This is a genomic window from Streptomyces sp. NPDC056347 (assembly GCF_042262625.1).
GTDB lineage: Bacteria > Actinomycetota > Actinomycetes > Streptomycetales > Streptomycetaceae > Streptomyces.
On the sequence record NZ_JBHJQP010000058.1, the window covers coordinates 1 to 43044 of the forward strand.

A 43044-nucleotide genomic window follows, 5' to 3' on the forward strand; every position below is an offset into this window, starting at 1 on the left:
GTCCGGTCCTCGGTGCGCACGTTCCGGCCGGGACACCCCCGGCAGGACGCCACCGCCGAAGGGGACACACGTGTTCAGATCTTCGCTTTCATGTCGGCCGGCCCGCGTGACCCGTACCGCCGCCGCCGTCACCGGGATCGCCCTCGCCGGGCTCCTGTTCGGTGCCCCCGCCGCCCTCGCCGCCCCCGGGACCTCGGCGGACCAGCCGCGCCCCGCACGCGTCGACCCGCAGGTCTGCGACGGCCTGGAGGCGATCCTCGCCGGTCTCCCGGTCTCCGTGCCGATCCCGGTGTGCAAGCTGGTCAACGGCTGGGACTAGGACCGTCGGTGATGCGGTTCCAGCTGCTCGGACCCCTGACCCTCGCCGACGGACCCGAAGCCGTGGTGCTCCAGCCGTCGAAGCCGACCATCCTGCTGGCCGCGCTCCTCCTTCGCGCCAACTCCGTCGTCTCCGCCGACTACCTCCAGCGGGCCGTGTGGGGCGAGGAACAGCCGGCCACCGCCAAGGCCGCGCTCCAGACCTGTGTGCTCCGGCTGCGCAGGCTCTTCGCCAAGCACGGCGTGACCGAGACGACCATCGAGGCGGTCCCCGGCGGCTACCGGATCACCGCCGAACCGCACACCCTCGACCTGCTCGGCTTCCGGGAGCAGGTGCGCCGCGCCGTCCTGCTCTCCCACGACCCGGAGTCGGAACTCCTCGCGCTGAAGGACGCCCTGGCGCTGTGGCAGGGCGCGCTGCTCGCCAACGTACGCTCCGACGTCCTGCACCGCGACGAGGTGCCGCGCCTGGCCGAGGAGCGGCTGCGCAGCGTGGAACGGGTCTGCGACCTGCTGCTGGGGCTCGGTCGCCACGGTGAGGCGCTCGTCGAACTGTGGACCGCTACGCGCGTATACCCCGGGCACGAGCGGCTCCACGAGCAGCTGATCGAGGCGCTGTACCGCACCGGGCGGCAGACCCAGGCGCTCGCCGAGTACCGCCGGATCAAGGGGTTCCTGCTGGACGAGCTGGGAGTGGACCCCTCGCCCGCCCTCCAGCAACTGGAACTCGCCATCCTGCGCGGCGAGGACCTCGGCCCCGGGGCGGGCGTGGTGGAGGGCGTGGTCGTTCCGGCCGGAGAGCCGGTGCCGGTGCCGGTGCCGGTTGCCAGGCCGGTGCCGTCGCACGAGGTGTCCGTGGTGCGCGACGGTACGCCCGCGGCCGCCAGGGTCCCCGCGGCAGCGGCGCCCCGGCCGGTGCCGGACTTCACCGGGCGGGAGGCCGAGACCGCCGCGATGACCGCCCGGCTCACCGCGTACGCCGCCGGCACCGGGGCCGACACCGACCGGCAGCCGCCCATCATCCTGGTGTCGGGGGCACCCGGCGTCGGCAAGTCGGCCCTCGCCCACCACGTCGCCCACCTGGTGCGCGACGCCTTCCCCGGCGGGCGGACGGTGGTGCCGGCGACCCGCGCGGACGGCGAGGCCCGCCCCGCCGCCGACCTCGCCGCCGAGACGTACGCGGCCCTCGGGGCGGGCACCGACGGAAGCGGTGGCGGCGGCACGGGCGGCGGGCGGGTGCTGCTCGTGCTCGACGACGTCGTCGACGCCGACCAGGTACGCCCGCTGCTGCCCGCCGTCGCCCAGGCCCGGGGCGCGGTGATCGTCACCAGCCGGATGGGGCTGGCCGGGCTCGTCGCCACGCACGGCGGCTGGGTGCACCGGCTCACGGTGTTCACCGCGGCCGAGGCGCACGCCCTGCTGGTCTCCGTCCTCGGCGCCGAACGCGTCGAGCCGGAACCGGAGGCGGCCCGCCTGCTCGCCGGGCTGTGCGGGCACTTACCGCTGGCGCTGCGCATCCTGACGGCCCGGCTGCTCACCCGCCCCGCGCTCTCGCTCGGCGACGCCGTCGACTGGCTCGGCGACGACCCGCTGGCCCGGCTCGCCCTCCCCGACTCCCCGAGCCTGTCCGTCACCGCCGTCCTCGACGGGGCGCTGGCCCGGCTCGACCCGAGGCTCGCCGAGGCGTTCCACCGGGCCGCGACCGGCACCGGGCCCTCCTTCACCGCCGACGACGTCCCCGGCACCACCGAGGCGGTCCTGGAACGGCTCGCCGACGCCGGGCTGCTGGAGGACGGCCCGCCCGGCCCGTACCGCGTCCACGAACTGCTCCGCACCCACGCACGAAGAACCGACCAGGAACGCTCCCGCCGCACAGAGAAGGTGTGACCCCCATGGCCGAGACCGCCGCCACCACCGAGCGCGCCCCCGACGCCGTGCCGACGGCCGACCCCGCCGCACCGGCCCCCGCCGCTTCGGCTTTCGACACACTGGCCGGGACCCGGCCCCGCATCCGCCGCGACGTGCTGTTCACCGAGACGCCCGGCGGGGTCCTCTTCCACAACGCCGACGGCGGTTTCCACCTGGCCGGGCGCACCGCCTACCGCTTCGCCTCCCTCGTCGTGCCCCACCTGACCGGCCACCACCGCCTCGCCGACCTCTGCGCGGGCTTCGGCCCCGCCCAGCGCGCGATGGCCGCGGAACTCGTCAAGACGCTCTACGCCCGCGACTTCGCCCGCGACGTGCCCGAACCGGCCACCGGACCGGCCCCGGTCGACGACGACGTGGCCGAGCGCTTCGCCGCCCAGATCGCCTACATCGACCACTACACCGACCGGGCGCCGGAGCGCTTCGCCCGCTTCCGCGCCACCCGGGTCGCCGTACTCGGCGACGACGAGACCGCCCGCTGGTGCGCGCTGAGCCTGCTGCGCAACGGGTGCGTGCGGATCGGCACGAGCACGGCGTTCGACGACGTCACCGCCGAGGCGGACCGGGCCTCCGCGCACGCCGCCCGGATCACCACCGGTGCCGGTGCGGGCAATGGCGACGGCGACGGTGACGGCTGGGCGGCGCTGGACGGCTACGACGTCGTCGTGGTGACCGGTGCCGGGGCCGGGCCGCGCACCCACCGGCTGCTGGCCGCCGGGGTGCCCGAGGGCCGGACCCTGATCCCCGCCTGGCGGTTCGCCGAGCGTCTGGTGGTGGGCCCGCTGTCCACCGCCGCCTCCACCGGCTGCTGGTCCTGCGCCGCGCTGCGGCTGGGCGGCAACGCGGACGCGGGCGCGGCGGCCGAGCTGTGGAGCGAGGCGGCGGGGGCGGCGGTGGCCGCCACGGACACCGTGGGCGGGCCGGTCGCCGCGATGGTGGGGAACCTGCTGGGGTACGAGATCTTCCGGCTCACCACGGGCGCGCTGCCCGCCGAGACCGACCGCCAGGTCCTGATCCAGGACCTCGACTCGCTGGACGTCGTGGCCGAACCGGTCGCCCCGCACCCCCGCTGCGCGCGCTGTGCGCGGCTGGACGCCCGGGAGCCCGCCGGCGTGCTCCCGGACGGCCTGGCCCTGCCGGTCACCGCGACCGTGGAGACCGCCCGCGACGCGGAGGAGCTGGTCGACGAACTGAACCGGATCAGCACGGCGATGGTCCGCCCGCACACCGGGATCTTCCGGAGCTGGGACGACGAGGCGCTGACCCAGACCCCGTTGAAGCTCAGCCGGGTCGAGGTGGCCCTCGGCGCCGGGCATCGGCGCCGGATCGCCGCCTTCGACGTGCACCACCTGGCGGGGGCGCGGATGCGGGCCCTGTACGCGGCGGCGAGCGCGTACGTCGCACACGTGGTGCCGGCCGCCGGGGCGGACGAGGAGGGAGCGGCGGGCCGGGTGTTCGGCCCCGACGCGCTGACCACCGGCGGCGGCACCGGTGCGGTCCCGGACACCTGGACCACCGTCGCCTCGCTGACCGGCGGGGCGGCGGCCCGGGTCCCCGCCGCGGCCGTGCGGCCCTTCGGCCCGGACAACCGGGGCGGGGCGCACCTGGCGACGGCGGCCGGTTCGGGCGCCGGGGCCGACGCACGGGAGGCGGCGGGCACCGGCCTGATGTCCGCGCTGGCCCACGACGCCCTGCTGCGGGCGGTGCGCGGCGCCACCGAGGTCCGCCCGGTCGCGGCCGACGGCGACGATCCCGAGCTGGTGTTCCTGCTGAAGTCGGCCGCCAACCTGGACCTCGCGGTCGAACTGCTGGACCTGGGCGAGCCGGCGCGCACCACCGCCCACGTGGTGCTGGCCCGTGAGGCGGAGGGCGGGAGCGCCCGGGGCCGCTGGGCGGCCGGCACGGGACTCTCGCGCCGGGCGGCGGCCTGCGCGGCGCTGCGGGACCTGCTCGGGCAGGCACAGCTGGCCGCCGAGGACCCGGACGGCCCGGTGGACACCGGGGACCCGCTGGTGCGGGACCTGGCGGCGGCGAGCATCGTGGTGGCCGGGGCACCGGTCGCGGTGGACGGGCCCGGCACCACCTTCGACGCGGTGCTGGACGCGCTGCGGGCGGCGGGCCGGGACGCCCTGTACCTGCCGACGACCCCGGCCGACCTCGCCGCGGGCGGCATCAGCACCGCCCGGGTGCTGCTCACCGTGGACGGCGCGGTGACGGACGCCGACGGTGACGGTGCCGTGGCGGACGCGGAAGGCGGAGCGTCGGGGGCAGCCGGTGTAGCGCCGGCCGCCGACGGCGGCACCGGGAAGGCGGGCGGCACCGATGCCCGTTGACACCCCGGTCCGGGAGGCCCCCGTACTGTCCCGGACCGCGCACGCCCTCGCGGCGGCGCTCCGGGAGGCGCTGGCCCGGCACGGCACCCCGCCGCCGCTGGACGTGGCCCCGCTCGGAGTGCGCGACGCCTTCGCCGATGTGCTGGAGGCGGCGGACACGTACGGCGGGCGCGGTGACGACGCCGTACCCGTGCGGTTCTACGGGCGGCACGCGGTCGTCGGCCCCTTCCCGGCGGAGGCCGGAACACCGGGCTGCGCACGGTGCCTGGAGCGGCGCTGGCAGGCGGTCCGCTCCGTAGCCCTGCGCGAGGCACTGGAACTGGGCTCCGGCACCCGGGCGGCCGGGGAGTCCCCGTATCCCGCGCCCTTCGCCGTGCACGCCCTGGCCGGGCTCGTCGCCGCCCGGCTCGCCGGGGCCGGTCCGCGCACCGGCGGCCGCCCGGCCGTCCACCTGGTGGACCTGGAGACCCTGACGGTCCGCCACTACCCGCTCGTCCCCGACCCCGAGTGCCCGCGCTGCGCCACCGGTGAACGGGACACCGCCGAGGCGGCCGAACTCGTGCTGCGCCCCGCGCCCAAGCGCCGCCCCGGCGGCTTCCGGGTCCGGGACATCGAGGCGTACGACCTGCCGGTCGAGCCCTACGCCAACCCGGTGTGCGGCTCGCTCGGCCCGTCCGTCGTCCAGGACGTCTCCTCCACCTCCACCTCCGCGACCATCGGCTGCTTCTCGATGCGCTCGGGGGAGTACCTGCGCGAGACGTTCTGGGGCGGCCACGCCGACACGTACGCCGAGTCCATGCGGATCGGGGTGCTGGAAGGGCTGGAGCGGTACGCGGGCATGCGCTCCCGGGCCAAGAGGGCCGGCACGACCGACTCGCTGAACGCCCTGCGGGCCCGCGGCGAGCACGCGCTCGACCCCCGGGTCTGCGGGCTGTACTCGGACGCCTTCCACCGGGCCAACCCCCGCGTCGTCCCCTTCGCCCCGGACCGGCCGATCCCCTGGGTCCAGGGCTGGTCGCTGCGCGACGGGCGCGCGGTCCTGGTGCCGGAGATCCTGGCGTACTACCACGCCCCCGGGCTGGAGAACCGGTTCGTCCAGGAGAGTTCCAACGGCTGCGCCTCCGGCGGCTGCCTGGAGGAGGCCGTCTACTTCGGGCTGATGGAGGTCGTCGAGCGCGACGCCTTCCTGCTCGCCTGGTACGGGCGGGCCGCGCTGCCGGAGATCGACCCGGCCACCAGCCGCCGCCCCGCCACCCGGCAGATGATCGACCGGCTGGAGATGTACGGCTACGAGGCCCGTTTCTTCGACACCCGGATCACCTTCCCGGTCCCGGTCGTCACCGGGGTCGCGGTCCGCCGCGACGGCGGGACGGGCCTGATGTGCTTCGGCGCCGGGGCCGGGCTCGACCCGGAGGCGGCGCTCGCCGGGGCGCTCTGCGAGATCGCCACCGACGCCGTCAACCTGCCCCACCGCACCGAACGCGACCGGGACCGGCTGAGCGCCATGGCCGCCGACTTCGACCGGGTCGAGGCACTCCACGACCACCCGCTGGTCTACGGACTGCCCGGGATGGGCCACCACGCCGACTTCCTGCTCGGCGCCCCCGGCGCTCCCCGCCCGCCGAAGCGCTCCTTCGCCGAGCTGTACGGGAACGGGTCGGCGCTGCCGGTCTCCGACGACCTGCGCACGGACCTGAACCGGTGCGTGGACGCCGTCACCGCTGCCGGATTCGACGTGATCGTCGTCGACCAGACCATGCCCGAACAGCGCGGACTCGGCCTGACCACGGTCAGCGTCCTGGTGCCGGGGCTGCTGCCGATCGACTTCGGCTGGAGCCGGCAGCGCGCCCTCGGCATGGACCGGCTGCGCACCGCGCTGCGCGCCGCCGGACTGCGCGAGGACGACCTGACCGACGCCGACCTCAACCCCGCCCCGCACCCCTTCCCGTGACCGAGGAGCCCGCCATGGGGTACGCCCATGACTACGCCGACGCGATCCTGCATCGCGGCCGCATCCCGATGGACCCCGCCGACTTCGTGCCGAACTGGTCGGACGGGCCCCGCAAGACCAAGTTCTACCCCGGCACCGACAGCCTCCCGCTGCCCGACTGCGGCTACCCGGCCGGCGCGGACCTCGACCGGGGACTCGCCCAGGACGCGGGCGAGGGCGGCGCGTTCGACCTCCCGCTGCTGTCCGGGATGCTCCGCGACTCCTACGGGCTGACCGGCCGCCGCCTCGGCGTCCAGGCCAACACCGACCTGAGCGCCCTGCCGTCCTACCCGTTCGCCAACTGGTCCCGGGGCACCGCCTCCGGCGGCGGCCTCTACCCCGTCGCCGTGCACTGGGTCTCCGGGCCGAGCGCCCCCGTACCGCCCGGGGTGCACCACTACTCCGTCCGGCACCACGCCATGCGCCGCCTGCTCACCGGTGACCTGACCGGCGAGGTGCGGGCGGCGCTCGGCGACGGGGCGCCCGGCCCGGACACCGACCAGTACCTCGTCCTGTCCATCAAGTACTGGCAGAACGCCTTCAAGTACAACAACTTCTCCTTCCACGCCGTGACCATGGACCTCGGCGCCTGCGTGCAGACCTGGCGGATGTGGGCCGGGGCGCGCGGGCTGTCCGTCGAGCCCGCGCTCTGGTTCGACGAGGAACGGCTCGGCCGGCTGCTCGGCGTCGACACGGCCGAGGAGGGCGTCTTCGCCGTCGTCCCGCTCAAGTGGACCGGCACCACCACGCCGGGCGCCCCGGCCCCCGCCGCGCCGGTCGCCGTGCGCCACCGCGACCGGGAACGCTCGCGCACCGTCCTCGCCTTCGACGCGCTGCGCCGGATGCAGGCCGTCACCGCCGCCAGGGCCACCGCCCGCCCCGCCCCCGGCGCCCTCGCCCCGGCCGCCGCGCACCCCGCCGTACCGGACCGGCCCGAAACCCCGCTGCCGCCCTGCCCGCGGCTCACCACCGACGTACGCACCGCGCTGCGCGAACGGCGCAGCAGCTTCGGCCGGTTCGACGCCCAGCACCCCATGACCGCCGCGCAGCTGGCGTCCTGCCTGGCGGCCTCGGTGGCCGGTTCGACGATCGGCGGGGACACCGGCGGGCAGCGGCTCGCGAAGCTCTACGCCTTCGTCGGACACGTCGCGGGGATCGAGCCGGGGGCGTACGAGTACGACCCCGAGGCGCACAGCCTGCGCCTGGTGAAGGCGGGCGCGCCGGGCGCCTTCCTCCAGAAGAACTACTTCCTGTCCAACTACAACCTGGAGCAGGCCGCCGCCGTCCTGGTGCCGACCGTCCGCACCGACGCCGTCCTCGACGCCGTCGGGGACCGCGGCTACCGCCTGGTCAACGCCACCGTCGGCGCGATCGCCCAGACCACCTACACCACCGCCGCCGCCCTCGGCGTCGGCTGCGGTGTCGCGCTCGGCTTCGACAACATCTCGTACATCGAGGAACTCGGCCTCGACGGCACCGGCGAGGCCCCGCTGCTGATCATGATGATCGGCAACGAGCGGCCCGCCCCGGCCGACTTCCGGTACGAGATCGCCTGAAGCCCCGTGCGCACGACGACACCACCGGAACGAGAAGGGGAGACCCCGTCATGACGCCGGACCACCCGGCCACCGCCGCTCCCGCGGCCGTCACCCGCCCCCGCTTCATGCTGCGGGTCGCCGGGCTGCCGCTCGACACCGTGCGGGGCCTGCGCTGCCCGGACAGCCGCCGCTGGGCCGACGACGTCCTGCACGCCACCGAACAGGTCCGCGCGGACGGCGAACGCCTCGCCGACCTGATCCACGACCTGGTCGGCGGCAGCGAGGACGAGACACTGCGCCGCACCCTGCTCGCGCTGCGCCGCGACATCTTCAACAACCGGCTGCCCCGCCCCACGGCCACCGACCGCGCCCTGCACCTGATGCACGGCCTCGGCACGGCGGCCGGCACGGAGACCGGCGAGGCGCTGACCGCCTGGCTCGACGGACGCCGCCACCTGGAGGAGCAGCGGGCGGCGGGCGCCGGCCTGCTCGCCGGGGAGACCGCCCGCGCCCGCGCCAGGCTGCGCGCCCTGGCGGGGGAGGAGCGGCTGCGCCGGGCGCTGCTGCTCGCCTCCCCGGCCCTGGACGCCCAGCTCGACACGTACATCCGCTCCGACGCCGCCGCCGCGCCGGACAAGAAGCAGCGCAAGATCGAGCGCTCACTGCTCTCGTACCTGTACCGCACGGCCTGCAAGACCAGCCCGTTCTCGACCTTCACCGGGGTCGCCCTCGGCACGTTCTCCGATGGTGGCCAGGAGGACCTGCGGGCCCGGGTCGAGGACACCTGGGACGGGCGGATCAGGCTGAACGTCGCCGCGATCGGCCGGCTCACCGAGGCCCTGGTCGCCGACCCGGTGCGCCGGGCCGATCTGCCGGTCGCCCCCGCCTCGGGCTGGGGCCGTGACGACGACCGGGTCCGCTACGTGCGCCGCTGGGTCACCCAGGGCGACGAGGACACCGCCGTCACCTTCGACGCGGTGAAGGACCGGCTGTTCTTCCTGCGCCGCAGCGGCACCCTGGAACGCCTCCTCGGCCTCTTCGAGGAACGCGGCACCCTGCGGTACGGGGAGCTGGCCGACTGGCTCGCGACCGACCGGGGCGCGGAACCCGAGGAGTGTGCCCACTACCTCCGGGCGCTGCTGGACATCGGCATGGTGCAGGTGCCGTGCCTGCGCACCGAGGTCCACGACACCGACCCGCTGGGCGCCCTCCAGGACGCGCTGCGCGGCCTCGGCCGCCCCTGGGCCGACGGGCTCGCCGGCCGCCTCACCGCCCCGGCGGCCGGCATCGAGCGGTTCGCCGTCGCCGGACCGGCCGAACGGCGCCTGCTGCTGGGCGAGTTGCGGACCGCGCTGCGCACCCTCCAGGAGGAGGAGCTGGGCACCGACGCCCGCGTCCCGCAGACCCTGCTCTACGAGGACGTGGCCGCCGGGCGCGACACCGAACTCTCCGCCACGGCCTGGGAACGACTCGCCGCCGCACCGCTCGGGGCGGTGGAGCGGATCCTGCCCGCCTTCGACCTGACCCTGCCGCAGCGCGTCACGTTCAAGGGCTTCTTCCTCGCCCGGTACGGGCAGGGCGGCCGCTGCGACGACCTGCTGAAACTGGTCCACGACTTCCACGAGGACTTCTTCGACCAGTACATGTCGTTCACCGCCAAGCGCACCGCCTTCGACGCCGACGGCGACTACGTCCCCGAGGAGAACTGGCTGGGGCTGCCGCAGCTCAAGGCCCTCGACACCGCCCGGCAGACCTTCGTCGAGCGGATGCGCGCCCTGTGGGCGGCCTGGGAGGCCGACCCGGGCCGGGTCGGCGAGATCCAGGTCGACGGCGAGCTGCTGGACGAGGTCGCCGGTGAACTGGCCACCCTGCGTGGCGAGTTCACCCCGCTCGCGCACCATGTGCAGATAGCCGACCGGCCCGGCGACCCGCTCGTCGTGCTCAACCGCTCCTACGGCGGGGTGTCCTTCCCGTTCAGCAGGTTCACCCACCTCTTCGACGGCCTGGCCGAACAGCTCCTCGCCGCCACCGCCGACCTGCTGCCCGACGACGCCGTCCTCGCCGAGGTCACCGGCGGCCCCGTCACCAGCAACCTCAACCTGCACGGCCGGCTCACCGCGTACGAGATCGTCTGCCCGGGCGAGCGCGGCACCCTGCCCGAGGAGAACCGCATCCACCTGGACGACCTCCACCTCGTCCACGACCGCGACGCGGACCGGCTGGTGCTGCGTTCGGCCCGGCTCGGCAAGGAGGTCGTGCCGGTCTACCTCGGCTACCTCGTGCCGCTCGCGCTGCCCGAGCTGCCCCGCACCCTGCTGCTGCTCTCGCCGACCTCGATGTCCCCGCTGAACGTGTGGGGCGGGGTCCCCGAGGGCGTGGCCGCCGCCGGGGTCACCACCCGGCCACGGGTCCGGCACGGGAGCGTGGTGCTCGCCCGGCGCAGCTGGAGCGCGCCCGCCGCCGTGCTGCCGCTGCGGGGGCCGGGGGCCGGGGACGACGACTGGTTCCTGGGCTGGCAGGCGTTCCGCCGGACCCACGGGCTGCCGGACCGGGTCTTCGCGACGATCTCCGACAGCGGGGCGCGCGGCGCGACCGGCGCCAAACCCTCGTACCTCGACTTCGACAGCACGCTCTCGCTGGCCGCGTTCGAGGCCCTGATCAAGACGGCCGGGGCGCGCGTCGTGTTCCGGGAGATGCTCCCCGACGAGAACGGCCTGCACACCGTCTCCGGCCGGGGCCACCACGTCGCCGAACTCGCGGTCGAGACCGCCACGCCCGTCGCTTCCATAGAGACCCACGCTCCCGCCTCCGCCGAAAGGACCGATCCGTCATGAGCACGGCACCACCGCCCGCACCGGCCGCCGCCACGGCCGCCGGGGCCTGGCAGGCCACGCACATCTTCTACGCCGCCAACCCCCGCCCCATGCTGACCCAGTGCGTGCGCCCGCTGATCGAGGAGCTGGAGGCGGACGGCCTGATCGACGGCTACTTCTTCATCAACTACTGGCTGGAGGGACCGCACGTACGGCTGCGGATCAGACCCGCCACCCCCGCCGCCGAGGCCGAGGTCCGGCGCCGCACCGAGGCGGCGATCGACGCCTTCCTCACCGAACGCCCCGCCCTGTACGAGGTGGACTCCGGCTTCCTCAACGACTTCTACAACACCCTCTTCGACATCGAGTTCCCCGGCGCCGAACGCGGCCACTACACCGACGACCAGGGCCGGATGCGGCTGCGCCCCAACAACTCGCGCAGCGCCGAACCGTACGAGCCGGAGTACGGCAAGTACGGCGGGCCGGCCGGGATCGAGCTGGCCGAATGGCACTTCCGGCACTCCAGCGACCTGGTCATCGACGCGTTCCGGACGAAGAACCTGCACCTGCGGACCGTGCTGCTCGGCACCTCCGCGCAACTGATGATTGTGATGTCGGCGGCGTTCCTCCCCGACCGCGCCGACCTCGCCGACTACCTCGACAGCTACTACGAGTTCTGGCACAAGGCGTTCCCGGGCACCGGTTTCATCGGCAGCGAGGAGTACGACCGCAACTACGCCGCCATGGCACCCGGACTGGCCGCCCGCTTCGCCCGCGTCCGCGCCGCCACGGCGGCCGGGGCGGCCGGGGAGCCCGGGGCGGGCGCGGGCGACGGGGAGGCGGCGCGGCTGCCCGGCTTCCTCGCCGGCTGGGCCGAGCACTGCGCCGAGCTGCGGGAACGCGCGGTCGAGCTGAGCCGCAACGGCGACCTGGTGTTCCGTTCCTGGGACGGGGAGCGCGACGAACTCGTCACCGACCCGGCCGTCTCGCTGCCGCTGCTCCTCTCCCCGTACATGCACATGACCAACAACCGGCTGCATGTGACGATCCGGGACGAGGCGTACCTCTCGCACGTCCTCGGCCGGGCGCTGCGGGAGCCGGGATGAGCACCACCCCGCCCGGACCCGCCCCGGGCCTCGCCGAGTACCGGCCCGAGCTGGGTGCCCATGTCCTGCTGAGCGACGCCCTGCTCCAGGGCGCGGCGACGGTCCACCTGATCAAGGACACCGCCGTCGGCGGCTCCTTCAAGGTCGGCCCCAAGGAACACTTCCTGATCGCCCGGATGGACGGCAGCCGCACCCTCGCCGAGATCGGCGAGGAGTACGCGCGGGAGTACGGGCGCAGGCTGGACGGTGCCCGCTGGCAGCAGATCCTGCGGATGCTCGGTACGCGCGGACTGCTCGCGGGGGCGCCCGCCCCCGCCCCGGCTTCCGCTTCCGCTTCCGCTCCGGAGGTTCCCGCGGAGCCGGAGCGCGGGCTGCTGCGGGGCAGCATCCGCCTGGTCGCCGACGCCGACGCCACCACCGACCGGCTGCACCGGGTGGCCGGCTTCCTGCTGGCGCCCGGCTGGATGGTGCCGCTGCTGGCCCTGGTGCTGGCCATGGAGGTGCTGGTCGCCGTCCGGATCGGCGAACTCCTCGATGTCACAAGGGAGTTGTTCACCAATCCGGTGCTCCTCGTGGGTGCCGCCACGCTCCTCTGGTTCAGCACCGCATTGCACGAGCTCGCCCACGGGGTGGTCGCCCGGCATCACGGCGGCACCGTGGCCGAAATCGGACTGCGGTGGCGGCTGCCCGTGATCATCATGTACTGCACCGTCGACAACTACCTGTATCTCGGCACCCGTTGGCAACGCATCCAGACAGCGGTGGCCGGTGCGGTGATGAACCTGCTGTTCCTGCTCCCGTTCTGCGCGCTGTGGCTGTTCGCCCCCCTGGACCCCGCCACGCACGGCGCGCTCGGCGCGCTGCTGCTCCTGGGCAGCGTGCAGGCGCTGGCCATGCTCGTACCGTTTCCGCCGCTGGACGGCTACCGGATCGCGAGCCAGCTGTGCGGGGCCACCGAACTGGCCGCCTCGACCCTCGCCTACCTGCGGCTGGCCGCCCGCCGCGACCCGGCGGCGGCCGACTACCCGGGCCCGGCCAGGGCCGCGTACCGCGCCTACGGGCTCGGCGCGGTGCTGGCGCTCGCCGCCATCGCCGCCGCGGTCGTGGCCGCCGCCCGCCACCTGATCACCACCTGACCCCGCCGCCGCCCGGCCCGCCGCCGCGCCCTCCGCCCCCGCACCCCGCACCTCGCAAGGAGAGTTCCATGACCCCCACCGCCCCCTCCGCCTCCCCGGGCGACCAGGCAGAGCCGGACGGCGACCGCTCCGCCCCCGCCGCCGTCGTCCTCGACGCCGTACGCAAGACGTACGGCGAGCGGCACGCCGTCGACGGGGTGTCGTTCACCGTGCGGCGCGGCGAGTTCTTCGGACTGCTCGGACCCAACGGCGCCGGGAAGACCACCCTCGTCGAGATCATGGAGGGCCAGCGCAAGGCCGACTCCGGCACCGTGACCGTCCTCGGCACCAGCCCCTGGCCGCGCGACCCGAAGCTGCTGCCCCGGCTCGGCGTGCAGACCCAGACCTCCGCGTTCTTCGTCCGCCTCACCGCCCGCGAGCACCTGCGCACCATGGCCGCGCTCTACCGGACGGACCACGCGGCGGCGGACCGGGCGCTGGCCTCCGTCGGCCTCACCGAACAGGGCGAGGTGCGGGTGGACGACCTCTCCGGCGGCCAGCGCCAGCGCCTGGCCATCGCCTCCGCCCTCGTCCACGAACCCGAACTGATCTTCCTGGACGAGCCCACCGCCGCCCTCGACCCGCAGGCCAGGCGCGCGCTCTGGCAGGTGCTGCGCGAACTCAAGGGCGCCGGCCGCACCATCATCTACACCACCCACCACCTCGACGAGGCCGAGGCGCTCTGCGACCGCGTCGCCATCATGGTCGAGGGCTCCGTCGTCGCCCTGGACAGCCCCGCCCACCTCATCGCCGCCGCCGCGCCCACCACCCGGCTCGTCGTCCCCGACGACCGGATCACCCCGGCGCAGGCACGGGCCATCGAGGGCGTGGACGCCGTCACCGAGGAGCCCGGCGCCCTCGTGCTGGAGACCCTCGAATCCGGCAAGGTCCTCGCGGCGATCGACGCCCTGGCCGGCCTCAGGGGCGTACAGACGCGCACCGCCGGCCTGGAGGACGTCTACCTGGCGCTCACCGGTACCCCGGACGCCACCTGACCCCCCACCGATGTTCTCGGCACAAGCGATACGGAGACCCCCGATGAGCGCATACGCGGCGCTGAGCCAGGCCGGATACCGGGCCTACACGCGCGACAAGACCACCCTCTTCTTCACCTTCGCCTTCCCGCTCATCTTCCTCGTCGTCTTCGGCCTGATCTTCCACGGGCAGACCGTCGAGGAGAGCGGACGGCCCTACATCAACTACATCGCCCCCGGCGTCCTGTCCTGGGGCGTAGGCAACGCCGCCGTGTTCGGCGTCGGCTTCGTCCTCATGCAGTGGCGGCGCGACGACATCCTGCGCCTCATCCGGATGACCCCGACCCCGGTCTCCGCCGTCCTCGCCTCCCGGTACGTCCTGGCGCTCGCCATCGGCGCCGTCCAGTCCGTGCTCTTCGTGGCCGTCGCCATGCTGCCCGCCTTCGGGCTGGAGGTGGACGGGCGCTGGCCGCTCGCGCTGCCCGTCCTGGTGCTCGGCGTCACCGCGTTCCTCGCCCTGGGCGTCATCGTCGGCAGCTACGCGAAGACGCCGGAGGCCGTCGCCGCCGTGGCCAACTGCCTGATGATCCCGATGGCGTTCCTGTCCGGCTCGTTCTTCCCGCTGGACGCGATGCCGGGCTGGATGCAGAGCCTCTCCCGGGTGCTTCCGCTGCGCTACCTCAACGACGGGATCTCCGGCTCCCTCACCGGCAACGGCACCCCCGGCGACATCGGGACCGCCTGCGTGGTGCTCGCCGGATTCGCCGTCGTCCTCGGCACGATCGCGATGAAGACCTTCCGCTGGAGCGACAAGTCATGACGACGGCCCCCGCCGCACCGGCGGCCCCGGCCGTACCCGCGCCGCCGGTCCGGGGCGAGACCCCGCTGGAGGAGGCCCGTACCGCCCTCCACGCCGAACTCGCCCGCCGGCACCGCGCCCTGCCCGACCCGGCCGCCCTGCCGGTCCCCCTCGTCGTACCGCTCGGCGCCGCCGACACCCTCGGCCACGGCGCCCCCGACCCGTACGCGGACCTCCGCCCGGCCGCCAACGTCCAGCTCACCTCCCGCGCCGTCCTGATCGGCCCCTGGGGCGGCGGGCCCGACGCCACCGCCTGCGGCCAGTGCCTCGCCATGCGCTGGCAGCGGCTGCGCAGCCGCTCCGAACGCGAGGCCCTGGAGCTCGGCCGGCCGCCCAACGGCGCCGCCCACTGGCCGGTCCTCACCGCCTACGCCGCCGACGCCGTCTGGTCCCTGTACCGGGCGGCCCTCGGCGGCACCGCCCACGGCCTGCCCGACGCCGCCCCCGCCGACCGCGCCCTGCCCCGGGTCAGCCGTATCGACCTGGTCACCCTCGCCACCGCGACCTTCCCGCTCCTGCCCGAACCGCTCTGCCCCTCCTGCGTCCAGGAGGTCCCCGACACCGCCGAAGCCGCCCGCATGCACCTCGGCCCGGCCCCGAAACCCGACCCCGACGGCTACCGACTGCGGCCGCTGTCCTCGTACCCGCTGCCGACCGGCGCGCTCGTCAACCCGGTCTGCGGCACCCTCGGTTCGGACCTCTGGATCAACCCCACGTCCACCACCACCGCCCCCGCCGCCGGAACCCACTTCGTCCGCGGCTACGCCGGCCTCAACGACGTCACCTTCAGCGGCCAGGCCAACAGCTACGGCACCAGCCGCCTCCTCGCCCACCTGGAGGGCCTGGAACGCTACGCGGGCACCACCCGCAGGCGCGGCACCTCACCCGTCGTGGACAGCTACCACCGCCTCGCCGACCACGCCGTGAACCCCGCCGACTGCGGCCTCTACGCCCCCGAGACCTACGCGAACGACCCGATGGTCTCCCCCTTCGACCCCGACCGCCCCATCCCCTGGGTGTGGGGCCACTCCCTGCGCGACGACCGGCCGGTCCTGGTGCCCGCCCGGCTCGCCCACTACAGCGCCGGGGTCGAGGCCGACAACTTCGTCTTCGAATGCTCCAACGGCTGCGCCACCGGCGGCAGCCTGGAGGAGGCGATCCTCTACGGACTGCTGGAGATCGTCGAACGGGACGCCTTCCTGCTGGCCTGGCACGGCCGGACCCCGCTCACCGCGATCGACCTCACCACCTGCCGCTCCCCGGCCGTCCGCTCCATGATCGGCCGGGCCGGACTGCACGGCTACGACGTCCACGCCTTCGACACCCGGATGGACCTGGGCGTACCCGTCGTCACCGCCCTCGCGGTACGCCGGGACGGCGGGTACGGCACCCTGTCGTTCGCCGCCGCCGCCGGGTTCGACCCGGAGGAAACCGTCGAGTCCGCGCTCTCCGAGGTCCTCACCTACATCCCGCACCTGCCGTACCAGGTCGCCGAACGGCACGCCGAACTCACCGCCATGGCCGCCGACTTCGGCCGGGTGCGCCAGCTCAAGGACCACGCCCAGCTGTACGGGCTGCCCGAGATGGCGCACCACGCCCGGGAGTACCTGGAACCCGTCGACGTACGCCCGCTGGCCGACACGTTCGCCGACTGGCAGCCCCACCGCCCGCGCACCGGGGACCTGCTGGACGACCTGAACCTGCTGCGCGACCGGCTCGCCGCCGCCGGGCACGACGTCGTCGCCGTCGACCAGACCACCCCCGAGCAGCGCCGCATGGGTCTGCACACGGTCGCCACCGTCGTCCCCGGACTGCTGCCGCTGGACTTCGGCTGGACCCGCCAGCGCGTCCTGCTGATGCCCCGGCTGCGCACCGCGCTGCGGGCCGCCGGCCGGCGCGAGGACGACCTGCCGGAGTCCGCGGTCAAGCGGGTCCCGCACCCCTTCCCGTGAGCCCCGCGGGAAAAGCGACACGGGCCCTCCCCGTGCTCCACGGCACGGAGAGGGCCCGCGGCCCCGCGTACGACGACCGGTGGACCGGTCAGGCGCAGCAGGAGGTGGTGCTGGTGGTGCTGGAGCAGGTCGAGGTCGAGGAGCAGGACGTCGAACCGGCGAGCACGACCTCGGCGGCGTCCGAGTAGTCCGAGATCTCGAAGGTCTCCGACTCCAGCTCCAGGATCTCGTCGGCGAGGGCGGCGAGCTCGGTCTTGGGGGCCATGGTGTTCTCCCTTGGTTCCCGGGGACGGACCGGCCGTTCCGGCGCCGTTCCCCTGCGTCGAGGCCCATTCCAGCGGCGGCCGCTGTCGGATCGGCAGCGGTTTCACTGTCAGACCGCTGACACCCCCTGTCAGCGAAACGCCGCACTACTGAAGCCGGGACGGCGCACGCTGATGCGGCCCGCCCGGCGGAACGAGGTGAGATGACATGCACGAGCCATCCAAGTCCCCTCCCGCTCCTGCCCCGCCTTCCCCCTCCTCCTCCCCTCCTGCCCCGCCGTCCGCGCGCGCCCCTGCCGGTCCCGTGGTGGACCGGGAGGTCCTGCGCCCGGCCCTGGCGCTGTGCCTGGACGTCCACGCCCACCCCGAACTCCCCGGCGCCGAACGGCGCACCGCCGCCCTGCTCGCCGCCCGGCTGGAGGCGAGCGGCTGCACGGTGACCCGGAACGTGGGCGGCCACGGAGTCGTCGGCGTCCTGCGCAACGGGGACGGCCCCACCGTCCTGCTCCGCGCCGAACTCGACGCCCTGCCGGTCACCGAACGCACCGGCCTGGCCTACGCGAGCACCGTGCCCGGGGTGATGCACGCCTGCGGCCACGACCTCCACCTCGCCGCGCTCGCCGGTGCGGTGGACACCCTCGCCCGGACCCGGTCCGCCTGGCGGGGCACCGTCCTCGCGGTGGGCCAGCCCGCCGAGGAGACCCTGACCGGGGCGCGGGACATGCTGGCCGACGGCCTGTACGAGCGCTTCGGCACCCCGGACGCGGTCCTCGCCCAGCACACCTCGCCCGCCCCCGCGGGCACCCTCGCCCACGCCGCGGACCCCCGTACGCCCCTGATGGCGGCCAGTGCCTCGGTGGACGTGACCGTGCACGGGCGCGGCGGCCACGCCGGGACCCCGCATCTGACCGTCGACCCGGTGCTCACCGCGGCGGCGACGGTGCTGCGGCTGCACTCCGCCGTCACCCGGCAGACCGCCCCGGCCGAGCACCCGGTGCTGACCGTCGGCGCGCTGCGGGCCGGGGGCCCCGGCAACGTCGTGCCGGACACGGCCGATCTCTCGCTCTGCGTACGGGCCCTGTCCGGACCGGCCGTGGACGGGATGGTGGCCGCCGTGGAGCGGATCGTGCGGGCCGAGTGCGCGGCGTCCGGCTGCCCGAAGGAGCCCGGCGTCACCGTCACCGCCCGCTCGCCCGCCCTGCTGACCGACCCGGCCGCCACCGCCGAGGTGCGCCGGGCGCACGAGGAGCTCCTCGGCCCGCACCGGGTCACCGGCACCGGCCCGCTCACCGCCACCGAGGACTTCGCCCGGTTCGGCGCAGGGGGCGTGCCGGCGGTCTACTGGCTGCTCGGGGTCACCGGGGCCGGGCCGTGGCGCCGGGCCAGGGACGGCGGGCCGCCGGTCCCGCCGAACCACGCGCCGGAGTTCGCCCCCGACGTCCGTACCGCCCTGCCCACCGGGATCGCCGCCATGGCATCGGCCGCGCGACGGCTCCTCGCCCCGTCCGGACCTCCTGTCCCGCCCGGATTAGCGGCCCCGTACGGCCCAGCGGCCCGGCCGGAAGGGGGCCCCGCATGAGCGGCCGGGGCGGCACCGGGCGCGACACCGCGTACGGCGCCGCGTACGGCACCGGCCATGTCGATGTCGTCGCCGTCCGCCGCGACGGCACCGCCGCGACCGGCGAGACCACCGTCGTACGCCTGCTGAGCCTGCTGCCCGCCCACTGGCTCTGCACCCCCCGCTCGGTCGGCCCCGACCGGATCGACCTGCGCATCGACCTGGACGGTGCCGTCGAGCGGGGCGAGGTCCGCCGGGCCTTCGCCGGCGCCTTCGCCGACCGGGCCCTGGACGGCTGGACCGCCGAGCCCTGAGCCCTGCGTCCTGAACCCCGGGTCCCGGACGTCCGGCCCCCCGGCCCGTTCCGTGCCGCGTACGGCTAAATCCAGCCACGTTCCCGGGCCAGCAGCGCGGCGTGGGCGCGGCTCGCGGCGCCGAGCGTCTGCATCAGATCGGCGACGTGCCGCCGGTACGTGCGTACCGACACGCCCAGTTCGCGTGCGCCCGCCTCGTCCTTGCCCACCGAGCACATCGACACCAGCACCCGGCGCTCGGTCTCCGACGGACCGTCCTTCGGCTCCCGGTCCGCCGGGTCGTCCACCCGGCCGAGATCCGTCGCCTGGTCCCAGATCTTCTCGAAGAGCGCGATGATGTTGCTGACCAGGCCGCTGCGGTGGGCCAGCAGCGCGCCGCGCGAGGTGTCACGCGGGTCCAGCGGGACGAGCGCCGCCTTGCGGTCGTAGACCAGCAGCCGCTCGGCACTCTGCTCCGTCACCCGGATCATCGCTCCGTGCTCGGCCAGCTCCCGCAGATACGCGGCGGTCGCCCGGTCCCGCAGCGCCTCCCGGATCACCACGTTCCGGATCTGCACGCCGCGCCGCAGACAGCGCAGGTCCAGAGGGCGCGAACGGGCGATGTTCTCCGGCGAGAGCTTGGTGTACGGCTCCACCGAGAGGATCTCCTCGCGCGCGAAGAACGCGAGGTCGTCGATCCGGTTGCGGATCTGCGCCAGCCCCTCCAACTGCTCGATCCCGAGCGGATGGGGCTTACGGGTGAACTGCTCCGCGAGCAGCCCGTCGATGACGTGCCGCGACCGGGTGACACGTTGGAACTCCTGGTGCAGGGCATGCACCCGCTGGTCGATCAGCCGGGCCACGGCGGTCTCGGGGTCGGTCGGGAAGATGCGCCGGTCGGACTCCTCGGGGTGCAGCAGCCGCAGCTCCCGGAGCCGTGCGACGCAGGCGCGCGCGGAGTCCGGGGTGGTGTGCAGCAGCAGCTGGACGTCCTCCGTGGTGGTGCCGGGATTGCGCAGGAAATGCCGGTACACCGTTTCCTCGGCCGCCGAGACTCCGAACACGGACATCTCGTTGTCGCCCACGTATGCCCCCGCTGCCGTACGCCTGCCCCCGAGCGTGCTTGTGGAATCTTTCGGCCAAAGAGTAGACGCTGGGCCCATTTCTGTGAGGACCTCGGACACAACTGTGTGCAGGCCGGAGATGAACGGTGCGTGTCCTGCGACGAGCGGCCGCCCCCGTGCGACGGACGGTCCGCGACGGCGGCCGTCCCTGCCGGCCTGCCTCTTCCCGGATTCGGCCCGCCACCCGTTCCGGGCCCGCCCCGCACCGACCGGTTCCCGCCCCGCGGTGCCGTTTCGGCCACCGCGCCGCGCGCCCCGCCCGCACGCGGGCACCGCGGCGGAGTCGTAGGCTGGTGGTCCCCGGCCCGTCCGGGGGTGGCGCCCGGATCGTGCCGGGACCGGAAGCCGCCCCCGCACACGTGTCGGGCCCTTCGCGTTGCCCGTCCCTGGCAGCAGCCGGCTGTCGGGACCTGCCCTTCATCACCGGACGGAAGCCCTTCATGAGCCTGCACGGTCTGCTCGATGTCGTCGTACGTGATCCGGCGCTCGACGAAGCGGTGAAGGCCGCCGGCGACGGCCACCGGATGCATGTCGACCTCGTCGGCCCGCCCGCCGCCCGCCCCTTCACCGTCGCCGCGCTCGCCCGTGGGACCGGGCGCACGGTCCTCGCCGTCACCGCGACGGGCCGGGAGGCCGAGGACCTGGCGGCCGCGCTGCGCACCCTGCTGCCGCCGGACACGATCGCCGAGTTCCCGTCCTGGGAGACCCTGCCCCACGAGCGGCTCTCACCCCGCTCGGACACCGTGGGCCGCCGCCTCGCCGTGCTGCGCAGGCTGGCCCACCCGCGCGCGGACGACCCGGAGACCGGGCCGGTCTCGGTGGTCGTCGCGCCGATCCGTTCCGTGCTCCAGCCGCAGGTCAAGGGGCTCGGCGACCTGGAGCCCGTGGCGCTGGCCATCGGGCAGAGCGCCGACCTCGGCAAGACCGTCGAAGCGCTCGGCGCCGCCGCCTACTCCCGGGTCGAACTGGTCGAGAAGCGCGGCGAGTTCGCCGTACGCGGCGGCATCCTGGACGTCTTCCCGCCGACCGAGGAGCACCCGCTGCGGGTGGAGTTCTGGGGCGACGACGTCGAGGAGATCCGCTACTTCAAGATCGCCGACCAGCGCTCGCTGGAGATCGCCGAGCACGGGCTGTGGGCGCCGCCCTGCCGCGAGCTGCTGCTCACCGACGAGGTCCGGCAGCGGGCCGCCGCCCTCGCCGAGGCCCACCCCGAGCTGGGCGAACTGCTCGGCAAGATCGCCGAGGGGATCGCGGTGGAGGGCATGGAGTCCCTCGCCCCGGTGCTCGTCGACGACATGGAGCTGCTGCTCGACGTGCTGCCCGAGGGGGCGATGGCGGTGGTCTGCGACCCGGAGCGGGTCCGTACCCGGGCCGCCGACCTTGTCGCCACCAGCCAGGAGTTCCTCCAGGCGTCCTGGGCGGCCACCGCGGGCGGCGGCGAGGCCCCGATCGACGTGGGCGCGGCCTCGCTGTGGGGCATCGCGGACGTCCGGGACCGTGCCCGCGACCTGGGCATGATGTGGTGGTCGGTCTCCCCGTTCGCCGCCGAGGACGCCGAGACCGACGAGGACACCCTCCAGCTCGGCATGCACGCCCCGGAGGCGTACCGCGGCGACACCGCCCGCGCCTTCGCCGACACCAAGGGCCGGATCGCCGACGGCTGGCGCACGGTCTACGTCACCGAGGGCCAGGGCCTGGCCTCCCGTACCGTCGAGGTGCTGAGCGGCGAGGGCATCGCCGCCCGCCTCGACCCGGACCTCGCGGAGATCTCCCCGTCCGTCGTCCACGTCTCCTGCGGCGCGATCGACCACGGCTTCGTCGATCCGGCGCTCAGGCTCGCGGTCCTCACCGAGACCGACCTCACCGGCCAGCGCACCGCCACCAAGGACCTGGGCCGGATGCCGGCCCGCCGCCGCAAGACGATCGATCCGCTGACCCTGGAGTCCGGCGACTACATCGTCCACGAGCAGCACGGCGTGGGCCGCTACATCGAGATGGTGCAGCGCACCGTGCAGGGCGCCACCCGCGAGTACCTGCTCGTCGAGTACGCCCCCGCCAAGCGCGGCCAGCCCGGCGACCGCCTGTACATCCCGACCGACCAGCTGGAACAGGTCACCAAGTACGTCGGCGGCGAGGCCCCCACCCTGCACCGGCTCGGCGGCGCCGACTGGACGAAGACCAAGGCCCGCGCCAAGAAGGCCGTCAAGGAGATCGCCGCCGACCTGATCAAGCTCTACTCGGCCCGGATGGCGGCCCCCGGACACACCTTCGGCCCCGACACCCCCTGGCAGCGCGAACTGGAGGACGCCTTCCCGTACGCGGAGACGCCCGACCAGCTCTCCACCATCGCCGAGGTCAAGGAGGACATGGAGAAGTCCGTCCCGATGGACCGGCTGATCTGCGGCGACGTCGGTTACGGCAAGACGGAGATCGCGGTCCGGGCGGCGTTCAAGGCGGTCCAGGACGGCAAGCAGGTCGCCGTCCTCGTCCCCACGACCCTCCTCGTCCAGCAGCACTACGGCACCTTCACCGAGCGCTACTCCCAGTTCCCGGTCAACGTCCGCGCGCTCAGCCGCTTCCAGTCCGAGACCGAGTCGAAGGCCACCCTCGAAGGGCTCCGCGAGGGCTCCGTCGACCTGGTCATCGGCACCCACCGCCTCTTCTCCTCCGAGACCCGGTTCAAGGACCTCGGCCTGGTCATCGTCGACGAGGAGCAGCGCTTCGGCGTCGAGCACAAGGAGCAGCTGAAGAAGCTCCGCGCCAACGTGGACGTCCTCACCATGTCCGCGACGCCCATCCCCCGTACCCTCGAAATGGCGGTGACCGGCATCCGCGAGATGTCGACGATCACCACGCCCCCCGAGGAACGCCACCCCGTCCTCACCTTCGTCGGTCCGTACGAGGAGAAGCAGATCGGCGCCGCCATCCGCCGCGAACTGCTCCGCGAGGGCCAGGCGTTCTACATCCACAACCGGGTCGAGTCGATCGACCGCGCCGCCGCCCGGCTCCGCGAGATCGTCCCGGAGGCCCGGATCGCCACGGCACACGGCCAGATGTCCGAGCAGGCCCTGGAGCAGGTGGTGGTGGACTTCTGGGAGAAGAAGTTCGACGTCCTGGTCTCCACGACGATCGTCGAGTCCGGCATCGACATCTCCAACGCCAACACCCTCATCGTGGAGCGCGGCGACAACTTCGGCCTCTCCCAGCTCCACCAGCTGCGCGGCCGGGTCGGCCGGGGCCGCGAGCGCGGCTACGCCTACTTCCTCTACCCGCCGGAGAAGCCGCTCACCGAGACCGCCCACGAACGCCTCGCCACGATCGCCCAGCACACCGAGATGGGCGCGGGCATGTACGTGGCGATGAAGGACCTGGAGATCCGCGGCGCCGGGAACCTGCTGGGCGGCGAGCAGTCCGGCCACATCGCGGGCGTCGGCTTCGACCTGTACGTACGCATGGTGGGCGAGGCGGTCGCCGACTACCGGGCCTCCCTCGAAGGCGGCGTGGAGGAGGAGCCGCCGCTTGAGGTCAAGATCGAGCTCCCGGTCGACGCCCACGTCCCGCACGACTACGCCCCCGGCGAGCGGCTGCGCCTCCAGGCGTACCGCGCGATCGCCTCCGCCAACACGGAGGACGACATCCGGGCCGTACGGGAAGAGCTGACCGACCGCTACGGCAAGCTTCCCGAGCCGGTCGAGAACCTGCTCCTGGTGGCCGGTCTGCGCATGCTGGCCCGTGCCTGCGGGGTCGGCGAGATCGTCCTCCAGGGCCCGAACATCCGCTTCGCCCCGGTCGAGCTGCGCGAATCCCAGGAGCTCCGCCTGAAGCGCCTCTACCCGCGCACGGTCATCAAACCGGCCGTCCACCAGATCCTGGTCCCGCGCCCCACCACCGGCAAGGTCGGCGGCAAACCGGTCGTCGGCCGCGAACTCCTCGCCTGGACGGGGGAGTTCCTCACCACGATCCTGGGCTCGTAACCGTCCGGGGGCCCGCCGCGTGAACGGCGGGCCCCGCTCCGGCGGAGGCGCGTCCGCAGGCGGACAGGCCTCCATCCGAGTGCCGGTCGGCGGGCCGGCCGCCGCATGCCGCAGGAGGCGCGGGCGCGGTCAGCCGCCGGCCTCCCGGGCCACCCGTTCCAGGCGGGCGCGGTGCTTCTCCCACCAGGCCGGGTCCTCGGACGGCAGGCTGTCCTGGGCCGGGGTGTAGCCGGTGGCACCGTCGATGAGCTCGCGGACCACGTCGGCGTGGCCCGCGTGGCGCTGGGTGTCGCAGATGACCCGGATCAGGAGGTGGTGGAGCGTCGCCTCGGCACGCTCCTCGGGCCACCACGGGACGCGGCCGGTCGCATCGAGGCCGTGGGCCTCGACCGTGGCGTCCGTGTGCGCCCAGGCGCTGCGGTACAGCCCGACGATGTCCTCGCGGGACTCGTCGGCCGTGGCCCACATGTCCGCGTTGGGCTCCGCGTCCCGCGTGTACCACCAGGACGGCGGCTCCCCGGTGAAGTACGGCCGCCCGAACGTGTCGCCGAAGTAGCCCAGCTCCACCCCGGCCAGATGCTTGAGCAGCCCGAGCAGATTGGTGCCGGTGGGCGTCAGCGGGCGGCGTACGTCGTACTCGGAGAGCCCGTCGAGCTTCCACACGAGGGCGTCGCGCCCCTGCTGGAGGTACTGGAGAAGGTCCGCCTTCGGGTCTGGTTCGATCATGCCGGGCAGTCTCGCACCCGGCACTGACAACCGGTCCGGGACGGATCCGTCACGCGCCCGAGGGGACGTCCAGGCGCTGGGTGCCGACGACCGACAGCAGCCGCAGCGCCTGTTCCGACGGCGAGCCGGGAGCGGCGGTGTAGATGATGACCCGCTGGTCCCGGTCGGCGATGTCGAGGATGTCGCAGTTGACGGAGACGGGGCCGACGAGAGGGTGGCGGAAGGTCTTGCAGAGGGTCGGACGGGCGGTCACGTCGTGGCCCGCCCAGATGCGGGCGAACTCCTCGCTCCCGGCGAGGAGCTCCTCGACCAGGCCGGTCACCTCCGGGTCGTCGGGGTAGCGGGCCGCCGCGGCACGCAGGTGCTGGGCCGAGCTGCGGACGAACTCGTCCCCGTCGGAGGCGCCGTACAGCGGCCGGCCCTGCCGGTGCGGCCCCAGGAAGACGCGCCGGACGAGATTGCGGTCGCGGCGCGACAGTGCGGAGAAGTCCTCCATCAGGGCCGCGGCCAGACCGTTCCAGGCGATCACCTCGTACGTCGCCGACAGGACGAGCGCCGCGGCCTCCGGGAGCCGGTCCAGCAGGTCGACGATGCTCTGCCGCACCTCCCTGGAGGGGCCGGGCAGGGGGCCCGGCGGGGTGCCGGCGAGATGGTGCAGATGGTCGCGTTCGGCGTCCGAGAGGCGCAGGGCACGGGCGACCTGGGCCAGCACCTCGCGGGACGGGTGCGGGGCGCGGGCCTGCTCCAGCCGGGTGTAGTACTCCGTCGAGATGAACGCCAGCTGCGCCACCTCCTCGCGGCGCAGCCCCGGCGTGCGGCGGCGCGGCCCGGCGGGCAGCCCCACCTCGGCGGGGGTGATCCGTTCGCGCCTGCTGCGCAGGAAGCCTGCCAGTTCTCGTCGATCCACGCTCTCCAGTGTGCGTGATGCCCGGCCGGCCGAGCCAGGTACCGCCGGTGCCTGGATGAGGGGCCCGATCCGGCGCAGGCTCGTCGGCATGAACGACACACCGATCACATCCACCACACCGCCGGGCCTGCTCTCCGGCAAGGTCGCCCTCGTCGTCGGCGCGGGCCGGGGCATCGGCGCCGCCGCGGCCCGGCTGTTCGCCCGGGAGGGGGCGCGGGTGGTTCTCGCGTCCCGCACCCGGGCCCAGCTGGAGGCGGTGACCGAGGAGATCCGGGCGGCGGGCGGCACCGTCGAGTACGCGCTGTGCGACCTGGCCGACCCGGCGAGCATCCGCGCGGCCGTCGACCGGGCCGTGGAGGTGTACGGCCGGCTCGACGTCGCCTTCAACAACGGCGCCACGGCCCAGCCGCCCGGCCCGATGGACCTGATGACGGAGGCCGACTTCGACCGGGTGAGCGCGATCGACTTCAAGGGCCCGTGGCTGGCCATGACCGCCGAGATCGCCGCCATCCGGGCCACCGCCGGGACCGGGGCGATCGTCAACACCTCCAGCGTCGGCAGTCTGATGGGCAACCCCTGGCTGCCCGCCTACGGCGCGGCGAAGCGGGCGGTCAACAGCCTCACCGCCTCGGCCGCCGTCACGTACGGCCCGGAGGGCATCCGCGTCAACGCCATCGCGCCCGGCACCACGCTCACCGAGATGGTCCACGAGTGGGAGGCGGACTCCCCCGGCATCATCGAGCAGCTCAACGCCCAGACGCCGCTGGGGCGTGCCGCCGACCCGGACGAGATCGCCGAGGCGGCCGCCTGGCTGCTCAGCGACCGCGCCTCCTACGTCACCGGCACCGTCCTCCGCGTCGACGGCGGCATGCGTTCCTGAGCCGGACAGGACGCCGAACAGCGGTCGGAAGATGTGATTCCGGCCGCATCGGGGAGCGGCACGGGTGTGTACGCCTGTGCGCAGGAGAGACATACGTACGATTCGGTGGTTCGGCTCTCTCTCCGTCAGGACGGCTCCGCGTGTCTGCTCCCCGTGTGTACCAAGTGGCCCTGCCCGCCCTCTGTGTGACGGCGGTTCTGGCCCTGACCGGCTGCGACGCCGACTCCCTGCCTCCCAAGGGGGGAAGCGGCGGCGGACGCACCGTCAGCGGATTCGGGGCGAGCCCGCTGGCGAACCCGGACGGCACGAAGCCGGGCCTCGCACCGCTCACCTCCGAGGCCGACCGGGCGGCCGGACGGAAGGTCATCGAGCGGGTGACGACCAAGAGGCGCGGGACGAAGAACGGGTACGCCCGGGACAAGTTCGGCTACGCCTGGAAGGACTCGATCGACGGGATACCGCTCGCCCGCAACGGCTGCGACACCCGCAACGACCTCCTCGCCCGGGACGGCAAGAAGGTCAAGCTCCGCTCCGGTTCGGACTGCGTGGTCGTGTCGATGGACCTCAAGGACCCGTACACCGGCTCGACCATCCAGTGGAGCAAGGAGCGGCCCGCCAGGATCCAGATCGACCACGTGATGCCGCTCTCGTACGACTGGCAGATGGGCGCCTCGCGTTGGGGCGAGGCCAAGCGCCAGCAGATCGCCAACGACCCGCTCAACCTCATCCCGGTCGACGGGCCGGCCAACAACGCCAAGCGCGACTACGGCCCCGCCTCCTGGCTGCCCCCGTACGAGCCGGTCCGCTGCTCCTACGCGGTGCGGTTCGCGCAGGTGGCCCTCAAGTACGAACTGCCCGTCACCGCCGCCGACAAGACGGCGATGCTGGAGCAGTGCGGCGGCTGAGGCGGACGGCCCGGCGGCCCCTGGCAGGGGCCGGGCCGGGGGTCAGAGCTTCAGGTCCCACAGGGTGGCGTCGTAGGTGAAGCCCGGGTTGACCTCGACGGTCAGGTTCCTGGCGTCCACCGGGGTGTCGAAGGCGAACTGCACCGTGACCTTCTTGCCGGGCAGGATCGTGCCGTCGAAGCCGGCGCCCACCTTGTCGTCGAAGATCTGCTCGGCCTCCACGCCGTCCTGACCGGCCCGGGCCGCGACGTTGACCAGCGCGGAGTCGAACTTCTCCTTGCCCGCGTTCTCGATGACGACGGCGATCCGGTACGCCTTCTTGCCCTTGGTGTGCCCGACGGCGTAGGAGCCCGGGGCGTAGGAGGTGGCGTCGCCGACCGTGACGGTCAGGTCGTCGTCGTACACGGCCGAGTCGCCGGCCTCCAGGGCCTCGGACGTGTCCTTCTTCTTTCCTTCCTCCTTCTTGTCCCCGCCCTTCCTGCCGGTGTCGTCACCGGGCTTCGGCTTCGCGGAGGCCGTGGTGTCCGACACCGCCTTGTCGAGGTCCTTCACGGCGTCGTCCACCGCCTTGAACGTGATGACCACGCCCACCACCGCGAGGATCAGGGAGACCACCCCGAGCGCGGCGCCGAAGGTGGCCACCCCCTTGTTCGTGGCCTCGCCGCGCTTCGCCCGGCCCCGTCCCGCCAGGCCCAGGACCAGGGCGATCAGGCCGAGGACGCCCGCCAGCCAGAACAGGAGCGGGATCAGGCCGGACACGGCGCCGATGATCCCCAGGACGAGTGCGGTGATGCCCAGTCCGTTACGGGCCGGGTGCGTTCCCGGCGTCTGCGCGGGGACGTACGGCTGCTGGGGGTGGGGCTCGGGGGACTGCGGCGACTGCGTGAACTGGGACATGGCTGTGCCTCCGGCAGAGCAGGAATGAGCGGAAATGGGTGGTGGGCTGCTTGGTGCAGCGCTCTCGCGCATCGCTCGTGCAGCAACGGGTCAATAACAGCAGAGCTTGTGAACCGAGTCAACACGATTCACGGTGGATGGTGTGATGCACGCTGTGAATCGATGTCGTGTGAACCGGGTCGGTATGCTCGCCGACAAGCCACGACCGGGACGCGCGCCAGGACCAGGGAGACAGTCAGTGCCGGAGAAGACGGAGAAGGCGGAGAAGACGGGGAAGACGGAGCGGATGGAGAAGGCGGAGCGGGCGGCGGGCGCGGGCGCGGCCGAGGTGACCGCGGCAGGGATCGCGCGACTGGCGGGTGTGGGGCGCGCCGCGGTCAGCAACTGGCGCCGTCGCCACGCCGACTTCCCCAAGCCCGTCGGCGGCACCGAGACGAGCCCCGCCTTCTCCCTCTCCGAGGTCGAACAATGGCTGCGCGACCAGGGGAAACTCGCCGAGGTCCCGCTCCGTGAACGGGTCTGGCAGCAGCTCGCCGGGCACCCGGCCGGAGCGGTCCCCGCCCTGGTCCACACCGGCTGCGCCCTGCTGCTCCTGCGGACCGGCCCCGCAGCCTGGCGCGAGTGCGCCGCCGTCTCGGACACGCGGATGGCCGGGGTGCTCCCCCTCGCCCTCGACAGGCTGCTCGCCGATCGTTTCGGCCCGGCCGGGCCCGGCCGGGCGGTTCACACCCCGGGCAGCGCCGAACTCCTCCCGTCCGTCCCGCTGCTCCGCGCCGCCGCCGAACTCGCCGAGAGCACGGGGGTCCCGGAGACCTTCGAGTTCCTGCTCGGCCGTCAACTGGACGCCAATCCACGCCAGTACACCCTCACCCCGCCCGGACTCGCCGAGCTGATGGCCGCCCTGGCCGGCGCGCGCGGGGGCGAGGGTTTCCGTACGGTCCTCGATCCGGCCGCGGGTACCGGCGCCCTGCTGCGGGCCGTCGACGGCCCGGCCGCCCTCCACGCGCAGGAGGCCGACCCCGACCTCGCCGCGCTCACCGCCCTCCGACTCGCCCTGCACGCCGACGACGCCCGCACCACCGTCGCCGCGCGGACCGGCGACACCCTGCGCGCCGACGCCTTCCCGCAGCTCGGCGCCGACATCGTGCTCTGCCACCCGCCGTTCAACGAACGCAACTGGGGCCACGACGAACTCGCCTACGACCCGCGCTGGGAGTACGGCCTCCCCGCCCGCACCGAATCCGAACTGGCCTGGGTCCAGCACGCCCTGGCCCGGTTGCGCCCGGGCGGCACCGCCGTCCTCCTGATGCCCCCGGCCGCCGCCTCGCGCCGCTCCGGCCGCCGCATCCGCGCCGACCTGCTCCGCCGCGGCGCCCTGCGCGCCGTCGTCGCGCTCCCGGCCGGGGCCGCGCCCCCGTACGGCATCCCGCTCCACCTCTGGGTGCTCCGCAGGCCCGGCGGCGGCCCGCACCCCTCGCCGGAGCTGCTGCTCGTCGACACCGCCGAACCCGCCGAGCCGTCCTCGACGGGCTCCGGGGCGTCCGCCGCCCCGGCCGGCGGGCGCGACCGGCCCGACTGGCAGGCGGTGCACGGCACCGTGCTCGACGCCTGGCGGTCCTTCGAGCGCAAGGGCGAGGGCAAGGGCGAGCGCAAGGGCGAGGGCGGGAGCGAAGGGGGCGGCGCCCCGGCCGCGGACCGCCCCGGCGTCAGCCGCGCCGTACCCGTCATCGAACTCCTCGACGACGACGTGGACCTCGCCCCCGCCCGCCACCTGCCGCCCGCCACCTCCGGCGGCCCGGCCGAACTGGTCCGCGTACGGGAACGGCTCACCGAGACGCTCGGCCTCACCGCCTCCCTCACCCCGCCCCCCGCACCCCCCGGCGACCCCGCCCACTGGCCGCTCACCACCATCGGCGAACTCGCCCGCGCCGGCGCCCTCCGGCTCCGCACCGGCGGCTCCGGCACCGGCACCGGCCCCGTCCTCACCGAGCACGACGTCCTCGGCTCCACCGCCCCCTCGGGAAGCCTGTCCGCCGACGGGCCCCCCGAGGAGCCGGTGCTCGTCGAGCCGGGCGACGTCGTCGTCCCCGTACTCGGCGGCGGCTCCGTCACCCGGGTCGTCGACGCGGCCACCGCGGGCGCCGCGCTCGGCCGCAACCTCCAGCTGCTGCGCCCCGACCCGGCCGCCCTCGACCCCTGGTTCCTCGCCGGATTCCTGCGCGGCACCGCCAACAACCGCCAGGCCAGCAGCTACGCCTCCACCGCCAGCCGGCTGGACGCCCGACGCCTCCAGCTGCCCCGGCTGCCGCTCGCCGAACAACAGCGGTACGGGCGGCGGTTCCGCGCCCTGGCGGAGTTCGAGGACGCCCTGAGGCTGACCGGCCGGCTCGGCGGACAGCTCGTCCAGGGGATGTACGACGGGCTGACCGACGGCACGGTGACGCCGGACTGACCGGCGGACCGGCCTGGTCCGGGGTGAGGCGGAACACAGCTGATCCGTACAACCCCGGGCCGGTTGTCGGTGTCGCCCTTTACGCTCGGAATCCGCGCGCACGGAGCGTGCGCGCGGATCTTCAACGACCAGGTCCTCCAGGAGCAGCCATGTACGCCCCGGCTCATCCGCCGACGCCGCCGCGCCGGGTTCCCGGCCGGGGCTGGATCGTCTCCATGCGGGTGCTGTTCACCGTGCTCACGGTGGGCTCGGTCGGGCTGCTGCTGTGGACCCCGCTGCTCCGCCTCGCGATCGTGCGCCGCCGGGCCACCGACTGGTGGCTGACCGGGGCCGGGTTCGTCTTCGTCTGCGTACTCCTGCCGATCCTCGGGGACGGCGGCGAGGAGCCGACCGGCATCGACAACGTGCTCATCCCGCTGCTGCTGCTGGCGATGGCGGGCTCGATCGCCTACTACCTGGTCGGGGACGTCCGCCACTACGACCGGCTGACCAAGGAGCGCGCCATGCCCGGCCCGCCGCCCGGGTACGCCTACGCGCAGACGGTGCCGACCCTGCCCTCGCCCGCCCCCGCCCCCGCCCCTGTGCAACCGCCGTATCCGCATCCTCAGTTCCACCCCCGGCCACAGCCGCAACAACAGCCGCTGCCGCTGCCGCAGCCACAGCAACCGCCGCCGCCGCCACAGCCGCTTTCGCAACAGCAGACCCAGCCGAGCCGGCCGAGCCACCCCCGCCCCCAGCGCATCGACCAGGTGCGTGCCGAGCTGGACGAGCTGAGCGACTACCTCCGCAAGGAGGAGGGCCGGTGAGCGGACGTCTCATCGGCGGCCGTTACGAACTGGCCACCATCCTCGGCCAGGGCGGCATGGGCCAGGTCTGGACGGCCTACGACCAGCGCCTGGACCGCCGCGTCGCGGTGAAACTGCTCCGCCCCGACCGGGTCACCGGCCCCGTCGACAGCGCCGCCGCCGACGAGCTCCGCCGCCGCTTCGTCCGCGAGTGCCGGGTCACCGCCCGGGTCGACCACCCCGGCCTGGTCACCGTCCACGACGCGGGCAGCGACGGCGACGACCTCTATCTCGTCATGCAGTACGTCGAGGGCGCCGACCTCTCCGACCACCTCGCCGAGCACGACCCGTACCCCTGGCAGTGGTCCGTCGCGGTCGCCGCCCAGCTCTGCTCCGTCCTGTGCGCCGTGCACGCCGTGCCGATCGTTCACCGCGACCTCAAACCCCGGAACGTCATGGTCCGCCCGGACGGCACCCTCACCGTGCTCGACCTGGGCGTCGCCTCCGTCCTGGACAGCGACACCACCCGCCTCACCCACACCGGCTCGCCCATCGGCTCCCCGGCCTACATGGCCCCCGAGCAGGCGATGGGCGGCGCCGTCGGCCCGTACACCGACCTGTACGCCCTCGGCGTGCTCCTGCACGAACTGCTCAGCGGCGACGTGCCGTTCTCCGGGTCCACCGCGCTCGGCGTGCTCCACCGCCACCTCCACGAGCCGCCGCTCCCGGTCCGCCGGATCAGGCCCGACATCCCCGAGCCGCTCGAAGCGCTGGTGCTGCGCCTGCTCGCCAAGGACCCCCAGCACCGCCCGTCCGGCGCCCAGGAGGTGTACGACCACCTCGCCCCGCTGCTCCCCGCGCCGGGCACCGCGCTCGCCGCCGGCCCGCTCGACCCCACCCGCCCCTTCCTGCGCCCGCACGCCCCCTGGCCCGACCGCGCCACCCCCGTACCCCCGCCGCCGCAGGCCCCGGCCACACCCGCCGCCGCCCGGCCCGATGTGGCCGCCGCCGTCGACGACGTCAAGAAGCTGCTCGGCGAGGGCCGGATCACCCAGGCGGTGGACATCCTCGGCTCGATCCTCCCGGTCGCCGCCGAACAGCACGGCGAGGGCTCCGCCGTGGTCCGCATCCTGCGCAAGCAGTACGCGGCGACGCTGATGGACGACGGCCAGTACCGCCGTGCCCTGCCCGAGCTGCGCAGACTCGCCGACGACCGGGCGGCCGAGGCGGGCCCGGCCGACCCGCAGACGCTCCAGTTCCGCTACGACGCGGCCCAGTGCCTGGAACAGCTCGGCGAACCGGCCGCCGCGCTCGCCGAGTACCGCGCGGTCCTGCCGTACTACGACGAGCACGCCAGGGGCGGCGACCCGGCCCGCTGCTTCGAGATCCGCAACCGCATCGCCCATCTGCTGCTGGCCCTCGGCGACCACGTCACCGCCCGCGTCCAGCTCCAGGCGCTGCTGTACGACGCCGAACGGGCCTACGGGCCCCAGCACCCGCTCCCGGCGGAACTGCGCCGCCGCCTGGACCGTCAGGTCGAGGTCCACGGCGGCTGATCCGTCACACGGGCCGGCCGGACCGCCGCCGGTACGCCGACACCAGCCCGCCCGCGGCCAGGAAGGCCAGCGCGCCCGCCCCGGCCAGGGCGCCCGCCCGCAGCCCCGGCGGCCGGAATCCGCACTCCACCGCCGCGCCGTCGGCCGGGACCGGGGTGGCGACCAGGCCCAGGTAGCTGTCGGCGGGGCGGCCCTGGCAGCGCCAGCCCGCGATCCGGGGCGCGGCCAGCACCACCGTCCCGGTGGCGCCGGGCGGCAGCTCGGCCCGGACGCCGTCGTCGGTGACGCGGACGGCGGTCGCGCCGGTCGCCCGCAGACCGCCGACCGCCGAGGCCAGCCGGGCCCGGTCCAGGCAGCCGACCGCCCGGTGCGGCACGGTCCCGGCGCGCACCGGGGCCAGCGCGATCCGTACGCTCCCGTCCGCACCGACCCGGCCCAGGTGCTGCATCGCGGCCCGCCGGGCCGGAAGCTGCCCCTTGAACTCGACGTCCCGGCCGTCGCCGAGCCGGGCCCGGCCGAACATGTCGGGCGTCCACAGATACGCCTCGGACCCCGCCGGGCAGGCGGCGGCCAGCGTGTACGCGCCCCGCCCCACCCGGTAGTCGTACGCACCCCGGTCCGTCACCGGGGCCGTGCCGCCCGGCACCGCCCGCAGCGTCGTCGGCGGGACGGTGTACACCCGCGAGCCCAGCAGCAGCTCCTGGTTCCGGAACGCCGACCGCCCGTACGCCACCGGACCGCCCGCGGAACCGCCCGCCGGGCGCACCGTCACCAGCGGCGGCACCCCGGCCCGGCTCGCCGTCACCGGCCGGCCGTCCGGGGCGCCCATGCCCGTGTGCCCGGCCCCCTGGTGCGGGTCGCGCGGGCCGCGTACCCGGGCGCCGACCGAGAAGACCGCGTCCGTGACCGGGTTGTCGAGGCTCTGCACCGCCCGGCCGTTCGACGTCCACCCGCCGCCGAGCGCCCGCATCGTGCGGGTCAGCACATCGGGTGTGTGGCTGCTGTAGTACGCGCCGCCCTGCCCGCCCACCAGCAGCGGATCGTTCGCGGTGGTCTGCTCCCGGCCGGGGTCCGTCCGGGCGTGCGGCCAGTCATCGGCGCCCGCGACCACGGCCCGCTGGGTGCTCTGCCGTTCGCCCCAGGGGGCGTAGTCGTCGAGCCGGTTCAGCCGCTGCCGGTCGAAGTACGCGGTCGCCGCGGCGGCCTGCCCGGCCTGCGCGCCGATCAGCAGCACGGCCGCCAGCGCCGCGTACCGCCCGCCCCGCCCCACCAGCAGCAGGGCGAGGAGCGCCGCGCCCAGGCCGAGCGCGAACAGCGGATACGTCCACCCCGTGACCAGCCCGCTGAAGCCCGCCCCGGCCGCGAGCAGCACCAGGACCGCGCCCCCGCCGAGCAGTGCCCGCCGCTCAGGCCGGCCGTACGAGACCGAGACCCACGCGGCGGTCACCAACAGCCCGGCCAGCACGAAGGTCTGCCGGTACGGGCTGCCGTTGGGCGTGGCGAAGGCGTGCCAGAGCAGATGGGTGGGCCGCCACTGCATCGACAGCGCGACCCCGGCCACCAGCCCCGCCCACGCCCACCGCTCCCGCTTCGGCACGGCCCGCTGGAAGGCCAGCGCACCGGCCAGCAGCAGGGTGCCCGTACCGAGATAGAGGGCGGGGGTGAAGAAGCTGTACGTGGCGGGCAGCAGCCGGGCGAGCACATCGGTCCAGGAGGCGGGCGCGAACGGCCGGTCCCAGCCCGGGTAGGCGTGCTTGGTGCCCAGGTAGACCGGGACCAGTACGGGCGCCGACAGCCCGATCCCCACCCCGACCGTGCGGGCCGCCCGGCCCAGCGCCCGGACCACCGCGCCCCGGTCCTCCCGCTCGGTGAACAGCCGGACGGCCAGCACCAGCGCCGCGCCGAGCGTCGCCATGTACGCCGTGTAGAAGTTGGCCACCCACGCCAGCGCGACCAGCAGCGGCGCGGCCACCCGGTGCCGCCCGGTCCGGGCCCACTCGGCGGCCAGGCAGAGCAGCGGCAGCGCGATCAGCCCGTCCAGCCACATCGGGTTGTACGCCGCCTCCGCGACCGACCAGCCGCACAGCGCGTACGAGCCGCCCAGCACCCCGGCCGCCCACCAGCGCCCGCCGCGCAGCGTCAGCAGGAACACCGCCATCAGGGCCGCCGCGGCCGCCATCTTCGAGACCGTCACCACATAGACCGCGAGGTCGATCCGGTCCCTCGGGAAGACCCCGACGAGCAGGGCGAACGGGCTGCTGAGATACGTACCGAGATCCGGCAGGAAACTCGTCCCGAAGCCGGACGACCAGTTCAGCAGCAGCCCGCCGTCGGCCTGCCCGTGCAGCAGGTCCCAGAGCCGGGCGTGGAACGGGACGAACTGGTTGCCCAGGTCGTTCACGCTCCGCGTGCGGGGGCCGAACGGGAAGCCGCGCGAGACGGCGTCGCCCGCGCAGACCGCGACGACGGTGAGCAGTGCGGCGAGCGAGCCCGCGCGCAGGCGGGGACGGGAAGTCGGCGTGGACGGGAGCATGGGCAGGAATATGCCAGCCTCGAACACCCAAATCCCTTGTGCCGTGCGCCAGTTCACTCAATGGACGTGCGGCGGTCACGTGCTGCATCGGATGCCGACATCTGGCCCGGCTGGTGTACGTCTGTGCTGATCTCTCTGGTGGTGCCCTGCTACAACGAGGAAGAGATCCTCGAACGCTTCCATGAACGTGTCACGGACGAGATGGCCGGGCTCGGACACGAGTTCCAGCTGGTCTTCGTGGACGACGGCAGCGCCGACCGGACGCTGATGATCCTCCAGGAGCTGGCCGCCGCCGACCCCCGGGTCCGGTACGTCTCCTTCAGCCGCAACTTCGGCAAGGAGGCCGCCATGCTGGCCGGTCTCCAGCACGCCGAGGGTGACGCCGTCGTCATCATGGACGCCGACCTCCAGCACCCGCCCGAACTGGTCGGCCGGATGCTCGAGGAGCACGAGCGGGGCTACGACCAGGTCGTCGCCCGCCGCACCCGCAAGGGCGACCGGGTCACCCGCACCGTCACCGCCCGCGCCTACTACTGGCTGATCAACCGCCTGGTCGACGTGGAGCTCGTCGACGGCGTCGGCGACTTCCGGCTGCTGTCCCGCCGCACCGTGGACGCCGTCCTGCGGCTCACCGAGTACAACCGGTTCTCCAAGGGCCTCTTCGCCTGGGTCGGGTTCCGCACGAAGACCTTCGGCTACGAGAACGCCGTACGGGAGCAGGGCAGCTCCGCCTGGACCTTCGGCAAGCTCCTCAACTACGGCCTGGACGGGCTGCTGTCCTTCAACAACAAGCCGCTGCGGGCCGCGCTCTACCTGGGCATGCTGCTGCTGTCGGTGGCCCTCGCGTACGCGGCGTGGATCGTCGGCGTCGCCCTGGTGCAAGGCGTGGACACCCCCGGCTACGTCACCACGCTCGTCGTGGTCATCGCGCTCGCCGGGGTCCAGATGGTGATGATCGGGGTGGTCGGCGAGTACGTCGGCCGTATCTACTACGAGGTGAAGCGGCGCCCGCACTACCTGGTCAAGGCCACGAACGCCGACACCCCGCGGGCCGCCCGGGAGCCCCAGGAGTACGTACGCCGATGACGGTCACCGCCCAGATGGCCCGGTTCGCCCTGGTGGGGGTGGTGAACACCGGCACGTACTACGGCTGCTACCTGGTACTGCTGACCCGGCTGCCGTACATCGCCGCTCATGTGATCGCCTTCGCGCTGAGCATGACCGGTTCCTTCTTCCTGAACTGCCGGTTCACCTACCGGACCCGCCCCACCTGGCGGAAGTTCCTGCTCTTCCCGCTGACCAACGCCGCCAACTTCGTCATCACCACCGGAGGCGTCTACCTGCTGGTCGACCTCGCCGGATTCAGCAGCCGGTACGCCCCGCTGGCCGCCGCGGCGGCGGCCATCCCGATCACCTTCCTCGTCTCCCGGACGATCATGCTCCGGCCGGAACCCGCCCGCCGGGTCTGAGCCGCCCGGCCGGGCCCACATCCCCAACTCCTTCCGAATCGTTGGTCGAATCAGTGGCCCCAGCCACGTCCACTGCCTAACATCGATCACCGCAAGGTCTTGTGCACTGATGCACAAAGTCTCCCCGGGAGGTTCCTTTGCACCGCCGCCGTCGCACCGCGCTCACCGTCTCCGCCGCCCTGCTCGCCGGCGCCCCACTCCTGGCCGCGTGCGGCAGCGGGACCCACCCGGGGGCGGCGGCCGTCGTCGGAGGGGAACGGATCGAGGTCGCCACGCTCCAGGGCCAGGTGGCCTCCGTGCGCGCGGCGCAGAACAAGACGAAGGACCCCGCCCAGCTCATCGACAAGTCGGGCCAGCTCAGCCGGGCCAAGCTGCACGGCATGATCTTCGACAAGGTCGTCGACCGGGCCGCGCGGGACGCGGGCGTGACCGTGAACCGCGCCGAGATCCAGCAGATGCGCAAGGACGCCGAGGCCCAGTCCGGCGGTCCGGCGGGGCTGCGTACGGTGATGCTCCAGCGGAGCTGGATCGCCCCCGACCAGATCGACGCCGTACTGCGCGAGCAGGTCCAGCTGACGAAGCTGGGCACCGCCCTCGGCGTCGATCTCCAGCAGCCCTCCGGCCAGCAGGCCGTGTCCGAGGCGCTGAGCAAGGCGTCCAAGGAGCTCGGCGTCGACGTCAACCCGCGCTACGGCACCTGGGACAGCAAGCAGACCCAGCTCGCCGCCTACCGGGCCCCCTGGATCACCCAGGTCACCAAGCCGGAAGGCGCGGGAGCCTGACCTGCGACGGAACGGGCGGCGGCGACAGAGGTAGATTCGAACGGTGAACGCTGAAGACCCCGGCCGCATCGTCCTGCTCACCGCCAGCCACCGCGTCGCCCCCGGACTGCTGTCCTGGCCCGCCTGGCAGGCACTGCACGCCGCCGACCGGGTCCTGTGCGCCGACCCGGACCACCCGCAGCTGCCGTACCTGCGCGAGGCCGGTGTCACCGTCGAGCACGCCGCGCCCACCGCGCCGGAGCTCGTCGACGCGTGCGCGGGCGGCCGGAGCGTCGTCGTCCTCGCGGGCGGCGAGGGTGACGACGCGCTCACCGACGGCCTGGCCCGGCTCGCCGGATCGGGGCGGACGCGGATGCCGGACCTGGAGCTGCTGCCCGGCTCGTACGACCTGCCGGGCGCCCGGCTCCTCGACCTGGTCCAGATCATGGACCGGATCAGGGCCGAATGCCCGTGGACCTCGCAGAAGACCCACGAGGGCCTCGCCAAGTACGCCGTCGAGGAGGCGTACGAGCTCGTCGAGGCGATCGAGGACGGCGACCGCGACGAACTCCGCGAGGAGCTGGGCGACGTCCTCCTCCAGGTCGTCTTCCACGCCAGGATCGCCGAGGAGGGCCGCCCCGGGGACGGCGCGGAGCCGTTCTCCGTCGACGACGTGGCCGCGACCCTCATCGAGAAGCTGATCCACCGCCACCCGCACGTCTTCGGCGACGAGACCGCCGAGACCCCCGAGGACGTCCACGCGCACTGGCTGCGCACCAAGGCCGTCGAGAAGCAGCGCGACTCGGTCACCGACGGGGTCCCGGTCGGCCAGCCCGGCCTCGCGCTCGCGGCCAAGCTGGCGAGCCGGGTCCGTACCGCCGGTCTCGACGTGCCGCTCCCCACCGGCGAGGGCATCGGCTACGAGCTCCTCGCCCTCGCCGTCCGGGCCGAGCGGGACGGCGTCGACCCCGAGGCCGCCCTGCGCGCCGCGGGCCGCGCCTACCGGGACGCGATCAGAGCGGCGGAGGGCCACGGCGGGGGCGGGCGCCGGGGGGAGACGGACGGAGCCGGGAACCGCGGCTGACGCCGGGGCGGCGGACAGCGGCGGAGGGCCGCGGCCGATGCCGGAGGGCCACGGCCGGCGCCCGAGGGCAGCGGATAACGTCGAAGGGTGAACGACAGCCCCGCCGCCGACCGCCCCGCCGAGCAGCCTCCCACGTGTCCCGCCCACCGGTCCACGGACCCGACCGCCGACCGGCCCGTGCCCGCCACGGAGCCCGCGCCCGCCACGGACCACCCGGCCGTGCCGCCCGCCGCCTGCCCGGCGGCCGGGGCGCCCGAGCTCTTCACCTGGGAGTTCGCCACCGACCCGTACCCGGCGTACGCGTGGCTGCGCGAGCACAGCCCCGTACACCGGACCGCGCTGCCCAGCGGCGTCGAGGCATGGCTGGTGACCCGGTACGAGGACGCCCGGCAGGCCCTCGCCGACTCCCGGCTCTCCAAGAACCCGGCCCACCACGCCGAACCGGCGCACGCCAAGGGCAAGACCGGCATCCCCGGTGAGCGCAAGGCGGAGCTGATGACGCACCTGCTGAACATCGACCCGCCCGACCACACCCGGCTGCGCCGCCTGGTCTCCAAGGCGTTCACCCCGCGCCGGGTCGCCGAGTTCGCCCCGCGCGTCCAGGAGCTGACGGACCGGCTCATCGACCGTTTCGCCGGGAACGGCGAGGCCGACCTCATCCACGACCTGGCCTTCCCGCTCCCCATCTACGCGATCTGCGACCTGCTCGGCGTACCGCCCGAGGACCAGGACGACTTCCGGGACTGGGCGGGCATGATGATCCGCCACGGCGGCGGGCCGCGCGGCGGTGTCGCCCGGTCGGTGAAGAAGATGCGCGGCTACCTCGCCGAGCTCATCCACCGCAAGCGCGAGAACCCCGGCGACGACCTGATCTCCGGGCTGATCCGGGCCAGCGACCACGGCGAGCACCTCACCGAGAACGAGGCCGCCGCCATGGCCTTCATCCTGCTCTTCGCCGGTTTCGAGACCACCGTCAACCTCATCGGCAACGGGGTCTACGCCCTGCTCCGCAACCCCGGCGAACGCGAACGGCTGCAACGGTCGCTCGACGCGGGGGAGGAGGGGCTGCTGGAGACCGGGATCGAGGAGCTGCTCCGCTACGACGGCCCGGTGGAGCTGGCCACCTGGCGGTTCGCCACCGAACCGCTGACGCTCGGCGGACAGTCCGTCGCGGCCGGGGACCCGGTGCTCGTGGTGCTCGCCGCCGCCGACCGCGACCCGGCACGCTTCTCGGATCCCGACACGCTCGACCTCGCCCGGCGTGACAATCAGCACCTCGGATACGGGCACGGCATCCATTACTGCCTGGGCGCGCCGCTCGCCCGACTGGAGGGCCGGACCGCGCTCGCCACGCTGCTGAAGCGCCTTCCGGACCTGCGACTTGCGGTGGAACCAGCCGATTTGCGGTGGCGCGGAGGGCTCATCATGCGTGGACTTCGCACACTCCCCGTGGAGTTCACGCCGGAGCGTACGGACACAGAAACTGACGCTTCATCAACTCTGTGACTTTCACGTGATCTGCGCTGCATCGACTTGTGACGCGCGTTCGAGTCCGGCTAGGTTCACCGTTCGACCTACCAGTCACACGTCAGTCACACGGAAGGCAATTCCATGGGATCCGCGAACGGCAGGCACCGTCGCCCCCGGCAGGCACCCGCCATCGTCGTCGCAGCGGGCGTGACCGGATCGGCCATCGCCATTCCGCTGCTGGGCGCGTCGGGCGCGTCCGCGGCCGACGCCACGACCTGGGACCGGGTCGCCGAGTGCGAGAGCGGCGGCGCGTGGAGCGCCGACTTCGGCAACGGTTTCTACGGCGGCCTCCAGCTCTCGCCGGAGACCTGGAAGGCGTACGGCGGTCAGGACTACGCGGAGCGCGCCGACCTCGCCAGCCGGTCGCAGCAGATAGCGGTGGCGGAGAAGGTCCTGGAGGACCGGGGCCCGAAGGCCTGGCCCAGCTGCTCGGTCATCTCCGGTCTGGCGGCCGACGGCTCGCTGCCCGGCGTGGATCCCGGCACCGCTTCCGTCGGCGACCCCGCCGGGCAGGTGGACCCGTCCGGGACCGGGCGGCCCGCCTCGTCCGACCCGGCGGCGGACGACGCCGGGAACTCCGGCGAGCGGCCGGGAAAGGCGAAGGGGGAGGCGAAGGAGAAGACGAAGGGTGAGGCGAAGGGCACTCCGTCGGCGCAGTCCTCGCCCTCGGCCACCCCGTCCGCCGGAACCCCGTCCGACGCGCCGTCACGCGCGCCCCGGGACGCCGCCACTTCACCCGGATCGGCCAACGACGCGGGCGGCCGGCACCGCGGCACCCCGGCCGCCGAGGGGAGCCGTGACGCCGGCGGCGACCACCGCGAGTCGGGCCGGCACGCCTCGCGCGGCGGCAACGGCGCACGCGACACGGCCGAACAGCCCGCCGACGGCGCGTACACCGTCCGGCCCGGCGACAGCCTCTGGACGATTGCTGATGCACAGAAGGTTCCCGGCGGCTGGCCCGCACTCTACGAGGCGAACAAGGCCGTCGTCGGCTCCGACCCGGACCTCATCCTCCCCGGCCAGAGCCTCGAGATCGACCTGAAGTCGGAGTAGGGGCGGCCCGGAGGCAGTCCGGCAATCGTCTGAAAACGCCTCGAAAACCGGGGCAGTTCAGGGGCCTATGTCCACTTATGCGTAAGTGAGACATGGGTCTCTTTACGTCTCCCGGCGTGTCGCGTTCCGCGAAGCCTTCCATGCCGCTCCCACCTGCGGAAACGGCAGTTCTTCCGATGCAAGTACGGGCTGATTGTCCGATGTGTCCATCTTTGAATGTAGGACTTGCGTATGTTTACGGTCGGAATCGCTCGCACCGCGGGCCCCGTCGACCGTCACGCCGAATCCTGCCGTCGGTCGAAGGGAAAACAGACGCGTACAGCGCCGTAGGCAGGAGCGGGGGACCCAGGTAAGCCGCCGGGTCCGGACGTCGTGACGACGTATCGGACCAGGCTCGGGGTGAAGTCGCGCGCTAGGACGTGCGACCGGGCAACTCACTCGGCCCGAACCCGACAGCTCACCTCGTAGGCGTCGGTGAGGAGAAGTTCCATGCTGCTTTCCAGCAAGGGCAAGCACCGCCGCCCGTCCAAGGTCGTCCGTATCGCCACGCTCGCCGGCGTCGCCGGTGCCGCCGTCGCCGTGCCGCTGATGGGCGCGACCAACGCCTCCGCCGCCTCCGTCGCCACCTGGGACGCCGTCGCCCAGTGCGAGTCCGGCGGCAACTGGTCCATCAACACCGGCAACGGCTACTACGGCGGTCTGCAGTTCTCGCAGTCCAGCTGGGCCGCCGCCGGCGGTCTCCAGTACGCCGCGCGCGCCGACCTGGCCACCAAGGCCCAGCAGATCGCCGCCGCCGAGCGCCTCCTCGACATGCAGGGCCCGGGCGCCTGGGGCTGCGCCGCCGCCGGCGGCCTGACCAACGACGGTGTCGACCCGGGCGTCGACACCGGCTCGTCCTCGAACTCCTCCGCCAACTCGGCCGCCGGTTCCGCCGCCTCCGAGCAGCAGAGCGCCGCCCCGAAGAAGCAGGCCCAGCCGAAGCCGGCCGAGCGCACCGAGGCCCCCGCCGCCTCCCGCTCGGACCGCACCGAGGCCCCGCGCGCCGAGTCGAAGAAGACCGTCACCACCCCGACCGGCAAGAAGGTCAAGAAGGGCGACGGCGAGTACAAGGTCGTCACCGGCGACTCGCTGAGCAGGATCGCCGCCGAGCACGGCGTCAAGGGCGGCTGGCAGCGGCTGTTCGAGCTGAACAAGGACATCGTCGAGGACGCCGACCTGATCTACCCGGGTCAGCAGCTGCACCTGACGAAGTAACAGGGACTCTCTCCTCCCCGGCCGCCCCGGCCCGGCGCGCATCCCCCCGTGCGTGC

32 protein-coding genes and 1 riboswitch are annotated in these 43044 nt (G+C 74.0%); of the genes, 26 read left to right on the plus strand and 6 right to left on the minus strand.

Going from position 1 to position 43044, the window contains the following annotated elements; translation table 11 throughout:
- The first annotated feature begins 106 nt into the window (after window positions 1-106).
- The 11 genes from ACFCV8_RS15815 to ACFCV8_RS15865 all read left to right on the plus strand — a co-directional run bounded on the left by ACFCV8_RS15815 (window position 107) and on the right by ACFCV8_RS15865 (window position 16984).
- Window positions 107-319, plus strand: a complete 213-nt coding sequence (locus tag ACFCV8_RS15815) for a hypothetical protein (protein WP_376685913.1) — start codon at window positions 107-109, stop codon at window positions 317-319.
- A gap of 11 nt (window positions 320-330) precedes the next feature.
- On the plus strand, window positions 331-2205 hold the full coding sequence (locus tag ACFCV8_RS15820) for a BTAD domain-containing putative transcriptional regulator (RefSeq protein ID WP_376685914.1): 1875 nt from the start codon (window positions 331-333) through the stop codon (window positions 2203-2205).
- A gap of 5 nt (window positions 2206-2210) precedes the next feature.
- Window positions 2211-4577, plus strand: coding sequence for a TOMM precursor leader peptide-binding protein (locus tag ACFCV8_RS15825; protein WP_376685915.1), 2367 nt, complete (start codon window positions 2211-2213; stop codon window positions 4575-4577).
- Window positions 4567-6528 (plus strand): TOMM precursor leader peptide-binding protein, encoded by a 1962-nt coding sequence (locus ACFCV8_RS15830; protein WP_376685916.1) that lies wholly within the window; start codon window positions 4567-4569, stop codon window positions 6526-6528. The genes ACFCV8_RS15825 and ACFCV8_RS15830 overlap by 11 nt, the downstream gene beginning before the upstream one ends.
- 14 nt (window positions 6529-6542) lie before the next feature.
- On the plus strand, window positions 6543-8123 hold the full coding sequence (locus ACFCV8_RS15835; RefSeq protein WP_376685917.1) for a nitroreductase family protein: 1581 nt from the start codon (window positions 6543-6545) through the stop codon (window positions 8121-8123).
- A gap of 50 nt (window positions 8124-8173) precedes the next feature.
- Window positions 8174-10939 (plus strand): lantibiotic dehydratase, encoded by a 2766-nt coding sequence (locus ACFCV8_RS15840; protein WP_376685918.1) that lies wholly within the window; start codon window positions 8174-8176, stop codon window positions 10937-10939.
- Window positions 10936-12024 (plus strand): lantibiotic dehydratase C-terminal domain-containing protein, encoded by a 1089-nt coding sequence (locus tag ACFCV8_RS15845; protein WP_376685919.1) that lies wholly within the window; start codon window positions 10936-10938, stop codon window positions 12022-12024. The genes ACFCV8_RS15840 and ACFCV8_RS15845 overlap by 4 nt, the downstream gene beginning before the upstream one ends.
- Entirely contained in the window at window positions 12021-13160 is a 1140-nt protein-coding gene (locus tag ACFCV8_RS15850; protein ID WP_376685920.1) for a M50 family metallopeptidase, read from the plus strand. The genes ACFCV8_RS15845 and ACFCV8_RS15850 overlap by 4 nt, the downstream gene beginning before the upstream one ends.
- A gap of 68 nt (window positions 13161-13228) precedes the next feature.
- Window positions 13229-14194 carry an ABC transporter ATP-binding protein gene (locus tag ACFCV8_RS15855; RefSeq protein WP_376685921.1) on the plus strand — a complete coding sequence of 322 codons (966 nt, stop codon included), beginning with the start codon at window positions 13229-13231 and terminating at the stop codon, window positions 14192-14194.
- Window positions 14195-14237: 43 nt separating this feature from the next.
- The gene (locus tag ACFCV8_RS15860) at window positions 14238-14993 is read left to right on the plus strand and encodes an ABC transporter permease (protein WP_376685922.1); all 756 of its coding nucleotides are present in this window, start codon (window positions 14238-14240) and stop codon (window positions 14991-14993) included.
- A complete protein-coding gene (locus ACFCV8_RS15865) occupies window positions 14990-16984 on the plus strand; it encodes a TOMM precursor leader peptide-binding protein (RefSeq protein ID WP_376685923.1) in 1995 nt (664 codons plus the stop codon). Before ACFCV8_RS15860 ends, ACFCV8_RS15865 begins: the two co-directional genes overlap by 4 nt.
- A gap of 88 nt (window positions 16985-17072) precedes the next feature.
- Here ACFCV8_RS15865 and ACFCV8_RS15870 read toward each other — a convergent pair whose 3' ends face one another.
- Window positions 17073-17249, minus strand: a complete 177-nt coding sequence (locus ACFCV8_RS15870; protein ID WP_352276917.1) for a thiazolylpeptide-type bacteriocin — start codon at window positions 17247-17249, stop codon at window positions 17073-17075.
- A 206-nt stretch (window positions 17250-17455) separates the two neighbouring features.
- Between ACFCV8_RS15870 and ACFCV8_RS15875 the strand changes: the two genes are divergently transcribed.
- Together ACFCV8_RS15875 and ACFCV8_RS15880 are read left to right on the plus strand one after the other, a co-directional pair.
- Complete coding sequence (locus tag ACFCV8_RS15875) at window positions 17456-18826, plus strand: amidohydrolase (RefSeq protein WP_376685924.1); 1371 nt, start codon at window positions 17456-17458, stop codon at window positions 18824-18826.
- On the plus strand, window positions 18823-19119 hold the full coding sequence (locus ACFCV8_RS15880) for a hypothetical protein (protein WP_376685925.1): 297 nt from the start codon (window positions 18823-18825) through the stop codon (window positions 19117-19119). Before ACFCV8_RS15875 ends, ACFCV8_RS15880 begins: the two co-directional genes overlap by 4 nt.
- A 65-nt stretch (window positions 19120-19184) precedes the next feature.
- Here ACFCV8_RS15880 and ACFCV8_RS15885 read toward each other — a convergent pair whose 3' ends face one another.
- On the minus strand, window positions 19185-20183 hold the full coding sequence (locus ACFCV8_RS15885) for a helix-turn-helix transcriptional regulator (protein WP_376685926.1): 999 nt from the start codon (window positions 20181-20183) through the stop codon (window positions 19185-19187).
- A gap of 479 nt (window positions 20184-20662) precedes the next feature.
- Here ACFCV8_RS15885 and mfd point away from each other — a divergent pair, with 479 nt between their 5' ends.
- Window positions 20663-24196: a transcription-repair coupling factor gene (gene mfd / locus ACFCV8_RS15890; protein WP_376685927.1), complete on the plus strand. Its 3534-nt coding sequence runs from the start codon at window positions 20663-20665 to the stop codon at window positions 24194-24196.
- Between the two features lie 129 nt (window positions 24197-24325).
- Here the strand turns inward: mfd and ACFCV8_RS15895 are convergent, their stop codons facing one another.
- Together ACFCV8_RS15895 and ACFCV8_RS15900 are read right to left on the minus strand one after the other, a co-directional pair.
- Window positions 24326-24922: a DinB family protein gene (locus ACFCV8_RS15895; protein WP_376685928.1), complete on the minus strand. Its 597-nt coding sequence runs from the start codon at window positions 24920-24922 to the stop codon at window positions 24326-24328.
- A gap of 49 nt (window positions 24923-24971) precedes the next feature.
- Entirely contained in the window at window positions 24972-25829 is an 858-nt protein-coding gene (locus ACFCV8_RS15900; RefSeq protein WP_376685929.1) for a helix-turn-helix transcriptional regulator, read from the minus strand.
- An 88-nt stretch (window positions 25830-25917) separates the two neighbouring features.
- Here ACFCV8_RS15900 and ACFCV8_RS15905 point away from each other — a divergent pair, with 88 nt between their 5' ends.
- Window positions 25918-26709: an SDR family NAD(P)-dependent oxidoreductase gene (locus ACFCV8_RS15905; RefSeq protein WP_376685930.1), complete on the plus strand. Its 792-nt coding sequence runs from the start codon at window positions 25918-25920 to the stop codon at window positions 26707-26709.
- Between the two features lie 140 nt (window positions 26710-26849).
- Complete coding sequence (locus tag ACFCV8_RS15910; RefSeq protein WP_376685931.1) at window positions 26850-27614, plus strand: HNH endonuclease family protein; 765 nt, start codon at window positions 26850-26852, stop codon at window positions 27612-27614.
- A 42-nt stretch (window positions 27615-27656) separates the two neighbouring features.
- Here the strand turns inward: ACFCV8_RS15910 and ACFCV8_RS15915 are convergent, their stop codons facing one another.
- Window positions 27657-28511: a DUF4190 domain-containing protein gene (locus ACFCV8_RS15915; protein ID WP_376685932.1), complete on the minus strand. Its 855-nt coding sequence runs from the start codon at window positions 28509-28511 to the stop codon at window positions 27657-27659.
- Window positions 28512-28797: 286 nt separating this feature from the next.
- Here ACFCV8_RS15915 and ACFCV8_RS15920 point away from each other — a divergent pair, with 286 nt between their 5' ends.
- The 3 genes from ACFCV8_RS15920 to ACFCV8_RS15930 all read left to right on the plus strand — a co-directional run bounded on the left by ACFCV8_RS15920 (window position 28798) and on the right by ACFCV8_RS15930 (window position 33304).
- Window positions 28798-30963, plus strand: coding sequence for an N-6 DNA methylase (locus tag ACFCV8_RS15920; RefSeq protein WP_376685942.1), 2166 nt, complete (start codon window positions 28798-28800; stop codon window positions 30961-30963).
- 149 nt (window positions 30964-31112) lie between these two features.
- Window positions 31113-31769, plus strand: a complete 657-nt coding sequence (locus ACFCV8_RS15925) for a hypothetical protein (RefSeq protein WP_376685933.1) — start codon at window positions 31113-31115, stop codon at window positions 31767-31769.
- On the plus strand, window positions 31766-33304 hold the full coding sequence (locus ACFCV8_RS15930; protein WP_376685934.1) for a protein kinase: 1539 nt from the start codon (window positions 31766-31768) through the stop codon (window positions 33302-33304). The genes ACFCV8_RS15925 and ACFCV8_RS15930 overlap by 4 nt, the downstream gene beginning before the upstream one ends.
- A 4-nt stretch (window positions 33305-33308) precedes the next feature.
- Here the strand turns inward: ACFCV8_RS15930 and ACFCV8_RS15935 are convergent, their stop codons facing one another.
- Entirely contained in the window at window positions 33309-35837 is a 2529-nt protein-coding gene (locus tag ACFCV8_RS15935) for a YfhO family protein (protein ID WP_376685935.1), read from the minus strand.
- Window positions 35838-35960: 123 nt separating this feature from the next.
- On the opposite strand from ACFCV8_RS15935, the gene ACFCV8_RS15940 reads away from it, so the two are divergent.
- The 7 genes from ACFCV8_RS15940 to ACFCV8_RS15970 all read left to right on the plus strand — a co-directional run bounded on the left by ACFCV8_RS15940 (window position 35961) and on the right by ACFCV8_RS15970 (window position 42988).
- Window positions 35961-36923 (plus strand): glycosyltransferase family 2 protein, encoded by a 963-nt coding sequence (locus ACFCV8_RS15940; RefSeq protein WP_376685936.1) that lies wholly within the window; start codon window positions 35961-35963, stop codon window positions 36921-36923.
- Window positions 36920-37306, plus strand: a complete 387-nt coding sequence (locus tag ACFCV8_RS15945) for a GtrA family protein (protein ID WP_376685937.1) — start codon at window positions 36920-36922, stop codon at window positions 37304-37306. The genes ACFCV8_RS15940 and ACFCV8_RS15945 overlap by 4 nt, the downstream gene beginning before the upstream one ends.
- 137 nt (window positions 37307-37443) lie before the next feature.
- Entirely contained in the window at window positions 37444-38088 is a 645-nt protein-coding gene (locus ACFCV8_RS15950) for a SurA N-terminal domain-containing protein (RefSeq protein ID WP_376685938.1), read from the plus strand.
- A gap of 43 nt (window positions 38089-38131) precedes the next feature.
- Window positions 38132-39151 carry a nucleoside triphosphate pyrophosphohydrolase gene (locus tag ACFCV8_RS15955; protein WP_376685939.1) on the plus strand — a complete coding sequence of 340 codons (1020 nt, stop codon included), beginning with the start codon at window positions 38132-38134 and terminating at the stop codon, window positions 39149-39151.
- A 219-nt stretch (window positions 39152-39370) separates the two neighbouring features.
- Window positions 39371-40657 (plus strand): cytochrome P450, encoded by a 1287-nt coding sequence (locus tag ACFCV8_RS15960; RefSeq protein ID WP_376685943.1) that lies wholly within the window; start codon window positions 39371-39373, stop codon window positions 40655-40657.
- Window positions 40658-40762: 105 nt separating this feature from the next.
- Window positions 40763-41734, plus strand: coding sequence for a transglycosylase family protein (locus ACFCV8_RS15965; RefSeq protein WP_376685940.1), 972 nt, complete (start codon window positions 40763-40765; stop codon window positions 41732-41734).
- 312 nt (window positions 41735-42046) lie between these two features.
- Window positions 42047-42220: riboswitch (cyclic di-AMP (ydaO/yuaA leader) on the plus strand.
- A gap of 3 nt (window positions 42221-42223) precedes the next feature.
- Window positions 42224-42988: a transglycosylase family protein gene (locus ACFCV8_RS15970; protein WP_376685941.1), complete on the plus strand. Its 765-nt coding sequence runs from the start codon at window positions 42224-42226 to the stop codon at window positions 42986-42988.
- Window positions 42989-43044 lie beyond the last annotated feature (56 nt).

Coding starts and splice junctions, on each gene's coding strand:
- ACFCV8_RS15820 (WP_376685914.1), top strand. CDS start 331: ATGCGGTTCCAGCTGCTCGGACCCCTGACCCTCGCCGACGGACCCGAA.
- ACFCV8_RS15825 (WP_376685915.1), top strand. CDS start 2,211: ATGGCCGAGACCGCCGCCACCACCGAGCGCGCCCCCGACGCCGTGCCG.
- ACFCV8_RS15830 (WP_376685916.1), top strand. CDS start 4,567: ATGCCCGTTGACACCCCGGTCCGGGAGGCCCCCGTACTGTCCCGGACC.
- ACFCV8_RS15835 (WP_376685917.1), top strand. CDS start 6,543: ATGGGGTACGCCCATGACTACGCCGACGCGATCCTGCATCGCGGCCGC.
- ACFCV8_RS15840 (WP_376685918.1), top strand. CDS start 8,174: ATGACGCCGGACCACCCGGCCACCGCCGCTCCCGCGGCCGTCACCCGC.
- ACFCV8_RS15845 (WP_376685919.1), top strand. CDS start 10,936: ATGAGCACGGCACCACCGCCCGCACCGGCCGCCGCCACGGCCGCCGGG.
- ACFCV8_RS15850 (WP_376685920.1), top strand. CDS start 12,021: ATGAGCACCACCCCGCCCGGACCCGCCCCGGGCCTCGCCGAGTACCGG.
- ACFCV8_RS15855 (WP_376685921.1), top strand. CDS start 13,229: ATGACCCCCACCGCCCCCTCCGCCTCCCCGGGCGACCAGGCAGAGCCG.
- ACFCV8_RS15860 (WP_376685922.1), top strand. CDS start 14,238: ATGAGCGCATACGCGGCGCTGAGCCAGGCCGGATACCGGGCCTACACG.
- ACFCV8_RS15865 (WP_376685923.1), top strand. CDS start 14,990: ATGACGACGGCCCCCGCCGCACCGGCGGCCCCGGCCGTACCCGCGCCG.
- ACFCV8_RS15870 (WP_352276917.1), bottom strand. CDS start 17,249: ATGGCCCCCAAGACCGAGCTCGCCGCCCTCGCCGACGAGATCCTGGAG.
- ACFCV8_RS15875 (WP_376685924.1), top strand. CDS start 17,456: ATGCACGAGCCATCCAAGTCCCCTCCCGCTCCTGCCCCGCCTTCCCCC.
- ACFCV8_RS15880 (WP_376685925.1), top strand. CDS start 18,823: ATGAGCGGCCGGGGCGGCACCGGGCGCGACACCGCGTACGGCGCCGCG.
- mfd (WP_376685927.1), top strand. CDS start 20,663: ATGAGCCTGCACGGTCTGCTCGATGTCGTCGTACGTGATCCGGCGCTC.
- ACFCV8_RS15895 (WP_376685928.1), bottom strand. CDS start 24,922: ATGATCGAACCAGACCCGAAGGCGGACCTTCTCCAGTACCTCCAGCAG.
- ACFCV8_RS15905 (WP_376685930.1), top strand. CDS start 25,918: ATGAACGACACACCGATCACATCCACCACACCGCCGGGCCTGCTCTCC.
- ACFCV8_RS15915 (WP_376685932.1), bottom strand. CDS start 28,511: ATGTCCCAGTTCACGCAGTCGCCGCAGTCCCCCGAGCCCCACCCCCAG.
- ACFCV8_RS15920 (WP_376685942.1), top strand. CDS start 28,798: ATGGAGAAGGCGGAGCGGGCGGCGGGCGCGGGCGCGGCCGAGGTGACC.
- ACFCV8_RS15925 (WP_376685933.1), top strand. CDS start 31,113: ATGTACGCCCCGGCTCATCCGCCGACGCCGCCGCGCCGGGTTCCCGGC.
- ACFCV8_RS15935 (WP_376685935.1), bottom strand. CDS start 35,837: ATGCTCCCGTCCACGCCGACTTCCCGTCCCCGCCTGCGCGCGGGCTCG.
- ACFCV8_RS15945 (WP_376685937.1), top strand. CDS start 36,920: ATGACGGTCACCGCCCAGATGGCCCGGTTCGCCCTGGTGGGGGTGGTG.
- ACFCV8_RS15965 (WP_376685940.1), top strand. CDS start 40,763: ATGGGATCCGCGAACGGCAGGCACCGTCGCCCCCGGCAGGCACCCGCC.
- ACFCV8_RS15970 (WP_376685941.1), top strand. CDS start 42,224: ATGCTGCTTTCCAGCAAGGGCAAGCACCGCCGCCCGTCCAAGGTCGTC.